General features: G+C 34.9%; 31 protein-coding genes (1 of these 31 running past the window's edge). 10 read left to right on the top strand and 21 right to left on the bottom strand.

The genetic code is table 11. From position 1 onward, the window contains the following. Window positions 1–252 precede the first annotated feature (252 nt). Complete coding sequence (pafA, locus tag ACNQF9_RS10825) at window positions 253–1,869, top strand: alkaline phosphatase PafA (protein ID WP_417959411.1); 1,617 nt, start codon at window positions 253–255, stop codon at window positions 1,867–1,869. A 60-nt stretch (window positions 1,870–1,929) separates the two neighbouring features. Here the strand turns inward: pafA and lysA are convergent, their stop codons facing one another. The 3 genes from lysA to gltB all read right to left on the bottom strand — a co-directional run bounded on the left by lysA (window position 1,930) and on the right by gltB (window position 9,293). Then, the gene (gene lysA, locus ACNQF9_RS10820) at window positions 1,930–3,150 is read right to left on the bottom strand and encodes a diaminopimelate decarboxylase (protein WP_417959412.1); all 1,221 of its coding nucleotides are present in this window, start codon (window positions 3,148–3,150) and stop codon (window positions 1,930–1,932) included. A gap of 168 nt (window positions 3,151–3,318) precedes the next feature. Further along, on the bottom strand, window positions 3,319–4,773 hold the full coding sequence (locus ACNQF9_RS10815) for a glutamate synthase subunit beta (RefSeq protein ID WP_417959413.1): 1,455 nt from the start codon (window positions 4,771–4,773) through the stop codon (window positions 3,319–3,321). Window positions 4,774–4,775: 2 nt separating this feature from the next. Then, window positions 4,776–9,293 (bottom strand): glutamate synthase large subunit, encoded by a 4,518-nt coding sequence (gene gltB / locus ACNQF9_RS10810; RefSeq protein WP_417959414.1) that lies wholly within the window; start codon window positions 9,291–9,293, stop codon window positions 4,776–4,778. A gap of 429 nt (window positions 9,294–9,722) precedes the next feature. On the opposite strand from gltB, the gene sucC reads away from it, so the two are divergent. Together sucC and ACNQF9_RS10800 are read left to right on the top strand one after the other, a co-directional pair. Then, window positions 9,723–10,916, top strand: coding sequence for an ADP-forming succinate--CoA ligase subunit beta (sucC, locus tag ACNQF9_RS10805; RefSeq protein WP_417959415.1), 1,194 nt, complete (start codon window positions 9,723–9,725; stop codon window positions 10,914–10,916). A 227-nt stretch (window positions 10,917–11,143) separates the two neighbouring features. Then, complete coding sequence (locus ACNQF9_RS10800; protein WP_417959416.1) at window positions 11,144–12,709, top strand: protein adenylyltransferase SelO; 1,566 nt, start codon at window positions 11,144–11,146, stop codon at window positions 12,707–12,709. A 31-nt stretch (window positions 12,710–12,740) separates the two neighbouring features. Here ACNQF9_RS10800 and ACNQF9_RS10795 read toward each other — a convergent pair whose 3' ends face one another. The 5 genes from ACNQF9_RS10795 to ACNQF9_RS10775 form a co-directional block, all read right to left on the bottom strand. Further along, window positions 12,741–13,262 (bottom strand): hypothetical protein, encoded by a 522-nt coding sequence (locus ACNQF9_RS10795; protein ID WP_417959417.1) that lies wholly within the window; start codon window positions 13,260–13,262, stop codon window positions 12,741–12,743. 115 nt (window positions 13,263–13,377) lie between these two features. Next, complete coding sequence (locus ACNQF9_RS10790; protein ID WP_417960382.1) at window positions 13,378–13,845, bottom strand: DUF1456 family protein; 468 nt, start codon at window positions 13,843–13,845, stop codon at window positions 13,378–13,380. Between the two features lie 58 nt (window positions 13,846–13,903). Continuing rightward, window positions 13,904–14,938: an aminotransferase class I/II-fold pyridoxal phosphate-dependent enzyme gene (locus tag ACNQF9_RS10785; protein ID WP_417959418.1), complete on the bottom strand. Its 1,035-nt coding sequence runs from the start codon at window positions 14,936–14,938 to the stop codon at window positions 13,904–13,906. Between the two features lie 6 nt (window positions 14,939–14,944). After that, on the bottom strand, window positions 14,945–15,955 hold the full coding sequence (locus ACNQF9_RS10780) for a dipeptide epimerase (RefSeq protein ID WP_417959419.1): 1,011 nt from the start codon (window positions 15,953–15,955) through the stop codon (window positions 14,945–14,947). 50 nt (window positions 15,956–16,005) lie between these two features. Beyond that, window positions 16,006–16,827 carry an alpha/beta hydrolase gene (locus ACNQF9_RS10775; RefSeq protein WP_417959420.1) on the bottom strand — a complete coding sequence of 274 codons (822 nt, stop codon included), beginning with the start codon at window positions 16,825–16,827 and terminating at the stop codon, window positions 16,006–16,008. A gap of 56 nt (window positions 16,828–16,883) precedes the next feature. Between ACNQF9_RS10775 and ACNQF9_RS10770 the strand changes: the two genes are divergently transcribed. Continuing rightward, entirely contained in the window at window positions 16,884–17,285 is a 402-nt protein-coding gene (locus tag ACNQF9_RS10770; RefSeq protein WP_417959421.1) for an excinuclease ABC subunit B, read from the top strand. Here the strand turns inward: ACNQF9_RS10770 and uvrB are convergent. The 3 genes from uvrB to rlmF form a co-directional block, all read right to left on the bottom strand. Next, entirely contained in the window at window positions 17,282–19,273 is a 1,992-nt protein-coding gene (uvrB, locus tag ACNQF9_RS10765) for an excinuclease ABC subunit UvrB (protein ID WP_417990210.1), read from the bottom strand. The two genes, ACNQF9_RS10770 and uvrB, sit on opposite strands and share 4 nt — an antisense overlap. A gap of 125 nt (window positions 19,274–19,398) precedes the next feature. Continuing rightward, entirely contained in the window at window positions 19,399–22,443 is a 3,045-nt protein-coding gene (locus tag ACNQF9_RS10760) for a TonB-dependent receptor (protein ID WP_417990209.1), read from the bottom strand. Window positions 22,444–22,635: 192 nt separating this feature from the next. Next, window positions 22,636–23,580 carry a 23S rRNA (adenine(1618)-N(6))-methyltransferase RlmF gene (rlmF, locus tag ACNQF9_RS10755; protein ID WP_417990208.1) on the bottom strand — a complete coding sequence of 315 codons (945 nt, stop codon included), beginning with the start codon at window positions 23,578–23,580 and terminating at the stop codon, window positions 22,636–22,638. A gap of 154 nt (window positions 23,581–23,734) precedes the next feature. Between rlmF and ACNQF9_RS10750 the strand changes: the two genes are divergently transcribed. Then, window positions 23,735–24,601 (top strand): alpha/beta fold hydrolase, encoded by an 867-nt coding sequence (locus ACNQF9_RS10750; RefSeq protein WP_417990207.1) that lies wholly within the window; start codon window positions 23,735–23,737, stop codon window positions 24,599–24,601. A gap of 2 nt (window positions 24,602–24,603) precedes the next feature. Here ACNQF9_RS10750 and ACNQF9_RS10745 read toward each other — a convergent pair whose 3' ends face one another. The 6 genes from ACNQF9_RS10745 to trmD form a co-directional block, all read right to left on the bottom strand. After that, entirely contained in the window at window positions 24,604–25,266 is a 663-nt protein-coding gene (locus ACNQF9_RS10745; protein WP_417990206.1) for a thiamine diphosphokinase, read from the bottom strand. A 31-nt stretch (window positions 25,267–25,297) separates the two neighbouring features. Further along, a complete protein-coding gene (locus ACNQF9_RS10740; RefSeq protein ID WP_417990205.1) occupies window positions 25,298–26,119 on the bottom strand; it encodes a DUF4249 domain-containing protein in 822 nt (273 codons plus the stop codon). Between the two features lie 40 nt (window positions 26,120–26,159). Next, window positions 26,160–28,541, bottom strand: a complete 2,382-nt coding sequence (locus tag ACNQF9_RS10735; RefSeq protein ID WP_417990204.1) for a TonB-dependent receptor — start codon at window positions 28,539–28,541, stop codon at window positions 26,160–26,162. Between the two features lie 153 nt (window positions 28,542–28,694). Then, on the bottom strand, window positions 28,695–30,917 hold the full coding sequence (locus tag ACNQF9_RS10730; protein WP_417959429.1) for an NADP-dependent isocitrate dehydrogenase: 2,223 nt from the start codon (window positions 30,915–30,917) through the stop codon (window positions 28,695–28,697). A 266-nt stretch (window positions 30,918–31,183) separates the two neighbouring features. Further along, the gene (gene rplS, locus ACNQF9_RS10725; protein ID WP_073207643.1) at window positions 31,184–31,534 is read right to left on the bottom strand and encodes a 50S ribosomal protein L19; all 351 of its coding nucleotides are present in this window, start codon (window positions 31,532–31,534) and stop codon (window positions 31,184–31,186) included. Between the two features lie 171 nt (window positions 31,535–31,705). Next, on the bottom strand, window positions 31,706–32,383 hold the full coding sequence (trmD, locus tag ACNQF9_RS10720; protein ID WP_074723946.1) for a tRNA (guanosine(37)-N1)-methyltransferase TrmD: 678 nt from the start codon (window positions 32,381–32,383) through the stop codon (window positions 31,706–31,708). Window positions 32,384–32,602: 219 nt separating this feature from the next. Here trmD and ACNQF9_RS10715 point away from each other — a divergent pair, with 219 nt between their 5' ends. The 4 genes from ACNQF9_RS10715 (at window position 32,603) to ACNQF9_RS10700 (ending at window position 37,298) form a co-directional block, all read left to right on the top strand. Next, window positions 32,603–34,729 (top strand): M3 family metallopeptidase, encoded by a 2,127-nt coding sequence (locus tag ACNQF9_RS10715; protein WP_417959430.1) that lies wholly within the window; start codon window positions 32,603–32,605, stop codon window positions 34,727–34,729. A gap of 254 nt (window positions 34,730–34,983) precedes the next feature. Then, window positions 34,984–35,589, top strand: a complete 606-nt coding sequence (locus tag ACNQF9_RS10710) for a SatD family protein (protein ID WP_417959431.1) — start codon at window positions 34,984–34,986, stop codon at window positions 35,587–35,589. After that, window positions 35,583–36,287, top strand: coding sequence for a DUF3307 domain-containing protein (locus tag ACNQF9_RS10705; protein ID WP_417959432.1), 705 nt, complete (start codon window positions 35,583–35,585; stop codon window positions 36,285–36,287). The genes ACNQF9_RS10710 and ACNQF9_RS10705 overlap by 7 nt, the downstream gene beginning before the upstream one ends. A gap of 78 nt (window positions 36,288–36,365) precedes the next feature. After that, window positions 36,366–37,298 carry a peptidylprolyl isomerase gene (locus ACNQF9_RS10700; RefSeq protein ID WP_417959433.1) on the top strand — a complete coding sequence of 311 codons (933 nt, stop codon included), beginning with the start codon at window positions 36,366–36,368 and terminating at the stop codon, window positions 37,296–37,298. A gap of 113 nt (window positions 37,299–37,411) precedes the next feature. Here the strand turns inward: ACNQF9_RS10700 and ACNQF9_RS10695 are convergent, their stop codons facing one another. Beyond that, window positions 37,412–38,305, bottom strand: coding sequence for an alpha/beta fold hydrolase (locus ACNQF9_RS10695; RefSeq protein WP_417959435.1), 894 nt, complete (start codon window positions 38,303–38,305; stop codon window positions 37,412–37,414). Window positions 38,306–38,449: 144 nt separating this feature from the next. Here ACNQF9_RS10695 and ACNQF9_RS10690 point away from each other — a divergent pair, with 144 nt between their 5' ends. Beyond that, on the top strand, window positions 38,450–38,788 hold the full coding sequence (locus ACNQF9_RS10690; protein ID WP_417959436.1) for a tRNA-binding protein: 339 nt from the start codon (window positions 38,450–38,452) through the stop codon (window positions 38,786–38,788). Between the two features lie 30 nt (window positions 38,789–38,818). On the opposite strand, the gene ACNQF9_RS10685 is transcribed toward ACNQF9_RS10690, so the two are convergent. From ACNQF9_RS10685 to ACNQF9_RS10675, 3 genes are all read right to left on the bottom strand, one after another. Then, window positions 38,819–39,643 (bottom strand): sulfurtransferase, encoded by an 825-nt coding sequence (locus tag ACNQF9_RS10685; RefSeq protein WP_417990203.1) that lies wholly within the window; start codon window positions 39,641–39,643, stop codon window positions 38,819–38,821. 90 nt (window positions 39,644–39,733) lie between these two features. Then, the gene (locus ACNQF9_RS10680) at window positions 39,734–40,114 is read right to left on the bottom strand and encodes a PUR family DNA/RNA-binding protein (protein ID WP_417959438.1); all 381 of its coding nucleotides are present in this window, start codon (window positions 40,112–40,114) and stop codon (window positions 39,734–39,736) included. Between the two features lie 71 nt (window positions 40,115–40,185). Next, window positions 40,186–41,176, bottom strand: the 3' portion of a protein-coding gene (locus ACNQF9_RS10675) for an ABC transporter ATP-binding protein (RefSeq protein WP_417959439.1). The gene runs 770 nt beyond the window's last position; 991 of the gene's 1,761 nt are visible here — the last part of the coding sequence; the start codon falls outside the window, past its right edge; it ends in the stop codon at window positions 40,186–40,188.

Below are 41,176 nucleotides of genomic sequence, written 5' to 3'. Positions count from 1 at the left end.
GTCGCCTTTCTTTAAAGAAACCTATTCATTTATTTGAATAGGTTTTTTTTTGCCCTCTTTTTAAATAGTAGCAATTAGTACTACCGAGCATTGTTTAAATCAAACTAATCTGCTTTTGTCCATCTTAAAAGCTCTTTTTAATTAATAATTCTTAATCACGTTAAGAATAGATTAATTTATTATCCGGACAAATAAGTTGGGAGTTTGCTTAGAGTTTATGTTGTACTTTTGTTATAAATTTAAAAATACAGCATGAAAAAAATTATTTTATTTTTGGCACTAATTATTTCTTTTAGCTTTCAAGCTCAGCAACGCCCAAAATTGGTTGTTGGGATAGTAGTAGATCAAATGAAAATGGAATATTTATACCGTTTTTCAGAAGATTTTTCTTCTGATGGATTCAAAAAGTTGATGAATAATGGTTATACCTTTCATAACATGCACTACAATTATATGCCAACTTATACAGCTCCAGGGCATGCTAGTATTTATACTGGAACAACGCCTTCTACACACGGCATTGTTGGTAATGATTGGTTTAATAAAGCTACAGGAAAAGATATGTATTGTACGGATGATGCATCTGTAAAAACAATTGGAGAGGGTACTGAAAAAGAAGGTGCAATGTCTCCAATAAATTTATTAAGCACTACTATTACAGATGAGTTGCGAATGGCGACAAATTTTAAAGGCAAAGTAATTGGCATGAGCCTTAAAGATAGAGGTGCTATTTTGCCAGCGGGTCATTTTGCTAATTGGGCTTTTTGGTACAGCAAAACGGGTGCTTTTATTTCTAGTACTTTTTATGGTTCTGCATTACCTAATTGGGTAGTGAAATTCAACCAAGAAAAACGGTACATGAATTACATTAATAAAGGTTGGGATTTATTAAAACCTATTGCTACTTATAACGAAAGTCTTACTGATGATAATCCTTATGAAGGGAAATTAGATAAAACCAACGCACCTGTATTTCCTTATGATTTAAGCAAGATTTATAAAGACAAAGGGGCTGACGTTTTACGTACTACACCTTTTGGTAACGATATTTTGGCAGAATTAGCTATGAAAGTTATAGAAGAAGAAAATTTAGGAAAAGATGAATTCACGGATTTTTTAACCGTTAGTTTTTCTTCAACAGATTATGTTGGACATACTTTCGGGCCACGCTCAATGGAGTTACAAGATACTTATTTACGTCTAGATCAAACAGTAGCTCAATTATTAAATCATTTAGACAAAACAGTTGGTAAGGATAATTATTTACTATTCTTAACTGCTGATCATGCTGGGGCAGAAAATCCTAATTACCTTAGGGATAATAAATATAATGTAAAAAATATCCCTTCAAAAGATATTGTTGATGCTTTAAAAAAATATTCTAACGAAACGTTCGGTGTTGATTTAATATTGGATTATTCGAACTTTAATCTTTTTTTTAATAAAGTAATACTAAAACAAAAAGGGTTAGAATTGGGGAAAGTAAAACAAAGTTTCAAAGACTTTTTGATGACTCAAGATCAAGTTAAAAGAGTATACACTGAAGAAGAAATTTTAGGTTCGTCAGGAGATGATTATTTTTTAAGTTTTATTTCAAGAGGATATGATCCTAAACAAAATGGAGAACTTGTCATACTTGATAAAGCGGGGTATATGCAATATCAAGCCACAGGTACTACTCATGGTTCTCCTAACAGTTATGACACTCATGTTCCATTACTTTTTTATGGTTGGAAAGTTCCCAAAGGCGAATTACATGCTAAAAAATACATTACTCAAATTGCACCTACACTTTCACAAATGTTGAAAATTCCATTTCCTAATGGAACAGAATCTGAAGTTCTTGACACGCTTCTCGATAAAAATTAATTGTACTGCTAATTTTTAAAATAAAAAGTCCCATATGATAATACAAATGGGACTTTTATTTTATAGTGATGTTACTGCAACGGGTAGCGGAATTTGATTTTTTATTAAATCTTCAAAAGTTTCACGAGCTCTAATTAAGTGTCCTTCGCCATTCATCCATAATACTTCGGCTGGCTTGTATCTTGAATTATAATTTGACGCCATAGAGAAACAATAGGCTCCTGCATTCCTAAAACATAAAACATCACCTTCCTTTATCTCAGCTATTTTTCTATTATTTGCAAAAGTATCGGTTTCACAAATGTATCCTACCACGGAGTAAAAACGTTCTTTTCCTTTCGGATGGGATATGTTTTCGATATGGTGTTGTGAGCCATAAAACATTGGTCTAATCAAATGATTAAAACCACTATCTATTCCTGCAAAAACGGTTGAAGTCGTTTGTTTTACAACATTAACTTTAGCCAAGAAAGTACCTGCTTCACTTACTAAAAACTTACCTGGTTCAAATATTAGGGTTAATTCTTTTCCATATTCAGTACAAAAGGCCTTGAATCTTTTTGATAATTTTTTACCTAGTTCTTCAATATCCGTTTCGATATCGTCTTTTTTATAAGGTACTTTAAATCCACTTCCGAAGTCTAGGAATTCAAGATTTTTAAAGTTTTTTGCTGCATCAAATAATATTTCAGCAGCATATAGAAATACTTCTATGTCCAAAATATCAGATCCTGTATGCATATGGATTCCAACGATGTTCATTTTTGTATTTTCAACAATTCGTACTAAATGAGGTAATTGGTGAACGGAAATACCAAATTTACTATCGATATGACCAACAGATATATTTGCATTTCCACCAGCCATAACGTGAGGGTTAATACGAATACAAACAGGTACAGTAGGGTGCTTAGTACCAAACTGTTCTAAAATGGATAAATTATCGATATTAATTTGAACTCCCATTGCATTTACTTCCTCAATTTCCTCCAGAGAAACACCATTTGGAGTGTAAAATATTTTTTCGGGTTCATAGCCGGCATGAAGTCCTAACAATACTTCTTGAATAGAAACAGTATCTAAACCAGCCCCCATTTCTTTTAATAACTGAAGTATTGCAACATTAGACAACGCTTTCATTGCATAGTTGATTCGTAACTTATCTACTTTAGCAAAAGCTTTAGTTAATCTGTTGTATTGAGATTGGATCTTTTCGGCATCATAAACGTATAATGGACTACCAAATTGTTCTGCTAATTGTACTAAGTCTTTTGATTGCATGATTATTAATTTTGTGCAAATTTATTATTCTTTATTTAGTTCCACAAGTGTATGAGTGAATTCTAACAAATTCTAACAAAAAGTTATAAATTAAACATTAACTTTTTTTACAAAAAAAATAACCCTCGACAAATTTTTCTGTCAAGGGTTATGAAATGTTATTGAAAATTATAAGTTGGGTAAATCGCCATTTCCTTTGGTTGGTAAATTGGTATAACCCATTAAGTATTTATCGACTTCTCTGGCAGCTTCACGACCTTCGGATATTGCCCAAACAATTAATGATTGGCCCCTACGCATGTCACCAGCAGTAAATATATGGGGTACATTCGTTTGATAATTAGTCGCGTTATAATTGCTTCTCGCGTCAATTTCTAATCCTAACAGGTCACTTAGTGTTTTTTCAGGACCTGTGAATCCTAGAGCTAATAAAGCTAAATCACAAGGCCATATTTTCTCTGAACCTTCTTTTTCTATCAATTCGGGTCTTTGTCCTGGTATTGTTTTCCAAGCCACTTCAACGGTTTTCAATCCAGTTAATTGGCCGCTTTCATTTGAAATAAATTCTTTAGTATTGATTAACCAGTTTCTATCGCAACCTTCTTCATGTGAAGAAGATGTTTTGAGTTGCAATGGCCAAAAAGGCCAAGGAGTAGTGTCACTTCTTCCACCGGGTGGTTTGGGTAAAATCTCAAAATTAGTAACTGATTTTGCACCGTGCCTGTTGGAGGTACCCACACAGTCGGAACCAGTATCTCCACCACCAATTACGATTACATTTTTACCTGTTGCCATTATTTGATTGGGAATTATCTCCCCATAAAGTGATTTAGTTTGTTGAGTCAAGAAAGTCATTGCTTGAACAACTCCTTTACTTTCGATTCCTTTGGTTGGTAAACTTCGTCTGTCGGTTGCACCACCACATAATACGATAGAATTGAAAGTGTTCAATTCTTCGACACTGTAATTTACGCCAACGTTTACATTTGTTTTAAAAATAATTCCTTCTGCTTCTAAAACAGTCACTCGTCTATCAATAATCCCTTTTTCTAATTTGAAATTTGGAATCCCATAACGTAATAATCCGCCAATGGCATTGTCACGTTCAAAAACGGTAACGGTATGTCCGGCACGATTCAATTGTTGTGCAGCGGCTAAACCAGCAGGGCCAGAGCCTATAACTGCAACCGTTTTTCCTGTTCTAACTTCAGGTGGTTGTGGTTTAATCCAGCCTTCAGCAAAACCTCTTTCAATAATGTTTTTCTCAATATTTTCAATAGCTACTGGTTCACTTATAATTCCCAACACACATGATTTTTCACATGGAGCAGGGCACAATCGACCTGTGAATTCAGGAAAGTTATTGGTCGATTGCAAGATTTTTAAGGCACCTTCCCATTCTTCCTGATGTACCATATCGTTAAAATCAGGGATTAGATTTCCCAAAGGGCAGGCACTGTGACAAAAAGGAATTCCACAATCCATACATCTGGAACCCTGTTCTTTAATTTTATCTTTGGGTAACAGAATTGTAAATTCATTATAATTCGATACTCTTTCTAGAACTGCAACATTACTTTCGTCAGTTCTCGTGTATTCTTTAAATCCTCCTATCTTTCCCATAACTATAGTGCTAGTAGTTCTTCAATTTGTTTTTCTTCGGCTAATCTTTGTAATGCTTTCTTGTAATCTGTAGGCATCACTTTAACGAAATGGGAGCTTTGATTTTCCCAATCTTCTAAAATCCTTTTTGCCAAAGGACTGTTGGTATACATAGAATGATTTTTTATCAGATGTTTGAGTTTAGTGAAATCATCCTTTTCCAATGGTTCAAAAGCGACCATTTCCATATTACATAAGGTAGCATCGAATTTTTTATTTGGATCAAAGAGATAAGCAATCCCACCACTCATTCCTGCGGCAAAATTTCTTCCTGTTTTTCCAAGAACTACTACAGTTCCTCCAGTCATATATTCGCATCCATGATCTCCAATTCCTTCCACTACTGCTGTTGCTCCAGAATTTCTAACGCAAAAACGTTCACCAGCCATTCCATTGATATAGGCTTCACCGGTGATTGCACCATAAAGGGCAACATTACCAATAATAATATTTTCTTCTGGCTTGAAAGTGGCAGTAGGAGGGACTTTGATAATTAATTTAGCTCCAGAAAGGCCTTTTCCTAAATAATCATTACAGTTTCCATGTATTTTAAAGGATAAACCATTGGTAGCAAAAGCACCAAAACTTTGTCCGGCAGAACCAGTGAAATCAACTAATATGGTATCCTCAGGCAACCCTTGGGCGCCATATATTTTAGAAATTTCATTACTCAATATCGCACCAACAGAACGATCTGTATTTTTAATATTAAAAATAACTCTTGTTTTTTCTTTTCTATAAATAGAAGGAATAGCGGCTTTTATGATATCAAAGTCTAGTACATGTTCTAAAGCATGATCTTGTGTTGTGGTATTGTAATTTGGAACTTCTTTTGCTTTTTCAGGTTTATATAAAATGGATGATAAGTCTAATCCGCTTGCTTTATAATGTTTGATGGCTTTATTGACATTCAGTTTTTGAGATTGTCCTACCATTTCTTTAAGGGTTCTAAATCCTAATTGTGCCATGATAGCTCTCAATTCCTCTGCTATAAAATACATGAAGTTGATGATGTGTTCCGGTGTTCCTTTGAAATTTTTTCTCAATTCAGGATCCTGTGTAGCAATACCAACTGGGCAGGTATTCAAGTGACACGCTCGCATCATAATGCAGCCTGATGCTACTAATGGCGCTGTTGCAAAACCAAATTCTTCCGCACCAAGTAAAGCAGCAATGGCTACATCACGTCCTGTTTTTAATTGTCCGTCACATTCCAAAACGACACGACTTCTTAAATCATTTAGAATTAATGTTTGTTGTGCTTCGGCAAGTCCAAGTTCCCAAGGAATACCGGTATGTTGTAGTGATGTTAATGGTGCAGCACCGGTTCCTCCGTCGTATCCTGAAATCAAAATCACATCGGCTTTTGCTTTAGCAACACCGGCAGCGATTGTTCCAACACCAACTTCAGAGACTAATTTAACATTAATACGTGCTTCACGATTGGCATTTTTTAAATCAAAAATCAATTGTGATAAATCTTCAATGGAGTAAATATCGTGATGTGGCGGAGGCGAAATTAGTCCAACATAAGGTGTTGAGTTTCTCACCGCAGCTATCCAAGGCACGACTTTTTCCCCGGGTAATTGACCTCCTTCTCCAGGTTTTGCTCCTTGAGCCATTTTTATTTGAATCTCTTTGGCATTTGTCAAATAATTGATAGATACACCAAATCGTCCTGAAGCGACTTGTTTAATAGCACTGTTTCTAGAATCACCATTTATGTCTTTTTGGAAACGGTTAGAATCTTCTCCACCTTCTCCAGAATTACTTTTACCGCCAATTCGATTCATCGCAATCGCTAGATTTTCGTGGGCTTCCTGACTGATAGATCCATAGGACATGGCGCCAGTTTTGAATTTTTTTACAATCTCAGTCCAAGGTTCCACTTCGTCAATTGGGATAGGATCTAAGTTGTTAAATTCAAATAAGCCTCTAATTGTCATTAGGTTTTCGCTTTGATCATTGACCATAGTAGCGTATTCCTTGTAACTTTCAGGACTGTTCAAACGTACTGCTTGTTGGAGTTTAGCAATCGTTGTTGGGTTAAACATGTGTTTTTCTCCCGATCTTCTCCACCTGTAAATACCTCCAATTTCCAAAGGCAATAAATTGCTTACTTTTGAATTTGGAAATGCTTTTTGGTATCTTTTCTTAATTTCTTTTTCGACTTCCATAAGACCAATTCCTTCAATTCTGGAAGGGGTATACGGAAAATATTTATAAGTGAATGTTTTATTTAATCCTAAAATTTCAAAAATCTGAGCCGCTCGGTACGAATGTAGCGTAGAGATGCCAATCTTATTCATGATTTTAAGTATCCCTTTTGCAATGGCTTTATTATAATTTTTAATGGCATAATCCGCTTTTATACCAGTAATAAAACCTTGATTAACTTGGTCATGAATAATTTCATTGACCATGTAAGGATTTATTGCACTTGCACCATAACCAAATAATAAGGCAAAATGATGCGGTTCGCGAGGTTCTGCAGACTCTATTATGATGCCAAATTTAGAACGAACTTTGAGAATATTTAGGGAATGATGAATATAGGAACAAGCCAATAGCATGGGTATTGGAGCCATTTTTTCGCTAACTCCTCTATCAGATATGATTACAATATTGCATCCTTCTGAAACAGCTTTAAAAGTCGCTTGAACCGCTTTTTCCAGAGCGCGTTCTAATCCATTTACTCCTTTTTCAATAGCATATAATGTAGAGATAGTTACCGATTTGAAATCCGCATGATCAATATTTCGTATTTTATCTAAATCCTCATTTGAAATAACGGGATTTTGTATTTTTAATTTTTTGCAATGTTTTGGAACAATATCAAAGATGTTATAATCGCCACCTATGGCTAAACTGATATCAGTAATAATTTCTTCACGAATACCATCCAATGGTGGATTGGTAACCTGAGCAAATAATTGTTTGAAATAGTTATATAAAAGTTGGGGTTGATCCGATAAAACCGCTAACGGAGTATCATTTCCCATCGAGCTTAACGCTTCTGCACCTTGGGATCCCATTGGGTTAATGATTGTCTTTAAGTCTTCTAGCGTATATCCAAAGAGTCTTTGTCGGGTTTCAAAATCAATATTTTCTACAGGAATCAGATTGTCAGTATAGGGTATTTGAGCTAATTGCACTAGATTTTCATCTAGCCATTGTTTATAAGGACGTTTGGTAACAATAGCATTTTTTATTTCGTCATCTTCAATAATTCGACCTTCATTCATATCCACAAGAAACATTTTTCCAGGTTCCAATCGACCGTGTTGAATCACATCTTCAGGTTTAATATCAAGAACACCAATCTCTGAGGACATAATTACAAAACCACTTTTTGTTAATGTATATCGGGATGGACGCAATCCATTTCGGTCCAATAATGCACCAATAACGTTACCATCTGTAAAAGGAATAGAAGCTGGGCCATCCCACGGTTCCATGATACAAGCATTGTATTCATAAAATGCTTTTTTGTCGGCTGACATGGTTTGGTGTTTTTCCCACGCTTCGGGAACAACCATCATCATGGCTTCCGGTAGAGAACGCCCCGTCATCAATAACAGTTCGATTACCATATCCATAGAAGCAGAATCTGATTTCCCTTCTAAAATAATTGGAAATAATTTTTTGATATCATCACCAAAAACATCACTTTTCATTAATTCTTCGCGGGCACGCATACGGCTAATGTTACCACGGAGTGTGTTAATTTCTCCGTTGTGACACATGTAACGAAATGGCTGTGCTAATTCCCAAGAAGGGAAGGTGTTAGTAGAAAAACGTTGGTGAACTAAGGCTAATCTGGTTACTAAATCATCATCTAACAAATCAGTGTAGTATCTGCTGATGTCTTCGGGCATTAATAAACCTTTGTAAATTACGGTTGTTGTAGAGAAACTTGAAAAATAGAACATGTGACTCTCCGATATTCTTGAATTTCGGATGGTATGTTCTGCAATTTTTCTTGCAGCAAACATTTTTGCATTAAATTGTTGTTCCGTAAGTTCTAGTCCATTTTTGCCTACAAATACTTGTTTGACTGTGGGTTCTTTCTCGCCAGCAATTCGTCCTAAATTTGTAGCATCGACCGGGACGTCTCTCCATCCTAGTATTTCTAAATTTTGATTGCGGATGCAAGTTTCAAAAGTAGTTTTACAAAAAACAACTTGGTTTTTGCTTCTTGGCATAAAAACCATTCCTACGGCGTATTGTTTTGTTTCTGGGATTTCAAAATCGCACACTTTTTTAAAAAAAGTATGGGGGATATCAAATAATATTCCTGCTCCATCTCCAGTTCTACCATCGGAACTTACGGCACCTCGATGTTCTAATTTGATTAAAATATCTAATGCTTTGTGTATAATATCGTTTGATTTTATTCCATTCAAATTGCAAATAAAACCAGCTCCGCAATTGTCATGTTCAAATTCTGGCAAATAAAGGCCTTGTGCTTTAACTTTCATGCTCAATGTTTTTTTTATACAAAAATAAAGATTTCATTGAATATAATTCATTGTTTTGGTGTTAACGATTGTATTTTTGTAGTAAAATTATAAAAACGTTTGGTAAATGATAATTAAGTAATTTAAGCTTATTGGAATTGATAAATCGATAATTAACCTTTTTTATAATGTAAGAAATAGCACTAATCCTTTGAAATTAGTGTGCTGAGCAAGATTAATTCAATCGTTATAGTGGTTTTTTAATTCTAAAACTGTCCTTATTATCATTTCATGAACTGAATTTAAAACAGAAAGGCAATTTTTAATTGTATACTAGGTATCATTATCTTGTTTTTAAATATAAAAAGATTTCTCTATTAAGATGAATTTTGCTATTTTTGTCCCACTTTTATTCTGAAATAAATTCAGAAACCAGACAAATTCTATATTATGAACATACACGAATATCAAGGAAAAGAAATTTTAGCTAGCTATGGAGTTCGCATTCAACGCGGAATCGTTGCTAACAGCCCAGTAGAAGCGGTTGCTGCTGCAAAACAATTAACTACCGAAACAGGTACAAGTTGGTATGTAGTAAAAGCCCAAGTTCATGCAGGTGGACGTGGAAAAGGCGGTGGAGTGAAACTTGCTAAAAATTTACAACAAGTAGAAGAAATTGCAACACAAATCATCGGAATGCAATTGGTAACACCTCAAACTTCTGCTGAAGGTAAAAAAGTGCACAAAGTTTTAATTGCTGAAGATGTCTATTATCCTGGTGAAAGTGAAACTTCTGAGTTTTATGTTTCTGTTTTATTAAATAGAGCTACTGGTCGTAATATGATTATGTATTCTACAGAAGGTGGAATGGATATTGAAGAAGTTGCTGAGCATACACCACATTTAATTTTCACCGAAGAAATTGACCCTTCTGTTGGATTACAAGGTTTTCAAGCAAGAAGAATTGCTTTTAACTTAGGTCTTTCTGGAAACGCTTTCAAAGAAATGGTAAAATTTATCGATTCTTTATACAACGCTTACATTGGATCAGATGCTTCGATGTTTGAAATCAACCCGGTTTTAAAAACATCTGACAATAAAATTATGGCTGTAGATGCTAAAGTAAATATTGATGATAATGCTTTATACAGACAAAAGAAATATGCTGATATGCGTGATATTCGTGAGGAAAATCCAATCGAAGTTGAAGCAAAAGAAGTTGGTTTAAACTATGTTGATCTTGACGGTACAGTAGGATGTATGGTGAATGGGGCTGGTTTAGCTATGGCAACTATGGATTTAATCAAATATGCTGGTTTTGAACCGGCTAACTTCCTTGACGTAGGGGGAACTGCTGATGCAAAACGTGTTGAAACGGCTTTCCGTATTATCTTAAAAGATCCAAACGTAAAAGCAATTTTGATTAATATTTTTGGAGGGATCGTTCGTTGTGACCGTGTGGCGCAAGGAGTTGTTGATGCTTACAAAAATATGGGTGATGCAATTAAAGTACCAATCATTGTTCGTTTACAAGGCACAAATGCTGCTATTGCAAAAGAATTAATTGATAATTCTGGAATGCCAATTTTATCTGCTGTTGAATTTCAAGAAGCAGCTGATCAAGTAAAAGCGGCACTTTCTTAATTAGAAAATAGTTATATATTAAAATCCTGAGTGAAAGCTCAGGATTTTTTTGTGCCATATACGTACACTGTTGATAATACTGTGCTTGTAGTTTTTAGATTTTTATAAGCAAAAGGATTTTGGTAATAAATTAAAGTTATCATAAGAATTCAATTATGTGTGCCATATCGAATACCTTTACTGTGTGCTACTATTAATTTTTTTAGTTTAAAGTAATCTGTTACGAAATGAAACTTCATATACAAAATAATTTTACCGCAGAATTACCCGCTGACCCAAGTGAGATCAATACTCCGAGACAGGTTGAGCAAGCTTGTTTTTCTTATGTAGTACCAAAACAGCCTTCGAATCCTTCCCTAATTCATGCTTCGGTTGAAGTCGCTAATGCTATTGGCCTTACGGATGAAGATATACTTTCTGAGGATTTTTTAAATACTTTCTCAGGAAGCACCGTTTATCCAGAAACAAAGCCCTATGCCTTGTGTTATGCCGGACATCAATTTGGGAATTGGGCAGGGCAATTAGGAGACGGTCGTGCGATTAATCTTACCGAAGTAGTTCATGATAATAAAGCATACACTTTGCAACTAAAAGGAGCAGGACCAACACCATATTCGCGTACAGCAGATGGTTTTGCCGTTTTACGTTCTTCCATTAGAGAGCATTTATGTGCTGAAGCGATGCATTATTTAGGTGTTCCTACCACGCGTTCGCTTTCGCTAATGCTTTCTGGAGATCAGGTATTGCGTGATGTAATGTACAATGGGAATCCTGCTTATGAAAAAGGCGCTATCGTTTGTAGAGTGGCTCCATCTTTTATCCGTTTTGGAAGTTTCGAATTATTTGCTTCCCGGGATGACCATATAAATCTCAAATTATTAGCCGATTTCACCATTAAACATCATTTTCCCCATATTAAAAAAGAGGGTGTCGAAAAATATCTGGCTTTTTTTAAAGAAGTTACTCAGACTACGCTGAACATGATTGTACACTGGCAACGCGTTGGTTTTGTTCATGGAGTAATGAATACGGATAATATGTCAATTCACGGTATTACCATTGATTACGGACCTTACGGTTGGTTAGAAGACTACAATTCCACTTGGACGCCTAATACAACGGATAGCCAACATAAAAGATACCGTTTTGGTAATCAACCAGAAATTGCGCTGTGGAATTTGTATCAATTAGCGAATGCATTGTATCCCTTAATTCTGGAAGCGAAACCGCTGGAGGCTATATTAGATACTTTTAGTACTGATTACGAAAAGGAGTATTTGAATATGATGCGAAATAAGCTCGGATTCCAAATCAAAAAAGAACAAGATGTAGTTTTGATTCAGAGTTTGACTCAATTGTTGGAAAGAGTAGAAACGGATATGACAATTTTCTTTAGAAATCTTAGTAATATTACTAAAAAAGATACCACAATAACCGCTTTCAACACCATCAAAGACGCCTTTTATAATGAAAAGGATTTAAATGAAACGATCTTGAAAGAGTGGCACGATTGGTTTAAGAAATACAGTATTCGAATCAATAAAGAAACACTTTCGGATTCTGAAAGAAAAGGTCAAATGAATAACGTGAATCCAAAATACGTATTGCGAAATTACATGGCGCAGTTGTGTATTGATGACGCGGATAAAGGAAATTATTCTTTGCTAAACGAATTATTTGAAATGCTTAAAAATCCGTATGGCGAACAACCTAGTTTTCAAAAATGGTTTGCCAAAAGACCGGATTGGGCTAGAGATAAAGTAGGATGTTCGATGTTAAGCTGTAGTTCTTAAATTGGATTTAAAGACTATTAAAAAATAGAAGCTATTTAATACCAATTGCTTCATGACCTCTTATTAAAATCTTGTTTTTAGCTTCTATGTTTTCTTTGGTTTTACCCAAGACATTAATGATGTCAAATTTGGTATCACTCTTTCTTAAGTTATAAAATGTTTCTGAATTAGTGACTTCAACTGCTAAAATATAGTTCCGGTCTAATTTGAAAGTTTCAATATTATCTTTTATAAATGCTCCATTTATCATATATACGACATCATTACTTTTGATTTTGGTAAATTCAGATTTAATTAGATCCAAACTTATGAAATCATATTTCTTAGGGTTTTTGGAAGTAATGTACAGTTGGCCATGATATAAAACTTCATTTATTGTGGTGTCCTTTTTGATAACATTTACAGATTCTATTTCATTTTGGTCGATATAGGCAAGTGCATTTCTTGCAACTAAATTGGAATCAATAAATACTGCAGGTTCTTCAGCTTTGTTATTCCGTCCAAAAAATAAGGTAGTAAAAAGTAATATGATGAAGGTTATAATACATTTCATGTTTCAAGGGATAAAATAGTAATGATAAATAAATATACAAAAAAATCCTATTCGCCGCGGCAAACAGGATTTTTTTGATTTATAGTAGCGAGGCACTACAGTGCATCTTTATTCTTTACGATTTTTTATTTTTTCCGAAATTAAATTTCACTTTCTCCACTATTTGAACTTTTGGAGCTCCTTTTGAAAATTGTTTTTTGAACGGTTTCTTAGCCGCAGGCTTCGATTTTGAAGGACTTTCGTCACCTCTTGACTGCTCTTCGTCTCTTGGTTTTGCTTTGAATTCTGCTCTTTCAGAAGTTCCTTCTTTAACAGGAATTTGAGCTTTGTGTTTGGCTAAAACATCGTTTGGGTTTTTTGGATTTTCTTTCGTTCCACGCAAGTGAATTACTAATGCATTTAGGAAATTACGCAACACTTGGTCACCACATTCCATATAATTTTCATGTTTTTCATCACGAAAAAAAGCGCCCAATTCGGATTTAGTGATTCTAAAATCTACTAATTCTAATATTTCAACTATTTGATCGTCTCGCAACATTAATGCCACGCGAAGTTTTTTAAAGATATCGTTATTTGTCATCATATTCTAATTTTATACAAAGGTACGGTTAAAAAGTAATTGGACCACAATTTTAGATTTAGAATTGGTATTGGTTTAGAAGACGAATTATTTTATCCAAATCTTCTTTTTCGTGATTAGCAGTAATTACAATTCTATTTAAATCCTTAGCGTCTCTGTTTGGATATTTAAAATTAGTTACAATGATTTTATTAGCAATGAAAACAGCATTAATCCCTTCAATTCCTATGTAGATTAGTGGATAATTAGGATCAAAATGAATGGATGTATTTTTAATTAAATGAGTATCAATGTAGTTCAAATTGTCTTTTAATTTTTGATGCTGTTGTAAATAGAGCGCTGATGCATCAGCCATAGTTTGAACAAATGCAGGGTTCATGCCGGCACTGGACGCAAATGTATCAGAAGTCATTATTTGATTAATAAATTCGGAATCGCTGGCAATTAGACCACCAGTCAATCCGAAAGCTTTCCCTAAAGACGCCACCATGATTTTTCTTTTAATAGTAGGAAAATTGATTGTCGAATAAGTCCCAGATCCATTTGTGCCCAAAATTCCAAGCGAATGTGATTCGTCAATGATCACCGTAATTTCTTTATTAGACGGTATCGAATTCAGAATTGTAAGATCGATTGGTTTTACATGAAAAGAGGGAACCGAATCAGTTAGAATAGTGATTTTTTCAGTTGCAGCATCCAACAAACGCGGATTTAATTGGTTTCCAATATAAACAGGAAGACTTTTAGGTACTTTTATCGCAGTATGCGTATCTGGAAAATGAAAAAAGCAATCCGTTTCAGGTGTTACTGCTTCAATTACTAATTTACCCGCTAACATTCCTGAAGAAAGTGTAAGTGCAACCTCTGCTCTGATAAAATTGGCTAAAAAGCGTTCTCCGTTTTCATAAGCGGTTAGCTGAATGTTTGCATTTCTAGAACTTCCGTAAGCCGTTCCCCATTGCAAAATATTTTTGATAAGCAGTTTTTGAAATTCTGGATGTGTTGGTAAACCCAAATAAGCTGTTCCTCCAAAATAAAGATATTCTTCATTTTCGATTTCAATTATTCGATCTGGAAATTGGTTGACTTTCATTTAAAATTACATTAGAGTTACACCAGTTCCATTGATTTTAGAATAGTTTATTTTTCCAAAATCGATTGTTACGCCAGTTGCAATATCTTCTGCCAAAAGTAATGCGCCATCCATATCTACATAATCCAATTGGGGCAATAAATGGGCAATTGCAGATATTCCTACTGTCGATTCAGTCATACAGCCCACCATGGTTTTTAAACCTAATTTTTTAGCTTCCTGAATCATTCGTCTTCCAGGAGTTAATCCGCCACATTTTACTAATTTTATATTTACACCATGAAAATGCTCGTGGCATTTAGTGACATCTTCTTCTATGATACAACTTTCGTCCGCAATTATTGGTAAAACTGAATGTTTGAAAACTTCTTTGTGTCCTTCCCAATGGTCTGCTTTCATGGGTTGTTCCAGGAATTCTACCCCCAGTTTTTTTAGTTCAACAGCATTATTTATAGTTTCTTCCACGCCCCAACCACAATTAGCGTCGATTCTAAAAATAGCATTCGTGTGTTTTCGAAGTTCAGTTACAATGGCAATATCTTCTTTGGTTCCTAATTTTATTTTATAAATAGGCCAAGGCAATTCTTTCATTTTTTCAATCATTTTTTCAATGGAAGCAATTCCAATGGTATAATCGGTCAAGGGATTTTTATCGAGGGTATAATTCCACAATTCATATAATCTCTTTCCTTTTTTACGCGCGTAGAAATCATTGTATGCCATGTCCAAAGCGCACAATGCAAACATATCGTCTTTTAAAAAAGGATGTATTTTTGCCCAAAATTCTTCAGGTGCTTCATCTGTAGTGTTTTCAATTATAGTGCGAATTTTTTCTAAATCCTGCATCATCATAGGAACAGTTGTCTTGTAATACGGATTTGAGGTAGCTTCTCCAAAACCGGAGAACCCATCACACTGCAATTCCACAATCAAAGAAGGTTGAAAGTCTATGGATTCTCTCGAAATCGTGAAGGTGTGTTTTAATTTGAGGTTGTATTCTCTTAAGATTAGTTTCATTTGAATTTGATTTTGCACTTAAAATTAATGAGTTTCTTTAAAAGGGCGATTTAATAACCAAGCCATAAAATCGCTTTTGTAAAATTATCACGCCATAATTTTTCATTGTGTTGTCCGCCTTTTATAATTTTTTTTTCATTCAAATGAAGGCAGTAACATCTATTTGAATTTATTAAATATTCCATTTTGTTCAAATCCGAAACCATATCATCACTTTCATTATCTCCACATAGGAAATAGATTTTAGACTCTATCTTTTTGGATTTTTCAGTCAGATTGTAAATGTCTTTACTGTACCAGAACGAAGGTGAAAACACACCTGCTTTTCCAAATATTTCTGGGTATTTTAAGACTGCATAGTAAGAAGTAAGTCCGCCCAGAGAACTTCCCATGATAATAGTGTTTTTCTTTTTGCTTTTGGTTCTGTAGCTTTTATCAATTTGAGGTTTAAGAGTTTTTACGATAAATTCTAAATAATTATCCGCATTGCCTCCTCCGTATTTTTGATTTTTGTAGGGTGTTAACTCCTCAATTCGCTTATCATTACCATGTTCGATTCCTACGACAATAACTTGTGCTTTGAGGCTGTCCAATTTTTCATCCACATTCCATTCACCCGAATAGGATGTTTTAGCATCAAATAAATTTTGAGCATCATGCATGTAAATTACTGAAAATTTCTTTTTGGAGGTTAAATAATTTTCCGGTAAATAAATCCAGATTTTCTTGACGGTTTGTAGTTGTGGCGCTTCAATAGTAAATGTGGAAACTTGTTTTGAAGCAGTGCTTTCTCTTGGCTGTTTAGAGTCCTGAGCAGTTGTTTTTGTAAGTATAAAACAGCAGACGAGCAGTAGGAGCTGTGATCGAATCATTATTAGTTTTTGTGTTTTGATTTAAAAACAATATTTTAGCTAAAAATAATAATTTGATGAATACATTTGAAGAAAAGAGGAGCTTACTTATAGAGATGATTGCTTTTTCTACTGTAGATGGGCATTTGCATAAGAAAGAATATGAGTTTTTAGCAATTATAGCCAATGCGCTAAATTTCGAAATTGATGTTTTTAACGACTTTTTTCATCAAGAATTACCATCTCTACCTATTAAATCTGAATTTCAACGCGTACAGCAATTTTATAGATTGGCTTTATTGATGTATAGTGATGGAGTTTTACATAAAAAAGAAGCGCTTGCTATCCAACAAATTGCCATAGGAATGGGACTTAATCCTAGTGCCACGAAACGAATCCTTAAGTTGATGAACGAGGCACCCAATGCAATTATTGATCCGGAAGTTTTATTGCATGTTTTTCAAGAACAACATAATTAGGTCAATTGTTCTTGTAATCTTTTGATGTCATCCCTTAATTTTGCTGCTTGCATGAAGTCTAAATCTTTGGCGGCTTTTTCCATTGACTTACGTTTTTCTCGGATTATTTTTTCAATCTCAGGTTTTGACAAATATAAATTTTCAGTTTCGGCTGCAGTATTTAAAGCATACCCTAACTCATAATCAGCCAAAGGGTTTTTAGTAAAGGCGCTCTCAATTTTTTTATTTAAAGCTTGAGGTACTAAATTATTTAAAGTATTGTGATTGATTTGTTTGGTTCTTCGATAATTGGTTTCATCAATGGTTTTTTGCATGCTATTGGTAATTTTATCAGCATACATGATCGCTTTTCCATTCAGGTTTCTCGCAGCGCGACCAATTGTTTGCGTAAGCGAACGATGACTTCGTAAAAAACCTTCTTTGTCTGCATCCAGAATTGCCACTAAAGAAACTTCGGGTAAATCCAAACCTTCACGGAGTAAATTTACACCAATCAACACATCAAAAATTCCTTTTCGTAAATCTTGCATGATTTCGATACGTTCCAGTGTATCTACTTCAGAGTGAATATAACGGCACCGAATATTGACTTTTGTTAAATATTTGGCTAGCTCTTCTGCCATTCTTTTGGTTAAAGTGGTGACCAAAACACGTTCGTCAATTTCAGCCCGAACCTGAATTTCTTCAATCAGATCATCAATTTGGTTTAAACTAGGTCTGATTTCAATAATAGGATCTAATAATCCTGTAGGGCGAATTACTTGCTCCACAACTACACCCTCCGTTTTTTGTAATTCATAGTCCGCTGGTGTTGCTGAAACATAAATCACTTGGTTCTGCATGGCCTCAAATTCGTCAAACTTCAATGGGCGATTGTCCATAGCAGCAGGAAGACGGAAACCATATTCTACTAAATTTTCTTTTCGGCTTCTGTCTCCACCATACATAGCGCTTACCTGAGATAGTGTCACATGGCTTTCGTCTACTACCATTAAATAGTCTTTTGGGAAATAATCCAATAAGCAAAAAGGTCTTGTGCCTGGCAAACGCCCATCGAGGTAACGGGAGTAATTTTCAATTCCGGAACAATAGCCAAGTTCTCGAATCATTTCCAAGTCAAAATTGGTACGTTCTTCCAATCGTTTTGCTTCCAAATGTTTTCCTATTTCTTTGAAATAATCGACTTGTTTTACCAAATCTTGTTGAATTTCCCAAATGGCATTTTGTAAAACATCTGGAGACGTCACAAACATATTGGCGGGATAAATCGTCAGTTTTTCAAATTTTTCAATTACTAGAGAATTCTTTGTATCAAAACTTTCAATTTCTTCTATTTCATCTCCAAAAAAATGAACTCGATACGCTTCATCGGCATAACTGGGGTAAATATCTACGGTGTCGCCTTTTATTCTAAAACTTCCGGGATTAAAATCGGCTTCGGTTCTGGAATATAAACTTTGCACCAGTTGATGCAATAATTTGGTTCTGGAAATAATTTGTCCTTTCTCAATAGGAATTAAGTTTTTCTGAAATTCAATTGGATTTCCAATACCGTACAAACATGAAACCGATGCTACAACCAAAATATCTCTTCTTCCGGAAAGCAACGAGGCAGTGGTTGACATTCGCATTTTTTCGAGTTCTTCATTGATGGATAAATCCTTCTCAATAAAAACGCCAGTTACGGGCATAAACGCTTCGGGTTGGTAATAATCGTAATAAGAGACAAAATATTCCACGGCATTATTCGGGAAGAATTGTTTAAATTCCGAGTATAATTGTGCCGCCAACGTTTTGTTGTGTGCCAAAACTAGAGTTGGTCTTTGCACTTCTTGAATTACATTGGCCACGGTAAATGTCTTTCCGGATCCCGTAACTCCCAGTAAAGTTTGGAATTTTTCACCGTCAATAATCCCTTGCGTTAATTTTTCAATTGCAAGGGGTTGGTCGCCCTTAGGCTGGTAATCGGATACTACTTGGAAATTCATTGGTTTTAAGAGGCAAGATTTTAGAGTCACAAAGGTACAAAGTTTGGATTCTTTTTTACCAAAGAGTAAGCCAAAAAAAAAACCATCCTGTTGTAGCAGGATGGTTTTGATTATCTAAATTATTTTTAGAAGCTTAAATTCAATCGGGCAAAGACAAACCGACCGTTTTGACCAAATTGAGATACGTTTCTTGAATAAACGAATTGGTTAGCATTTGATAAATCGATTGTTGCTGGAGCAGCAGTATAATCGATAGCTCCAGATACTAATCGAGGTCTGATTGCCGTTTGTGTTCCAAGATTTAAATCTGGATAAATATCAAAAATATTATTAGCACCAATAACAATTTTTGCTGCATTGGTAATTTTGAAACCGACGGATAAATCAGTGATGATTTTTGCTCCCCAAATCGGGTGCTCAATTTCTACTGCTTGACCGTTTATTATAACCCCTTCAACTCTTCCGTCTCCATTTACGTCTGCAGTGTTCGGATCAGTAACTTTGCCAAAATAAACATTTCTCAAGAAGAAATCGAATTTTTTGTAGGTAATGGAATTGGTTAAATTAGCTTTTACTCTAGGAATTGCTTCTTGTAAGTACACTCTACTTGCTTCAGAATAATATCTGTTAATTTGGCCTGCAGCTTGTAATACTGGAGAGGCGTGAATTTCTCCAACTCTATAGGTTTTAGAAAATGTTCCTGATAAATCGGTTTTTAGCGATATGTTATTTCCAAAACTTGTTTTATGGCTTATTACAACATCAATTCCTTTGGATTCTGTGTCAATAGCATTTGCAAAGAAAGTTGCAGCAGTTGCTCCGGCAGTATCAAATAAGGCATTCAAAATTGCATTTGGTGATCCTGCTGCGGGAGTGCCACCAGGTCTTGAAAATTGATCCGTAAGCACTACTCTGTCGTCTATTTTTACAACATAAGCATCCGCTGTTAAGGTTAAATTAGCTTCAGGGATTTTGGCTGTAAAGCCAATACTGGCACTTTGAGATTCTTCTTGTTTCAATTTTGGAATTCCTAGTAATTGTGCTGCTTGCGAATCATTACTGAACGTTCCTACTTCAAAGGGCACACCACCTACAAATTGTGTAGCAGTTGAATTAAAGTAGATTTGGTGTAAAGATGGTGCTCTAAATCCTGTAGAAATAGCGCCGCGTAAATTGATATTATCTGTTAATTTATAACGAGTTGCTACTTTAAAATTTGTTGTGTTTCCAAAATCGGAATAGTTCTCAAAACGAATTGCTCCATTAACTAACCATTTGTCAGTAAGATCTAATTCTAAATCAGTATATACGGCTACGCTGTTTCGGTCTTTATCGATTGCATTTGCAGGTCTGAAACCTGGAAATACCTGAGAACCACCTGGTCTTGCAGCTCCAAAAAAGTCAGTTACTCTTATATTTGCAGCTGTAGTTCCTGTTACTACACCACCATTTATATCATATTGATTGTACGAATTAGACTCACCTGCATTTATTGAAAAGTTTTCATGACGGTATTCCGCTCCAAAAGCGACATTCAGTCCTTTTAGCACATCAAATTTTTTATTCATGTCAAAATTAGTTGTGTTTTGGGCGAAAGCCAAACCACCCGCATCAAATTCTGTAGGAGAATTTTCTCTTAAAGAGGCATTTACTGTATTTTCAACACCGTAATCAAAAGCATTTCTTCCAAAAGTGTTGCTTAAGTCAAAATTCCAATTTTCGAATATAAGGCCTCTAATACCTGCGGCAACAGAGACGTCATTGATTGTAGAGTGTATTTCCGGTAAAAAACCATTTGGATACAAACCGGTATATGATCTGGCTTGATTAGGTCTTCTGTAAAAACCTGCAGCTTCTCCATTTCTATAACTAGTCCCACCAAAAGCATACGCTTCTAATTTATCATTTATTGGATAAGCAGCATTCAAAAAGAATTGGGCACTTTTCAAGGAAGATTGTCCCACTCTCATATTAAAGTCTTTTCTTTCAAGACTTCTATACGCTAATTCTCCTGCTGTAGCATCGAAGTTCAATGCAGTTTGCATTTGTGAGATGTTTGCAGCACCAGTTATAGCAGTTTGTTGCGCCGTTGTAAAATAACCTACTTGTGGAGCATATTGTTTTATTGTGGTAAGTATTTGAGTTGTATTTGGAGTATTATTTATGTTTCCAAACAAGGCATTGATATTTGTTCCAGCTTCGGCAGCTCTTTGTTCTACAGCATTATACGCATTGAATAAGTTTCCTGTCACGTCTTTTGCTCTGCTTGTAGCATCTCTGAGTTGAAAACTAGCCGTTGCATTGATAAAGCTTTTCTCTTTTCCAAGACTCGTTCCGTAATTTAAGTCTAATTGGTAATTTCCGCCATCAATTCCACCATCGTGGTCATTAGCTCCTTTAGAAAGGTTACCTCCTCCAAAGAGGTTTACTTCTAATTTGTTAGTATTTTTTTTAACATTAATATTGATTACTCCAGCAATGGCATCTGAACCATATTGTGCAGAAGCGCCATCTCGCAATACTTCAATTTTTTCAATGGCAAATGCAGGAATTGCATTCAAATCGGTTCCTACAGACCCCCTACCTGGAGATCCATTAATGTTGACTAATGAAGAAGTATGTCTTCTTTTTCCATTTATTAAAACCAATACTTGATCGGGTCCTAAACCTCTTAATTGTGCGGGATCAATATGATCTGTTCCGTCAGCAACAGTTTGCGTGTTTGATGTAAACGAAGGCGCAACCATGTTTAAGATTTGATTTAAGTTGACTTGTGCACCTTGAGAAGCAATTTCTTTCATACTTATCACATCTATAGGTACTGCTGATTCTGTTACAGTTCTAGTAGGATTACGAGAACCAATAATAACAACGTCTTGTAACGTTTCACCACTGCCAATTAAAGTAATATTTAGTACACTTGTTGTAACAGAAACGTTTTTGGTTTCTAGACCCACATACGAAAATTGCAAAACAGCTCCGATTTTTGCACTGATCGTATACTTTCCATCGCTATCGGTTGTAGTTCCTTTTGTAGTTCCTTTAACGAGGATTGTGGTACCGGGTAAAGTAGCTTTTGTTTCGTCAGTTACAACCCCTGATACTTTAATTTCCTGAGCGGATAGGCCTGCAGTTAAAATTAGGGTTAGAATAAGTAAAATTTTTTTCATTTTGGTTATTTAAGATTATGGATGCTAAATTACTACTAAAACAACGTTAATTTTAATTTTATTAATACGAATAATTCGAATTTAATGAATTGTTTATATTTCTGCTTTTTTTTACAACAATGATAATTAATATGATTTTTTTTAAAATGGAATAGTGTTTAAATAGTGTTGAAATTTAAAATACTCATACGTTTAAAATTCCCATTTCTTTTGTTGTGCTTTGCTCAAAAAAGTCCAAGCGACTATTCGGCTTATTTTTTGACCTTGAGCCATATCAATGGTTTTAATTTCTACAGCACTCACTTTATTTAGGGTTTTGTAAAGACTAGAAAGATTTTCTTTTTTAGAAATCAAAGTAGTAAACCATAAACATTGCATCGGATATTTAGCACTTTCATAAATCATTTGAGTGACAAAACTCAGTTCGCCGCCTTCGCACCATAATTCAGCATTGTGGCCTCCAAAATTTAAAACAGGTTTTGTGGTTTTCGTATTCTCTAAATTGTTTATTTTTCTAACAGTACTTTTTGTGGCTTCATCCTGTGAAGCATGAAAAGGGGGATTGCAAATGGTGAACGTAAATTTATCTTCAGGAGTAATTATATTTTTAAAAATAAAACGGGATTCTGTTTGTTGCTGTAAACTGATAGCATCAATCAGTTTTGGATTTTTTTCAATGATTGTGCTGCAATTTTCGATTGCTTTTAAATCGATGTCTGTACCCACAAAACTCCATCCGTAGGCTGAATTACCAATTATAGGATAAATACAATTGGCACCCACACCAATATCTAAGCCTTGAACCGTTTCGCCTTTCGGAATAATTCCGTTGTTACTGGAAGCTAGTAAATCAGCTAGATAATGAATATAATCAGCTCTTCCGGGAATTGGTGGACAAAGATAATTTTTGGGAATGTCCCAGTTTTGAATGTCATAATGCAACAGCAATAAAGCTTTGTTAAGCGCTTTTACAGCATCAGGATTGTTAAATTCAATTGTTTCGATTTCATGCTCATTAATAGAAACAAAAGGCTTCAATTCAGGAGATTTTGCTATTAATTGCTCAAAATTATATCCAAATCGGTCAAGATTTCTCGGATGTAAATTAGTCTTTTCGGGAATCGTTTTCGGTTTCATTTTCTATATTTCGATGCAAATATAGGTATAACTATTTACTTAGGGCGTAAAGGGGAATTTCATACAATAATGGAATGAAAAAAAATCATAAAAGGGGAAAAGTGTAGATTTATTGTAACATAAAATCGGTTATATTTATAAAAAAATGAATTGAATGGCTTTTATATTCACCAGATTTAAATTTAAAAAAAGATATATTGTTTATACTTTTGTCGCTTTCTATATTCTCTTGTGTCAATCTTGTATGACCATGCGATTTTCTAATGCGGAAACAACACAATTTTTTGCTGCCTCTCGGACAGCATTTCAGGACAAAACAATAAGTTTTGACGGCTATAAAATACATTATGTCGAAACGGGTAATATTCAAAATCCAACATTGTTTTTTGTACACGGTTCACCTGGAAGCTGGAATGCCTTCAAAGAATATCTTAAAGACACTTTATTGTTGCAAAAATACCGAATGATTGCGATTGACCGACCGGGTTTTGGGTACAGTGATTTTGGTAATGCTCAAAATTTGAAGGTGCAATCCGAAAGGATATCAGAATTTATATTGAAAATGGCAAATAACAAACCTGTAATTTTAGTGGGACATTCCATTGGAGGTCCAGTTGTAGCTAAGTTAGCTGTGGATCACCCGTCATGGTATTCAAGACTGGTTATACTCGCGGGAGCATTAGATCCAAAAGCAGAAAAACCAGAGAAATGGAGAACTGTTATTAAAGTCCCGCCATTGCGGTATTTGATTCCCGGTGCTTTACGTCCTTCTAATGATGAATTATGGTGGTTGAAACACGATTTAATCAATTTGGAGTCGGACCTCAAAAAAATTACTTGTGATGTGACTATAATTCATGGGACCAAAGATGCTTTGGTACCGTATAGCAATGTAGCATTTATGAAAAAAAAGTTTGTTAATGCAAAATCAATGGATACGATAACTATCAAAAAAGCGAATCATTTTATCCCTTGGAGTCATTATGAAATTGTGAGAAATGCATTGTTGAATTTAAAATAATACTAATCCACGCATTCCATCATTAATAAATCTCCTTCTTCGTGTGCTATAGTTACAATACCATCTTTGATAACGTGATTGCTACTTCCAGTTCTGTACCCCATAGTAAGATTATCATCTTTTAACGGATAGAATAAATTATCGGAATGAATTCCTGTAACGTGACCAATAGGTATTAATGAAATAGGAGTGTTTGCGGGGTACCATTTTTCAAATTTCTTGGGTAATAAAAAAACTTTTGAATGATCGTCCAGAATTACAATTTTAAGTAGATTTCTATACCGTGTGATATTGGTAAGATTGGTAATCGTATGATCGGCTCTTCGTCCAGTAGCCCAAACGACATTTACGGCGGGAATCTTTCTTTCGATTAAATAGTCAAAAGCTTTTTCTAAATCGGTTTTATTTTGGTCCGGCGTATGAATGATTTCAATTGGATATTGAGCTATTTTATAGATTTCAGGATCAAATCCTCTGTCGAAATCTCCAAGAAGCACATCGACTTTGATGTCTAGTTTCATGACGCGAACCATAGCAGAATCTAATACAACAACGAGCGGAGACCATTCTAGTAATTGGCCCAATAGTTCTGGATGACAGGAAGCGCCGTTGGCAATGATTAATGCAGGCTCTTGGTCGTCCCGAACGATATGATGTGATGACATAGTTACTTATTTGTTTCGAATACAAATGTAGTTATTCAATAGTGTAATTTCTAATATCGACTTGACTAAGGGAGAAATAGCCCAATGGATAATTAGCCGCGTCAGTAGTATTGATGATGTTTCCTCTTACGGTTGCAGGCGGAGATTGAAACGGTCCACCTCCATTATTTCCAGCAATACTTACTAAAACGCTCATATAGTTGTAGTATGCTTTAGAAATCCCAAAGTGGCTTACTTCAATTTTATCGTCTTTTTTTAAGTCATCATTTTGCGAGATACTAAAGAATTCGTTCCCGTTAAAAAACTCATCTTGGTCTACATAATAGTTTGATTTCACTTGGTTCGAATACACATATTTGTAGAGGTAAAAATTAGCTTCACTTGCTGGATCTTGATAAAATGTTTTAATCTCTATGTTCTTCCCTATAAAACCACCTTGGTTATTTTGTACAATTTTTGTTATTGGTGCAACGGGTTTCAACACTTCTGAAGCGATGTAGGTACTGCCGTTGCTAATAACATGTAAAGTGTATATTTCATTTATTATCGGAATAAATGCATTGCATACATACTCCCCTGTATTGGCAACTTCTGTGAAATTAAAGACCGTATTAGTACTGTTCTTAATATAAATAGTTGCATTAGAAACTTTTGGAATTTCAGTACTGTAAAAACCGGTAGTAGTGGTCAGTTTTATTTTTTGTTGATTTCCTGAAGTTCCTTTTTTCCAGTTGATAGCTGCTTGAATAACTAGTTTAGGCGGAGCATTATCCAGATCTACTTCAATTACATCTTCGCAAGCACTGTTTAGAATAGCAATAATAATTATTAGGTAAAGTGTTATTTTCTTCATGATTTTGCTTTTATTTCGGGGTCTTAATAAATTCTTATTTTTAAAATTTGAAATTATAACTTACCGCTGGAACAACACCAAATATCGAAGTTTTTACAGCTTCATTACTTCCTGTTTCTATATTCTGTCTGAAATTGATAGAAGCGGCATTTTTTCGATTGTAAAGATTATAGATACTAAATACCCATTCGCCTTTCCATTGTCTGTCTTTGTTGCTTTTGGGAGTCAATGTTGCGGCAATATCAAGGTGATGGTAAGCTGGAAGACGATTTTCGTTTCTCAATCCATAACTCGGTACATTGATTCCTAAGTATTCATATTGTCCAACAGGATACGTTACCGGTTGACCAGTTTGCAGTGCAAAATTAGCTCCAAAAGACCATTTTTCATTCAAATTGTAGGAAGTGGTTATGGCAATATTATGCAGTTTGTCATATACTGAATTGTACCATTGGCTGTTGTTGATTCCAGTTTCTATTGGTGTTCTTCCAGGAGTTTTTTGCTCTGATTTTGATAATGTATACGATATCCATCCGTTAAATCTACCTTCATTTTTTCGGAACATGATTTCTAAACCATAGGATCTTAATTGACCGTTCAGGATTATTTGTTCAATGGCTTTATTGGCAATCAAATCAGCGCCGTCAATATAATCCAATCGGTTTTGCACTTCTTTATAATAGGTTTCTACTTCAAGGGAGTATACACCTTCTTTAAAGTTTTTAAAATAACCCAATGCCACTTGATCGGCAATTTGTGGTTTGATAAAACTATCGCTTGGCGTCCAGACATCGAGCGGAGTAGGCGATGAGGTGTTTGAAATGAGTTGTAAATACTGCACCATTCTGTTGTAACTCGCTTTTATAGATTGGTCATCGTTGATTTGATACGCCAATGAAAACCGCGGTTCTAAATAATTATAGCTTTTCATTACTTGGTTTCTGTCGTAAAACTGGGTGCCAATTGGAGTTGCTTTTTCATAAATCTGTAAGTCCGAATTGAACGTTACAGGATTGTTATCTTGATAAATGTTTACAGTAGATTGTCCTAAGCGGTAAAACATGCTGTACCTAAGTCCGTAGGATAGCGCTATTTTCTTGGAGATTTCGTGATCTGCATTGATATAAAGGGCAGATTCAAGAGCATATTTTTTATCTAATTGATCAAAATTGATTCCAGAATCCGCATCAGATGGTTTTATGGTTCCTGGGTTGAACTCGTAATAAATTCCGTTTACCCCGTAATTCAATTTGAATTTATCAGAAATGTATTTCTTAAAATCGTACTTGATATTGTAGTTTTTAATACCAGAATCCCATTTGAATCCTATAAAATCCAAATCCAGACCATAATAAAAATCACTGTAAATCAACGATAAATTCGAAAACAATTTTTCGGAAAATAAGTGATTCCAACGCAGGTTTACCGTAGCATTTCCATAAATGTTAGTAAAGCTTTTGTTGAGACTGAAAACGTCTCGACCAAAATAGCCAGACAAGTAAAGACTATTGTTCGAATCCAATTTATAACTCAATTTAGTATTTAAGTCATAAAAATAAGCAGAATTATTTTTTTGTTCTGGGGATAGCTTTAAAAATAAATGAGCGTAGGAACTTCTCCCGCCAATAAGGAAGGAACCTTTGTCTTTTATCAACGGTCCTTCGGCCAAAATACGGCTGGAAATCAATCCAATTCCTCCATTGACATGAAATTCTTTACTATTACCGTCTTTTTGATAAATGTCTAAAACCGAAGAAGCTCTCCCGCCAAAACGAGCGGGGATTCCGCCTTTGTATAATTTCAAATCTTTGATTGCATCCGGATTGAAAACGGAGAAAAACCCAAAAACATGGGAAGAGTTAAAAATAGTAGCTTCATCTAATAAAATTAAATTTTGATCCGCGCCTCCACCACGAACATTAAAGCCTGATGCCCCTTCGCCAGCATTAGTTACCCCGGGAAGCAATAAAATAGATTTTAAAATATCGACTTCACCCAGTACAACAGGCATTTTTTTGATGGCTGAAATAGAGAGTTTGTTGACACTCATTTCTGGTTTTCTAATGTCTATTCTGGTTTTATTATCATTAATAATAACTTCTTTTAGGACCGTTTCATTGCTGGATAACTTGAAATTATTTTTTATATTTTGGTTTAAAATAATTGACTCTGAAATGTTTTGATATCCTAGTGAAGTTATCTGAACCGTATAATTTCCCTTAGGTAATGTAATGGAATAAAATCCGTATTCATTGGTTGTTACGCCCGTTTTTAATTGGGGTATAATAACGTTGACTCCTATTAAAGTTTCATTACTATTAGCATCAATAATAATCCCACTTAAGGTAAATTTTTCTTGAGCGAAAGACGAAATAGTAGCTAATAATACAACTAAAAAGGTAGTGATTTTCTTTGGAGTCATTGTTTAAATTTTATCGAAATGAAGAACTGCAAATTACATTAAATAGAATTTCAATTGGTGTATAACAGATGTTAAGGTATTGCTAATATAAAAAAAAGACAACTGTTTCCAGTTGTCTTTTCAATAGTATTACTAAAATTATAATGTAGTTAATTAAGCGATTTTTGCTAATATAGTATTGAAAGTTTCGCTTGGACGCATTGCTTTACTTGTTACTTCAGGATTCGGTTGGTAATGACCACCAATATCTTGTGGTTTTCCTTGTGCTGCAATTAACTCCGTATTGATTTTGGCTTCGTTTGCTGCAAATTCTGCTGCAATAGGAGTAAAGATAGTTTTCAACGCGGCTTCTTTATCTTGCGCTGCTAAGGCTTCTGCCCAATACATAGCCAAATAAAAATGAGAACCGCGATTGTCAATTCCGCCTAGTTTACGTGCTGGTGATTTATCAGTTGCCAAGAATTTCTCCGTAGCGACATCAAGAGTTTCCGCTAAAACAATTGCTTTAGAATTGTTTAACGTTTGTCCTAAATGCTCTAATGAAGCACCTAAAGCCAAGAACTCACCAAGGGAATCCCAACGCAAGTATCCTTCTGCCGTAAACTGCTCTACGTGTTTTGGAGCTGATCCACCGGCACCAGTCTCAAACAAACCGCCACCATTCATTAATGGAACAATAGAGAGCATTTTTGCGGATGTTCCCACTTCTAAAATGGGGAATAAATCCGTTAAATAATCACGTAATACGTTTCCTGTTACAGAAATAGTATCTAATCCTTTGATGATTCTTTCTAAGGTAAAGTTTGTTGCATCTATAGGATTCAGTATTTGAATGTCTAAACCTGTAGTATCGTGATCTTTTAAATATTTTGTAACTTTTGTGATTAGTTCTCTATCGTGCGCTCTGTTATTATCCAACCAAAAAATAGCTGGAGTGTTAGATAAACGGGCTCTGTTTACCGCTAATTTAACCCAGTCTTGAATCGGAGCATCTTTTGCCTGACACATTCTGAAAATGTCTTTAGCTTCAACGGCTTGTTCCATCAAAACGTTTCCATTAGTGTCAACAACACGTACCACTCCGTCAGCAGTCATTTGGAATGTTTTGTCATGTGAGCCGTACTCTTCTGCTTTTTGTGCCATCAAACCTACGTTAGGCACACTTCCCATTGTAGTTGGGTCAAAAGCGCCATGTTTTTTACAAAAATCAATTGTCGCTGTATAAACACCGGCATAACATCTGTCTGGTATCATGGCTACGGTATCTTGTTGTTGTCCGTCTTTATTGAACATCTGTCCTGAGGTACGAATCATGGCCGGCATAGAAGCATCCACAATCACATCTGATGGAACATGAAGATTGGTAATTCCTTTTTCAGAATTTACCATAGCTAATGCTGGCCCGTTTGTAATTGCTTGGTTTAATGCCGCTTCCACTTCAGCCTGCATTGGTTTTCCTGCGATTTTTGCATACACATCACCTAAACCGTTTCTGGTATCAATATTCAATTCATCAAATAAGGCAGCGTATTTTTCGAAAACAGCTGCGAAATAAACTTCTACGATAGCTCCAAAAATAATTGGATCCGAAACTTTCATCATTGTAGCTTTCAGGTGAACCGAAAGTAAAACGTTTAATTTTTTTGCCTCTGTAATTGTTTTGGCTACGAAGGTTTTTAAAGCGTTTAGGTTCAGTACTGAACTGTCGATTATTTCACCTACTTTTAATGGAGTACTTGCTTTTAGGACAGTAGCGGAACCATCTTTAGCAACGAATTCGATTTTTACATCAGTGGCATCGGCAAGAGTAAGTGATTTTTCACTTCCGTAAAAATCACCACTTTCCATAGAAGCTACATGTGTTTTTGAGTCAGCAGACCATGCACCCATGGCGTGTGGGTTAGCTTTAGCGTAATTTTTTACTGCTTTTGGAGCTCTACGATCCGAGTTTCCTTCGCGTAAAACAGGATTCACCGCTGAGCCTAATATTTTAGAGTATTTAGCTTTGATGGTTGTCTCCGCTTCGTTTTTTGGTTCCTCAGGGAAGTTTGGTATACTATATCCATGAGATTGTAATTCAGCAATAGCTGCTTTTAATTGAGGAACAGATGCCGAAACATTTGGTAATTTTATGATGTTAGCTTCTGGAGTTGTCGCTAATTGCCCAAGTTCTAATAAAGCATCTCCTGTCTTTTGATCTTCTGTCAAAAACTCCGAAAAGTTTGCTAAAATTCTTCCGGCTAAAGAAATGTCTCTAGTTTCAATTTCAATGTCAGAAGTTGCTGTAAATGCTTGTACAATAGGTAAAAATGAATACGTTGCCAATAAAGGCGCTTCATCAGTAAGGGTGTAAAAAATTTTTGATTTCTGTGTCATTTTTTTATTTTTATAATCGAATCACGTTAAATGTAGCTTATATAAGGGATTTCACTTAAAATAAGGCGGACAAATATATGAAAATCAGATGTAATAGAAGGTGGATTTCATGTAGAAAAACACGATTTTTATGATTACCAACTTGTTATTCTTATATTGTCAGTTTTATAGATCCATTAATCCTAAATTAGGAATTTATAAGGAAAATAGTAACCAAAAAAAAAGTCCCAACAGAGTTGGAACTTTTATAGTAAAGAGACAGTATACTATCTTCTTTTGTCTTTAATTTTAGCTTTTTTACCAGTAAGTTCTCTGAAGTAGAAAATTCTAGCTCTACGTACAGCACCTTTCTTATTGATTTCAATTTTTTGTAATGCTGGAAGATTAACGGGGAAGATACGCTCAACTCCAACTGCTCCTGACATTTTACGAATAGTAAAAGTTTCTGTATTAGCAGAACCTCTTCTTTGTATAACTACTCCTTTAAAAAACTGTGTTCTAGTTTTTTCACCCTCTCTAATTTCGTAGTAAACAGTGATAGTGTCTCCAGCTGCAAAAACTGGGAATTCTTTTCTTGTTACGAATTCGTCTTGAACGAATTTCATTAAATCTGCCATGATATTTTTTAATTATGGGTTGTATTAAAGCAACATTCGCGGATTTCGCCAGAGGTTAATCTAATGTGGGTGCAAAAGTAAATAAATATTTTGAATTATAAATTATAAATTTTGAATTATTTGAATCCTTACACTGAGGTGGTTAAGATAAATACAATAGTAAACTAGATTTTACTCCTCCAGCAAATCCGGTCTTCTATTCTTCGTATGTTCATACGCCATATCTTCCCTCCATTTGTCAATTTTGGCAAAATTTCCACTGGTCAGTACCTCAGGAACTTTCCATCCGTTATAATCTGCGGGGCGTGTGTATATGGGGCCTGAAAGTAATCCATCTTGGAAACTATCTGTCAATGCGGAGGTTTCATCACTTAATACTCCTGGGATCAATCTAATCAATGCGTCGGATAATACCAAAGCTCCTAATTCACCACCACTCAATACATAATCGCCAATCGATATTTCTTTAGTGATAAAGTGATCGCGCACGCGTTGGTCTACACCTTTATAATGGCCGCAAAGGATAATAATATTTTCATACATTGACATGGTATTCGCCATTTTCTGGTTTAGTGTTTCCCCGTCTGGCGACATATAAATGATTTCGTCGTAAGTTCTTTCACTTTTCAAATGGGTAATACAGGCGTCAATAGGTTGTACCGTCATGACCATTCCAGCGCCACCACCATACGGATAATCATCGACGCTTTTCTGCCTGTTGGTCGTGTAATCCCGTAGATTGTGAAAATGAACTTCTACTAAACCTTTGTCGATGGCACGTTTCATAATCGAGGCCTCAAAAGGACTTCGCAATAATTCTGGTAGAACAGTAACAATATCAATACGCATAATTTCTTTTCTAAGTTTTAATCCCGGGGATTTGGTAGCAAAGGTACAAAGTTGCCGCGTTTTTCAAATAACCAAATTGAGGATTAAACTCTTTTTAGGAACAAATTTGGCCTATTGACCTAATTGCGGGTATTGGTTGTAGAAATTTATTCATTGCGTCGTATTTCATAGTATGCTTTTTTGAACTACTTTTATGTTTCAAAATAAACCATTCAATTTATGCAAATTTTTTCTAAAATAATCGTTGCCAGTTCCTTGTTTTTAGTTGCTTCTTTACAAACTGAAACACTCTGTGCACAAAACAAATCCGTTAAGATGACGAATCCTCTTTTACAAAAAAGTACGTTGCAGTATCAAGCGCCACCTTTTAATTTAATTAAAGACGAACATTTTAAACCTGCTTTTGAATATGGTTTAAAAATTCACGATCAAGAAATTGAAAAAATTGCAAACAACCCTGGAAAGCCAACTTTTCAAAACACAGTGCTAGCTTTAGAAACCAGTGGAGTGGATTTAAACAGAGCAACGGGCGTTTTTTATAATCTAACAGGGTCAAATACGAATCCGACATTGCAAAATATTGAGGAGCAGTATGCGCCACTTTTTTCAGCACACAACGATAAAATTTATCTGAATAGTAAGTTATACAATCGCTTCAAAGCATTAAAAATTGCTGCTTTAAAGGGAGAAGACAAAAAATTGACACAATATTATTTGCAACAATTTGAATTGGCCGGTGCAAATTTGTCTGCTGGGGATAAAGATAAAATGAAAAAAATCAATGAGGAATTGGCAAGTTTGAGTACACTCTTTGGAAATAAATTATTGATAGCCCGAAAAAATGGAGCCATTTTATTTGACAATGTAAATGATTTAGCCGGGTTGAGTACGAATGAAATTGCCGCTGCAAAAGTAAAAGCTACTGAAGCAGGCCAAGATGGAAAGTATTTAATAGGATTGTTGAATACGACACAGCAACCCGTATTGCAAAGTCTTACAAATAGAGCTTCAAGAGAAAAAATATTCAAAGCATCTTGGAATCGTGCCGAAAAAAATGATGATGGTGATACTCGTGAAGTAATAGAACGAATGGCAAGATTGCGTTTGCAAAAAGCAAATTTAATGGGGAAGAAAAGTTTTGCAGAATGGAAATTGCAAGACCAAATGGCACAGTCACCTGCGCCAGCGATGGCCTTATTAGCAAAAATTGCAAGGCCTGCTGTTGCAAAAGCAAAATTAGAGGCCAAAGAAATTCAAGATTTGATTGATTCGCAAAACGGAGGATTTAAAGTAGAACCTTGGGATTGGGATTTTTATTCTGAACAAGTGCGTAAAGCAAAGTATGATTTAGACGAAAGTCAAATAAAACCGTATTTCGAAATTGGTACTGTTTTAGAAAAAGGAGTATTTTTCGCAGCACAACAAATGTATGGTATCACGTTTAAAGAAAGGAATGATTTGCCGGTCTATCATCCAGATGTAAAAGTGTATGAAGTATATGATAATGACGGAAAATCAATTGCGATATATTATTTAGATTTTTACACCCGAGACAATAAAAACGGTGGTGCTTGGATGAGTAATTTTGTGAATCAGTCCCATTACCTAAAACAAAAACCAGTTATTGTCAATGTATATAATTTCTCAAAACCAGCCGGAGGAAATCCATCCTTAATTAGTTTTGATGATGTAACCACACTGTTTCATGAGTTTGGACATACTTTACACGGATTGTTTGCAAACCAGCAGTATGTAACGCTTTCAGGGACCTCTGTACCGCGTGATTATGTGGAGTTTCCTTCCCAAATCAATGAGCATGCGGCATTGGATCCTTTGGTTTTAAAGAACTATGCAATACATTATCAAACCAAACAAGCTATTCCTCAAGAGTTAATTGATAAAATTAAAAAAGCCGATACCTTTAATAAAGGATACGTAGTAACGGAGCTTTTAGCAGCGGCAACGCTAGATATGGCTTGGCATAGTGTAGAAAAGGAATCTGATTTCAAACCGACTTTAGTTTTCGAAAAAGAGGCATTGCAAAAATACGGATTGTTGGTCAATGAGGTGCCAACGAGGTACCACACGCCTTATTTTGCTCACATTTGGGGTGGAGGCTATTCAGCAGGATATTATGCGTACACGTGGTCAAAAACATTAGATTATAATGCTTTTGACTGGATGCAGGCCAATGGTGGTATGACAAGAGCTAATTGTGAGCGTTTTAGAAAATACATTTTATCAGTGGGTAATAGTGTCGATTTAAACAAAGCCTTCAGAGATTTCATCGGACATGATATGGAAATTGAACCGTATTTGAGAAACGCAGGTTTATTAGTGAAATAATAAAATTTTGATATAAATAAAAAAATGACATTCATAGGGATGTCATTTTTTTTTGGAGCTATTTCCAGCTTTACACTATATCTTTTCTTGCTTAAAGAAAGTAAGAAAAGGATGCCGCTTCAATCTGGGCTAGCGTTTTTACAACCATTATAATCTGTTACATGATAGATATGTATAATTATCTGTTTTAAAGCAGATTTTCATAATTATCTGCTTTAAAACAGATATATTTGTATGGTTGTAAACAAAAAAATATGGAAGCAATTATTACGGGAGATATTATTCAGTCTCGAAAAACAGAAGTTGAGGTATGGATTACGGCATTAAAAGAAATATTAGGAAATTATGGTACTACACCATTGGATTGGGAATTGTACAGAGGCGATAGTTTTCAAATAATCACAACTCCACAAAACGTACTTTTTTTGAGTGTCATTATCAAAGCCGGGATGAAAAAAATTAATAATATAGATGTTCGTATGGGACTTGGTATAGGAGAACTGGAATACCGCGCTGAAAAAGTAACGGAATCCAACGGCACAGCTTTTATAAACTCAGGAACATGTTTTGATAGTTTGAAAAAACAAACAGTAGCAATCAAAACACCTTGGAGAGATTTTGATGAAACCATAAATGTGATGCTTGATTTAGCCACATTTACCATGGATAAATGGTCCGAAAAAACAGCTGAAATAATGCTTCTAAAATTACAAAGCCCAGAATTAAATCAAAAAGAAATAGCAACACATCTCAACAAAAAAGGACAAGGAAATATAAGTGAAGGATTAAAAAGAGGTGGTTACGAGGAGATAAATAAAGTATTAGAGTATTATCAGAAAAAAATAAAGCAACTATGTTAGTACTGGCATCTAAATTTTTATTAGCGCACCTAATTGGTGATTTTTTGCTCCAACCAGACAGTTGGGTAAAAGCAAAGTATGAAGGTCAAAGAATATCAAAATACTTTTATTATCATATTGGTATACATGCTATAGTGCTCCTGCTGGTGATGCAATTTGAATTCAAATATTGGTTTGGCATGCTGTGGATTCTTATTTCCCATTTTATTTTTGATATAGGAAAAATGCACTTTCAAAACAAAAAAAATGCGATTCCATTATTTTTTGTAGATCAGTTACTACATCTGGTTGCTATTGCTGCAGCACTATATTATTATGAACCGTTTACGATTGACTCAGCAATAGTAACAAGCCCAAAAGGAGTGTTGCTATTGGTAGCCTTGCTATTAGTTACTCAAGTCACGGCTGTAGTACTAAAAGTACTTTTGTCCAGCTTTAAAATGGCGGATAGTGAGCCAAACAAAGCGGGTAAATACATTGGTATGATAGAAAGAGTTTTTATTTTTTCTTTTGTTTTAATGAATTATTGGGAAGGCATTGGCTTTTTGTTGGCGGCAAAATCGATATTCCGTTTTGGGGATTTAAATAACGCGAAAGACCGTAGCCTTACAGAATATGTTTTAATAGGAACCTTATTGAGTTTTGGGATAGCAATACTAATTAGTCAAGTATATACACATATAATTATAGGATTATGATAAGAATCAACGAATCTCGCAGTTCCCTTTTTTAAAATTAATTTCGTAAATTTGTCTTTCAATAAAAATTAAACAAAAATGGAAAACGGAATATATGCTAAATTCAACACCACTAAAGGTGCTATTTTAGTAAAACTAGCACACGATTTAACTCCAGGAACAGTGGGGAATTTCGTAGGATTAGCGGAAGGTAACTTAGAAAATAAAGTAAAACCACAAGGGGTTAAATTTTATGACGGATTAAAATTTCACAGAGTAATTCCTAACTTCATGATTCAAGGTGGTTGTCCTCAAGGAACAGGAACTGGTGACCCGGGGTATAAATTTGATGATGAATTTCATCCAAGTTTAAAACACGATCGCCCGGGAGTTTTGGCAATGGCCAATTCAGGACCTGGAACAAACGGATCACAATTCTACATAACACACATCCCAACAGATTGGTTGGATAACAAACACACCGTTTTTGGTCATGTGGTAGAAGGTCAGGATATTGTAGATGCTGTAGAGCAAGGAGATGTTCTAGAGTCTTTAGAAATTATCAGAGAAGGGGAAGAGGCTAAAAATTGGAATGCAATTGAAGCTTTTATTACGTTCAAAGGATCTCGTAACAAGCGTGATGCGGCTTTAAAAGCGGATGTTGAAGCAGCTATGGAAAAACTTGCTGCCGGTTTTGAAAAAACAGAAAGCGGATTGCGTTACCAATTCATTCAAAGAGGTGAAGGTAAAAAAGCAGAAAGCGGAAAAACGGTTGCAGTACATTATGAAGGTTCATTAGAAAACGGAAAAGTTTTTGATTCGTCTTATCCAAGAAAAAAACCAATTGAATTTAGATTGGGTGAAGGTCAGGTTATCGAGGGTTGGGATGAAGGAATTGCATTGTTGCGAGTAGGTGACAAAGCACGTTTCGTAATTCCATCAGATTTAGGATACGGATCACGTGGTGCAGGAGGTGCAATTCCACCTAACGCTACGCTGATTTTTGACGTAGAATTAATGGAAGTGAAATAGTTTGAACTATTTATTCCTATAAAATTAAAAAATCCCAAAATTATTAAGTTTTGGGATTTTTTTATGCATTAAAATAGGGTAAGAGTTATATGTAAATAGAATTTAGTATTATTTTATGTATTTAAAAAAGCAATTAAATCCTTGTTTAATTTGTTTTTTTCAATATAAAATAGACCATGTGGTGCGCCTTCATATACTATAAATTTATTGTCAGGTATTAATTTTGTCGCTACCTCAGCAGTAATTTCGATAGGGACAGTTTTGTCTTCATCACCATGAATTATTAAGGTTGGAACGTTTACAGAGGCCATTTCTCCTCGGAAATCAGTTGATGAAAACGACTTCGCGCATTCTAAAGTAGCCCTTGGAGAGGCTAAAGAACCCAGCATTTTGTAATAATCCAACAAAGGGGTGCTTAAGGGTTTACTGATAAAGCTCACACCGAAAAATGTTTTTCCAAAACTATCTAGAAAGCCTATTCGATCCTCTTTGATTTGCTCTGCCATGGCATCGTATTTTTCTTGAGGAACACCATTTGGATTAGAATCAGTTTGTAATTGAAACGGGGTAATCGAAGCTATAAGAACTGCTTTAGAAACCCCTTTACCAGCATGACGACTGAAATAGCGGACTACTTCTCCACCGCCCATTGAAAATCCTACAAGCGTAACGTCTTTGAGATCCAATTGATCAATAATAGCTTTTAAATCATCTGATAACGTGTCGTAATCATATCCATTCCAAGGTTGTGAAGATTTACCAAAACCACGACGGTCATAAGCAATTACTCTAAAATTATTTTGTACTAAAGTCTCAATTTGGTACTCCCACATCTCATTTGATAACGGCCAACCATGTATTAGAATTACTGGTTTTCCCTGACCATAATCTTTTACATATAATTTTACATTTGGAGCTGTTTCTATATACATATCGACATCATTTCTTACACCATAGTGGTTGTCTTCTTTATACGATTCGGTATTGCTGTTTTCATTTATGTCCATAATATTTCCTATTTACGAGTTGAATTTAGTATTCATCAATTGTAAAATTAGCAGTATGGTTTAAAAATAGTGTTACACAATTAGGATAAATACTTGTAAAATTTATAGGTTTGTTGTTCAATACTTTATTTAATAAAACAAACTATGGAGAACCTTACTTGGACTGAATTTGAAAGAGTAGAAATGCGCGTGGGTACTATTCTAGAAGTCAATGATTTTCCCGAAGCCCGAAAACCGGCTTATCAGCTTACCGTAGATTTTGGGATTTCTATTGGAATCAGAAAAACATCGGCACAAATCACCAAGCGATATCAAAAAGAGGAATTATTGAACCGGCAGATTGTGGCAGTAGTGAATTTTCCGAAAAAACAAATTGGGAAATTTATGAGTGAATGTCTCGTTTTAGGAGCCGTTGGGTCCGAAGGAGATGTGATTTTACTGGCACCCGATTTTAAAATTGAAAATGGATTGCAAATTGGTTAAATAGTTTGTATATATATTAAAAAACACATTCTACTTTTCTATTGGAAAATTTTCCAGTTGTCCCCATTCTGTCCAAGAACCATCATACACGGATTTATGATTTTTACCGATCAATTCGTATGCTATTAAATTAATACAGGCAGTAACTCCGGAACCACAAGTAAATATAAGAGGTTTACTGTCAGTTTTCAGGATTTTAGCTAATTTTGCTTTTGGTAAAAATTTGCCGTTTTGCAAAAGTTGCGTATATGGCATGTTCATAGAACCGGGAATATGGCCGCTTTTTAGCCCAGGTCTGGGCTCATCTCCAATTCCTTTGAAACGGTTTTCTGCGCGGGCGTCAATCAGAACTGCTTCTTTGGTTTGTATGTTTTTTAAAATTTGTTCTTTGCTTTTGACTAATTCTGGGATAAACTTGGATTCAAAATTTCCAATGGAATAGTTTGGATTTTCCTGTATTGCTTCAACCGGATACTTTTGATTAACCCATTCAGGTAGTCCGCCATTGAGTATAGCAACATTTTGATGTCCCATTAATTTAAAAAGCCACCACGCTCTTGGACTAGAATAGATACCCAGGTTATCATAAATTATAAGAATACTATTTTTGTTTATGTCTAGTTTTCTGGCTTGAAGTTCAAACTGTTCAGGACTTGGGATGGTGTTTGGTAAAGGATTTGTGGTATCGCTAAAGGTATTTTTTATATCAAAAAAGCGAGCACCTTTAATTTGAATATTTTCCAGATCCGTTTTTATATTGGATTGATTTTCTCTGAAACTGGCATCCAGAATTATTAAATTTGGATCTTTAAGATTGCTGTGAAGCCACGCGGTACTTACGATAGGTTGTCTCATTGCGGTTGTGCCTACTATTTATGTAAACGGATTAAAAAAAGTCCAAAAATCAAATGACTTTTGGACTTTTTAATTGTAAGTAAGTAAAAATTAAATATCATCAAATTCTATATCGGTAAAAGTTGATGTTTGAGGTATGATTTCATCATCTGATTTATCAGATGCATATTCTTTTTTGAAATCTTTTTGGTGTCTTTCTGAAATTACTTCTTCGCCTTTATGGTTCAAAACATAAGAGGTCATTTCTCCTAAAATTTCTGCAAAAGCTGCGAAATCTTCTTTATACAAATAGATTTTATGTTTTTTGAAATGAAAGGAACCATCTTCTTCAGTAAATTTTTTACTTTCGGTAATGGTAATGTAATAATCATCTGCTTTTGTCGCTCTCACATCAAAGAAATAAGTTCTTCTCCCAGCTCTTAAAACTTTAGAAAAAATCTCTTCTTTTTCTAACATGTCATGTTCTCTCATAATCCTCTCAATCAATTTATGGTTGTTAACTAGTATTCAAAAATCTAAAAAATATATGTATTACACAACAATTATAGCATTTCTTTTTCTGAAAGTTGTTTTAGATACAATGAAGAATAATAACCTTCTTGATTTATCAATTGATTATGAGAACCTTGTTGAATGATTTTTCCGTATTCTAAAATGATAATTCTGTCTGCATTTTTTGCAGAAGAAACACGGTGGCTTACAATAATTGTAGTTTTATCCTTGCAAATTTCTTGTAAGTTGTTTAAAATTGCTTCTTCAGTTTCTGTATCAACTGCGGATAAGCAATCGTCAAAAAGTAAAATTGGTGGGTTCTTGATAATTGCTCTTGCAATAGAAACTCTTTGTTTTTGGCCTCCAGAAAGTGTAATTCCTCTTTCGCCTAAAATGGTTTCGTATTGTTTGTTGAAACCCATAATGTTGTCGTGTACAACAGCGCTTTTGGCTGCGGATTTTACTTCATCCTCCGTTGCATTTTCTTTGCCAAACATGATGTTGTTTTTTATGCTGTCTGAAAACAAAAAAGCATCCTGTGGCACAATCCCAATACTATTGCGTAAGTCAAACAAATTGATGGTGCTTATTTCATTTCTGTCAATATTTATTTTTCCTTCTGTAACGTCATACATGCGGGAAATCAATGATAAAATAGTAGATTTACCAGAACCGGTTTTTCCTAGAATGGCCAAAGTTTCTCCTTTTTTTACTGTAAAAGAAATATTCTGTATGGCTTTTATGTTCGTGTCTTCATAAGTGTAGCTCACGTTTTCAAAGGAAATAGTCCCCTCAATGACTGATTTGTTTTCATTTTTATTCTTTATTTCCGGTTCAATTTTTAGAAATTCGTTCAATCTTTTTTGAGAAGCCTCTGCTTCTTGAACCATTGAGGAAACCCAGCCTAAAGAGGCTACGGGCCAAGTAAGCATGTTGACATATAAGATAAACTCAGCGATAGTTCCAATGCTTTTTATTGTACCATTAATGTACATCAAACCTCCAAAATAAATTACGACCAAGTTGCTTATTCCTATTAAA

Source organism: Flavobacterium amylolyticum, from assembly GCF_048284335.1.
In the GTDB taxonomy this organism is placed as follows: Bacteria; Bacteroidota; Bacteroidia; order Flavobacteriales; family Flavobacteriaceae; genus Flavobacterium.
The sequence above is the reverse complement of the archived record's forward strand: the minus strand, read 5'-3'. Positions and strand labels throughout refer to the sequence as shown.

What these genes read in the sequence shown, in the direction of transcription:
- pafA (WP_417959411.1), top strand. Translation starts at nt 253, where the DNA reads ATGAAAAAAATTATTTTATTTTTGGCACTAATTATTTCTTTTAGCTTT.
- lysA (WP_417959412.1), bottom strand. Translation starts at nt 3,150, where the DNA reads ATGCAATCAAAAGACTTAGTACAATTAGCAGAACAATTTGGTAGTCCA.
- ACNQF9_RS10815 (WP_417959413.1), bottom strand. Translation starts at nt 4,773, where the DNA reads ATGGGAAAGATAGGAGGATTTAAAGAATACACGAGAACTGACGAAAGT.
- gltB (WP_417959414.1), bottom strand. Translation starts at nt 9,293, where the DNA reads ATGAAAGTTAAAGCACAAGGCCTTTATTTGCCAGAATTTGAACATGAC.
- sucC (WP_417959415.1), top strand. Translation starts at nt 9,723, where the DNA reads ATGAACATACACGAATATCAAGGAAAAGAAATTTTAGCTAGCTATGGA.
- ACNQF9_RS10800 (WP_417959416.1), top strand. Translation starts at nt 11,144, where the DNA reads ATGAAACTTCATATACAAAATAATTTTACCGCAGAATTACCCGCTGAC.
- ACNQF9_RS10795 (WP_417959417.1), bottom strand. Translation starts at nt 13,262, where the DNA reads ATGAAATGTATTATAACCTTCATCATATTACTTTTTACTACCTTATTT.
- ACNQF9_RS10790 (WP_417960382.1), bottom strand. Translation starts at nt 13,845, where the DNA reads ATGACAAATAACGATATCTTTAAAAAACTTCGCGTGGCATTAATGTTG.
- ACNQF9_RS10785 (WP_417959418.1), bottom strand. Translation starts at nt 14,938, where the DNA reads ATGAAAGTCAACCAATTTCCAGATCGAATAATTGAAATCGAAAATGAA.
- ACNQF9_RS10780 (WP_417959419.1), bottom strand. Translation starts at nt 15,955, where the DNA reads ATGAAACTAATCTTAAGAGAATACAACCTCAAATTAAAACACACCTTC.
- ACNQF9_RS10775 (WP_417959420.1), bottom strand. Translation starts at nt 16,827, where the DNA reads ATGATTCGATCACAGCTCCTACTGCTCGTCTGCTGTTTTATACTTACA.
- ACNQF9_RS10770 (WP_417959421.1), top strand. Translation starts at nt 16,884, where the DNA reads ATGAATACATTTGAAGAAAAGAGGAGCTTACTTATAGAGATGATTGCT.
- uvrB (WP_417990210.1), bottom strand. Translation starts at nt 19,273, where the DNA reads ATGAATTTCCAAGTAGTATCCGATTACCAGCCTAAGGGCGACCAACCC.
- ACNQF9_RS10760 (WP_417990209.1), bottom strand. Translation starts at nt 22,443, where the DNA reads ATGAAAAAAATTTTACTTATTCTAACCCTAATTTTAACTGCAGGCCTA.
- rlmF (WP_417990208.1), bottom strand. Translation starts at nt 23,580, where the DNA reads ATGAAACCGAAAACGATTCCCGAAAAGACTAATTTACATCCGAGAAAT.
- ACNQF9_RS10750 (WP_417990207.1), top strand. Translation starts at nt 23,735, where the DNA reads ATGGCTTTTATATTCACCAGATTTAAATTTAAAAAAAGATATATTGTT.
- ACNQF9_RS10745 (WP_417990206.1), bottom strand. Translation starts at nt 25,266, where the DNA reads ATGTCATCACATCATATCGTTCGGGACGACCAAGAGCCTGCATTAATC.
- ACNQF9_RS10740 (WP_417990205.1), bottom strand. Translation starts at nt 26,119, where the DNA reads ATGAAGAAAATAACACTTTACCTAATAATTATTATTGCTATTCTAAAC.
- ACNQF9_RS10735 (WP_417990204.1), bottom strand. Translation starts at nt 28,541, where the DNA reads ATGACTCCAAAGAAAATCACTACCTTTTTAGTTGTATTATTAGCTACT.
- ACNQF9_RS10730 (WP_417959429.1), bottom strand. Translation starts at nt 30,917, where the DNA reads ATGACACAGAAATCAAAAATTTTTTACACCCTTACTGATGAAGCGCCT.
- rplS (WP_073207643.1), bottom strand. Translation starts at nt 31,534, where the DNA reads ATGGCAGATTTAATGAAATTCGTTCAAGACGAATTCGTAACAAGAAAA.
- trmD (WP_074723946.1), bottom strand. Translation starts at nt 32,383, where the DNA reads ATGCGTATTGATATTGTTACTGTTCTACCAGAATTATTGCGAAGTCCT.
- ACNQF9_RS10715 (WP_417959430.1), top strand. Translation starts at nt 32,603, where the DNA reads ATGCAAATTTTTTCTAAAATAATCGTTGCCAGTTCCTTGTTTTTAGTT.
- ACNQF9_RS10710 (WP_417959431.1), top strand. Translation starts at nt 34,984, where the DNA reads ATGGAAGCAATTATTACGGGAGATATTATTCAGTCTCGAAAAACAGAA.
- ACNQF9_RS10705 (WP_417959432.1), top strand. Translation starts at nt 35,583, where the DNA reads ATGTTAGTACTGGCATCTAAATTTTTATTAGCGCACCTAATTGGTGAT.
- ACNQF9_RS10700 (WP_417959433.1), top strand. Translation starts at nt 36,366, where the DNA reads ATGGAAAACGGAATATATGCTAAATTCAACACCACTAAAGGTGCTATT.
- ACNQF9_RS10695 (WP_417959435.1), bottom strand. Translation starts at nt 38,305, where the DNA reads ATGGACATAAATGAAAACAGCAATACCGAATCGTATAAAGAAGACAAC.
- ACNQF9_RS10690 (WP_417959436.1), top strand. Translation starts at nt 38,450, where the DNA reads ATGGAGAACCTTACTTGGACTGAATTTGAAAGAGTAGAAATGCGCGTG.
- ACNQF9_RS10685 (WP_417990203.1), bottom strand. Translation starts at nt 39,643, where the DNA reads ATGAGACAACCTATCGTAAGTACCGCGTGGCTTCACAGCAATCTTAAA.
- ACNQF9_RS10680 (WP_417959438.1), bottom strand. Translation starts at nt 40,114, where the DNA reads ATGAGAGAACATGACATGTTAGAAAAAGAAGAGATTTTTTCTAAAGTT.